Consider the following 55,732-nt stretch of genomic DNA (forward strand, 5'->3'; position numbering starts at 1 on the left):
GGCTTTCAACGCCTCTTCCTTGGCCGCTTCGATCTGATCGACGTCATAAGGCATTGGCATGTCCAAGGCCTCGGCCGAGGCGATCAGGCGCTCGGAATGTTCCCGGCTTTTGAAAATCTTACCGTTGTATGCGCGTTCGCCCTCGAAGACCGAGGAAGCATAGTGCATCGCATGAGAAAGGATGTGCACATTGGCATCGCGCCAAGGCACCAGTTTGCCATCCAACCAGATAACACCATCACGATCATCATACCCCGCCATGCGAAACCTCCTGAACCGGGTTGAATTTTGCGATTGTTGCGCCATTTAAGTCCGGACCGGACATAAAGTTGCGCAGAAACTGCGATTCGATACCTGTCCACTCTTGGAATGTCAATAACACTGACATAAAGTCGGTCTTTAGTAACGAATGAGGCAAACCATGTCGGATACGCGTCCCGCCCAAGTCTTTGGCGGAGAAAGCCTTTTGTTTTTGACCGACGAACAATTGCGGCAAGGGATTGAGGCGATGTTTTTCGCCTATCGCGGTTTCACGGCCGATCCCGATCGCATCCTAGCACAGATGGCCTATGGGCGGGCACATCACCGGGCTGTCCACTTTATAAATCGTGCGCCGGGAACGACTGTAAACAACCTGTTGGCCATTCTGGGCGTAACGAAACAGTCCCTGAACCGGGTGTTGCGAACGCTGATCGAGGATGGTCTGGTCGAAAGCCGCGTCGGTAAGGTGGACAAGCGTGAGCGGCATCTATTTCTAACCGAAAAAGGCAAGGCGCTTGAGACGAAACTGTCAGAAGCTCAGCGCGTTCGAATGCGAGCGGCTTACAAGGACGCCGGTCCCGAGGCGGTATCGGGGTTTCGCAAAGTTCTTGAAGCAATGATGGATGCTGATATGCGTCATGCCTATACGAAACTGCGGGATACCACCTCATGAGCGATATGGATGCCCATCTGCTGATCGTTGACGACGATGAGCGTATTCGTGATTTGCTCAAGAAGTTCCTGATGCGAAGCGGGTTTCTGGTCACGGCAGCCCGTGATGCGGCGCATGCGCGGCGGGTATTGTCCGGGTTGGATTTCGACATGATCGTGCTGGACGTAATGATGCCGGGCGAGGACGGGGTAAGTCTGACCAGAACACTGCGCGAAACCCATACGACGCCGATCTTGCTGTTGACCGCACGCGGGGAGACCGAGCACCGGATTGCCGGGCTTGAGGCCGGGGCGGATGACTATCTGGCAAAGCCGTTCGAACCAAAAGAGTTGTTGCTGCGTATCAACGCGATCCTGCGGCGGATGCCGGAAACGCCTGCGCAGGATACTGCAACCAAGATTCTGAACCTTGGCCCGATCCGCTATGACGCGGAACGCGGCGAGATGTGGCAAGGCGAAGAGCCCGTGCGGTTGACCGCGACAGAGAGCCAATTGATGAAGATTTTCTCGGCCCAGCCGGGCGAGCCTATCAGTCGGGCAAAGTTGGTTGAGGATCTGGGCCGCGATAAGGGGCAGGCGCAGGAGAGAGCTGTGGATGTGCAGATCACTCGCCTGCGTCGCAAGATTGAACAAGATCCCAAGCAGCCTCGGTATTTGCAGACGGTTCGGGGTGCGGGCTATATGTTGGCGCCGGACTGATTTGGCCGCTTCGCGGCGTTTTTTGCCTTCGGCGAGGATATTTTTAGCCAGATGAACAGGGGATTCTTATGAAAACCGCCCTTCTGACTCATGCGGATTGTTTGGGCCATGTTACGCCGGATGGGCATCCGGAAAGAGTGGCTCGGCTAGAGCACATCCTGCATGCTCTGGAATCGCTTGAACTGAACCGTGTCACAGCACCCTTAGCGGCAGATGACGACCTGTTGCGCGTGCACCCCGAGAGCTACATCCGGGACATTCGCAGCGCGCGTCCCTCCGAAGGCTTTGCGCAGATTGATGGGGATACGTTCATGTCTGCGGGTTCCGTTGATGCCGCTTATCGCGCGGCGGGGGCTGTGGTGCGGGCAGTGGATTTGGTGTTGGGCGGCGAGGCGCCGAACGCGTTTTGCGCGATCCGGCCGCCGGGACATCATGCTGAAACAGACACTGCGATGGGCTTTTGCCTGTTCGGCAACGCGGCGCTGGCGGCGAAACATGCGCTGGATCATCACGGGTTAAACAGAGTCGCCGTCGTGGATTTCGACGTGCATCACGGCAATGGCACGCAAGATTTGCTGTGGGATGAGAAGCGCGCGCTTGTGATCACCAGCCAGCAGATGCCGCTATGGCCCGGATCAGGTCGCACTGATGAGACTGGTGCCTTTGAAAACGTACTGAACATTCCTTTATCGCCGGGAACCGGTGGCGCCGAGATGCGTTCGGCATATGAAACACTCGTTTTCCCGCGTTTGCGTGCCTTTAAGCCGGAACTCATTATCATCTCAGCCGGATTTGATGCGCATCAGGACGATCCGCTGGCCAATTTGAACTGGTCCACAGGCGATTTTGGCTGGGTCACCGCCGAGCTGTGCAAGATTGCCGACGAGCTTTGTGAGGGACGTATCGTCTCGACTTTGGAAGGCGGGTATGATCTGAACGCATTGGCCGAGGCCACACGCGCCCATGTGGAAGAATTGATGAAAGCAGCCCGATGACCGATACCCCAGTTGATCAAATGACATTCGAACAGGCGATGAAAGAGCTTGAAGCCGTTGTTGGCCAGCTCGAGCGTGGCGATGTGGCGCTGGACCAGTCTATCGCTTTGTATGAACGCGGTGCGGCGTTGAAAAAGCGCTGCGAGGATGAGTTGAAGCGAGCTGAAGAAAAGGTTCACGCGATCACGTTGAACGCAGATGGTCAGCCGACCGGGACGACACCTGTCGAAGGTCAGTAAATGTTTCGCGAAAGGCTAGCGCAGGATGCGGCGCGCATTCAGGATCAGTTCGATCTGGTTCTGGGGGCGTTGGACGATCTGGATGTGACCCGAGCCATGGCTTATGCCACCGAGGGCGGTAAGCGGCTGCGTGGATTTTTGGTGCTGGAAAGCGCGCGTCTACACGATGTGAGTGAAGACCGTGCAATTTGGCCTGCCGCTGGGATCGAGGCGTTGCATGCCTATTCGCTGGTGCATGATGATCTACCTTGCATGGATGACGACGATCTGCGCCGCGGGCGACCGACCGTTCATGTAAAGTGGAATGAAGGCATTGCCGTTTTAGCCGGTGATGCATTGCAGACCTTGGCCTTCGAGCTTTGTGCGCGACCCGAAGTTGGAAACGCCGAAGTGCGGGCTGATTTGGCCCTGAGTTTGGCCAAGGCCAGCGGGGCGCAGGGAATGGTACTGGGTCAGGCGCTGGATATTGCGGCAGAAACGGCAGCGGATCCGCTGACGCTGAAAGAGATTACTCATCTGCAGGAAGGCAAGACCGGAGCCCTGTTTGAATGGTCGGCCTGCGCCGGTGCGCGGATGGCGCAAGCTGACCCCAAGCCATTGCGCCAATATGCCCAAGCGCTGGGGCTTGCTTTTCAGATCGCAGACGACATCATTGATGTAGAAGGTGATGCTGATAAGGCCGGAAAACGCCTGCAAAAAGATGCGGATGCAGGCAAAGCCACTTTTGTGTCGTTGCTAGGACTCGGCGCGGCCAAAGTCCGCGCTGCAGAGCTTATTGATCAGGCTTGCGCCGCATTGGATGACTACGGTGCCTCGGCTGAAACCTTGAAGGACGCCGCCCGCTTCGTTATTGCCCGGGACAGCTAAGCCAGGAACGCGCCATATGTCTGACCGCCCGAATACGCCCTTGCTGGACCTTGTGAGCCGCCCTGCGGATCTCAAGCAGTTTTCGGATGCGCAGTTGCATCAGGTGGCGCAAGAATTGCGGGCCGAGACAATCTCGGCCGTGTCTGTCACCGGTGGGCATCTGGGTGCTGGTCTGGGCGTGGTTGAATTGACTACGGCGCTGCACGCGGTATTTGACACGCCGCGCGACAAAATCATTTGGGACGTCGGCCACCAGTGTTATCCACATAAGATATTGACCGAGCGGCGCGACCGTATTCGAACCCTGCGCATGAAAGATGGCCTTAGTGGCTTCACAAAACGCAGCGAAAGCCCTTATGACCCGTTTGGCGCAGCCCATAGCTCTACTTCGATCAGCGCCGCGCTTGGGTTCTCGGTTGCCCGTGATCTGGGCGGCGTCACGCCCGAAGGGCTGGGCGATGCAATTGCGGTGATCGGCGATGGATCGATGTCTGCTGGTATGGCCTTTGAGGCGATGAACAACGCCGGTCACCTGCGTAAACGCCTGATCGTTATCCTGAACGACAATGAGATGAGCATCGCCCCACCTGTCGGCGCGCTGTCCAGCTATCTGTCGCGCATTTATACAGAGGCACCGTTTCACGATCTGAAAGCCGCCGCCAAGGGTGCGGTTTCGCTGCTGCCCGAGCCGTTCCGAGAAGGGGCCAAGCGCGCCAAGGAAATGCTGAAGGGCATGGCGATGGGCGGTACCTTCTTTGAGGAATTGGGTTTTTCCTATATCGGGCCAATCGACGGCCACGATATGGACCAGCTCTTGCCGGTTCTGCGGACAGTTAAGGCTCGTGCGACCGGCCCGATTCTGATCCACGTGCTGACAAAAAAGGGTAAGGGCTATGCCCCTGCCGAGCAGGCCCGCGATAAAGGTCATGCAACAGCGAAATTCGACGTCGTTACGGGTGAACAGAAAAAAGCGCCTTCTAACGCACCATCTTACACCTCGGTCTTTGGAAAGACGCTGGTGGATGAGGCCGGGCGGGACGACAAGATCGTCGCGGTCACTGCTGCGATGCCGGATGGCACTGGGCTAAATCTGTTTGCCGAGCGCTACCCGTCTCGTTGTTTCGACGTGGCAATTGCCGAGCAGCATGGCGTGACCTTCGCGGCGGCTCTGGCAGCCGGAGGAATGAAACCATTCTGCGCGATGTATTCAACCTTTTTGCAGCGTGGATATGATCAGGTGGTGCATGACGTGGCCATTCAGCGCCTGCCAGTGCGCTTTGCCATCGACCGCGCGGGGCTGGTGGGCGCGGACGGCGCGACCCATGCGGGTTCTTTTGACATTGCCTATTTGGCAAACCTGCCCGGCATGACCGTCATGGCCGCCGCCGATGAGGCAGAACTGATGCATATGGTCGCCACCGCTGCTGCCCATGACGACGGTCCGATCGCTTTCCGTTATCCGCGCGGCGAAGGCGTAGGTGTTGACTTGCCCGAACGAGGCGAAGTGCTTGAGATCGGCAAAGGCCGCATCATTCAAAAGGGCGCGCGAGTGGCGCTGCTGTCTTTCGGTACGCGACTGGCCGAGGTGCAAAAGGCCGCCGAGGCGCTTTCGGCGCGCGGTGTAACACCAACAATCGCCGACGCACGCTTTGCCAAGCCTCTGGATCGCGCGTTGATACTCGATTTGGCTGCCAACCACGAGGCTTTGATTACCATCGAAGAAGGCGCAATTGGCGGCTTTGGCAGCCATGTAGCGCAGCTTTTGGCGGAAGAAGGCGTGTTTGATCACGGGTTGAAATATCGCTCGATGGTGCTGCCGGATATCTTCATCGATCAAGCCAGCCCTGCGGACATGTACGCCGTGGCAGGGATGAATGCAGAACAGATCGAAGCCAAGGTGCTGTCGGTTCTGGGTGTGACAACCATTGGCGAAAAACGCGCCTAATTCTTCCTTGGAAAAAGCGTAACCTCGCATAGTCATCGCTGTGCTTTTTCCGTGATGGGTCGACCACGGTCGTGATGCGCCTTCGCTGGAAGATTGCGATGGGGTGGAACGGGCTGACATTCGCCTTTTATCACAATGATGTCGGCAACCCTTTCGCGCTCCAACAGTCTTGGATAAGACAGGATAACGCCGTCAGAGTCTGGCCTGCGTTGAACAACGGGGAGCGCATTCATGAAGTTTCATCGTACGGCCCTTGCTGCGATAATCTGCATTTTACCTTTAGCAGTTCAGGCCGAAACCCAGGCCAAGCCCGGCTTGCTGGTCGAGTTGAATGCGGTTCAGGACGTTGAAGGCGCCTGTCGGCTGACATTTCTGATTGAAAATGAAAGCAACACGTCAATTGAAAGCGCCAGCTATCAAGTCGTGATCTTCGATGCCTCAGGTGTTTTCGAACGCCTTACCCTGTTCGGGTTTCGGGATTTGCCAGCCGAGCGCCCGAGGGTGCGTCAATTCGATGTCCGAGATATCACCTGTCAAAACCTTGGGCGTGTTCTGATTAATGGTGTCAGCAGCTGTATTGTCGATGGGAGCGAAAGCAATATATGCGATCAAACGCCGACCCTGCGTAGCCGAACAGAAGTGGAGCTTTTGGGATGAGTTTTTTTGAGTCCCTCCGTGAAATCCTGAACCTTGGCGGGCCAGTCGTCGCCATTCTGATCGCCATGTCAGTGGTGACGTTGGCGGTGACGCTGTACAAGCTTTGGCAGTTTGCAGCTTCGGGCGTCGGACGGCACCGGGTGCTCTCGCAAGCGTTGGAAGCCTGGGATGCAGGCGACAAACAAACAGCCCGTGCGCGGCTGGCAAAAAGCCAAAGCTATCTCGCGCCGCTGGTGGGTGTGGCAATGGATGCACCGGATGCACCGGGTTTGGATCAACGTTTGGACGCCGAAGCCGGGTTGGCGTTGGCCGGGCTCGAACGTGGGTTTCGTCTGTTGGATACCGTAGCGCAGCTGGCACCTTTGTTGGGTCTGTTCGGTACGGTTTTGGGTATGATCGAGGCGTTCCGCAGCTTGCAAACTGCCGGGTCTTCGGTTGATCCGTCGCTGTTGGCCGGCGGCATTTGGGTGGCGCTGGTGACAACGGCTGTAGGATTGGCTGTGGCGATGCCGACCTCAATGGTGCTGTCGTGGTTCGAAAGCCGCACGGCGCGCGAACGTGTGTTCGCGGACAAGGCGCTGCGCACGGTTTTGGTGCCGGGGCAGGCGATACCTTTGGCAGAAGACACTCACACCATGGCGGCCACGCCCGGACATGCGTAACCGGGCACCCTTTGTCAGGCGGCCACTGGCGATGACACCGCTCATCGACGTGATCTTTTTGCTCTTGCTGTTCTTCATGCTGACCTCAACCTTTTCCAAATACGGTGAGATCGAGTTGAGCAACGCGACGGCAGGGGGTGCAGCCTCGGACTCGTCGCAGGATCGCGCATTTGTTCAGTTGGGAAGCGAACGTTTGGTTCTAAATGGCGCGACGGTCACACTGGAGGAACTGGCACAGCACGTGACGACGGGGCAAGTGTTGATCACCCTTGATCCTGGTACGACGGCGCAGCGACTTGTGGATCTGCTGGTGCTGCTGCGTGGACGAGAGGGTCTTAGCGTTTTGGTGCTGGAATGATCCGTGTAAATCGCCCTCAGCGCAAACGAGATTCAACGATCGCATTGATCAATGTCGTGTTTCTGATGCTGATCTTTTTCCTGATTGCGGGCACGGTGGCTACCCCGCTGGATCCGGATCTGAATTTGGTCGACACATCCGAGTTGGACGGACGCGAGCCACCTGACGCACTTGTCTTGCACCAAGACGGGACACTCAGTTTTCGCGGTGCGCCTATGGATCCTGAAACCTACATGGCCGGACGTGGTCCCGGACCGGTGCGGATCGTGCCGGACCGCGAGACTTCGGGCGCGCGGTTGATCGAAGTGACGGGGCAGTTGCGCCGTCTGGGTGCGCCGTCCGTGTTTGTCGTAACTGAAAAGGCTCTGGAATGATCCGGGGCTCGATCGTCATCGCGGCTCTGGCCGTGCTGTTGTCGCTGCTACTGCACTTGATGGGGTTAAGCTTGACCGCGCCGCGATTGGCAGAACAGCCCAGTCAGAGCGGTTCGTCAAACTCGGTCGAACTGAGTAACAGCTTCGAAGATTTGGTTGAATCCGTTGCTGAACCAGTTGAACCCGAACCCGAGGAGATACCCGAGCCGCCAGTCGAAGAGCCGCCTGAACCTGCTCCTGAACCGGCTGAGATTCCAACAAGTGAAGTACACGTGGCCTCGGACGATCCCAAGCAGACCTTCGCGCCGGATACCGGGACGTCCGAAGTCTTGCAGCCGGTTGCATCCGAACCCATAGAAACCGAAGCGCCCGAGACCGAAGACTCCACCGATGGCGACGCAAATGCCAGCGACGAAGTGGATGATACCCCGCCCGCTGAAACAGCCGAAGTCGTTGAAGCACCGGAAGGCAACCCTGATGCGTCTGAACCAATCGATGAAATCCCCGCCGCACCAGAGCCTGTCGAAACCGAGGAACTTGCCGCACTGCCTGAAGAGCCTGCGCAGTCTGTTGTCCCAGTAGTGCCAACCGAAAACGAAGTAATTGAGGCTGACATCCCGGCTGAAAGCGAGGCAGTCCCGGAAAACGAAGACGGTGATGATGGGTCTGAACTGGCCGTGACGTCTTCGATCCGTCCCCAATTACCAGATCGGCGCTTGCAGCCTGAGCCAGAGGGCGTCTTGAGCGGCAGCCGAGATTTCAGTGCGTTGCGGTTTCCGAGTCGCGAGGTCGAGTCGCCGCTGACCACTTATAGACGCAGGGGCGTCGATGCCTTTACGTCGGGTGAAAGTGGCGCGCGTTCAGGCGGGCGGAACCCTGGTAACTCGGACCGCACCAACTATGCCGGGCGGGTTCTTGTCCATCTGAACCGCGCGCCAATCGTCTACACGGCGGCGCGGGGATTTGCGAAAGTGTTCTTTCAGATCGATCCGGATGGCTCGCTAGCTTGGGTGGATGTGGTGGATAGCAACGGGACCCCGGATGTTGAGCGCGCCGCCAAGGCGCAGGTTCGAGCGGCCGAACCTTTTCCCAAACCGCCCGGAGGCGTTAGCCGCAAGCTGTCGTTTGTCTATTCAAGCAATTGACCGGGTCTGTCTGGGAATTGGATCTTACTTCTTTTCAAAGAACAAAATGACCTCGCCCAGTCGCACACCGTATCGCGAGACATAGGCGCGGTTCAGTAGACGGTCGTCGCTCAGCAACCACATCCAGTCATCGAAATTGACCCGCATGGTGCCGTCTTTCACCGGCAGGTCGATCTTGTATTTCCAATTGAACGTATCGCCACGCTCAACCCCGCTGGCGGTTCCCAACACGCCGGGTGCCGTTCCGGTCCAGGTGTCCTCGCCGGTTTTGGTCAGGGTCCAGACGCGTTGCTCGGTTGCACCGTCGTCATAAACAAAATCCTCGACCAAAGTCAGGGTCTTGCCGTCCCAAGTGCCTTCGATATCGACGGTGAAACGGCGTGGAACGTTGCCCAGAACATCTTGAAACTGACCGTAGGCAACGGTTTTGCCTTCGAAAAACTCCTCGAGATTGAGTTGCTTGTCGGACAGAAAGCTCTTGGGCACACGCGGTTTGGCCGAGCAAGCCGCAAGGGCGGCCAGCCCCGCGACGGCAAGCGCCAAGACCAGAATTCGACGGGCGGTCATTGCAGAGTCCTCATCTCTGCCGTTGCGTCATAGCCGTTGGAGCCGTTGACATGAGCTGCATTAGTCTCTGGTGCCGGGCGCATCGTCGCGACCAATTCGGCGACTTTGAATCCGAATTTACGCATTTCGGACCTGTTCATAATTACACCGTTCTCGGTCAGGTACATCCAATCTGTGACATCCAAGGTGTGACCACCAGCATCCTCGGGCAGTATGATCCGGTACGTCAGTTTGACGGTTGAGCCAGAGATCGTACCTTTACCTTCGCCGACAATGTCATCTGCTGTGGCGATGAACGTGTTCCCAGTACCCAGCGTCAGGTACCACTTGCGCGTCATCGTCTTGCCGTTGGAATAGGTAAAGTATTCGGCCAGTGTGCCCGTATTGCCGTCCCATTCTCCGACCATACGCGCGACAAAGCTGTTCGACACCTTGCCATTGGGACCATAGATCAAACCTTCGGACAGGATTTCACCGTTCAGAGCCTCTTTCATCTTAAATTCCGGCCCTGTGCCTGTGTAATCCGAGGGCGATTGCGACCGAAAGCTAAGGAAACGGTTTCTGGCAATGAACAAAGCCAGAATGGCGAGAAGTAGAAGAGCAAGCGTATTCATTTGGCTGTGACCTCCGTAGGCAGTGTCAGGACCAGCCCGAACGCGCCGAGTTTCAGGATGCAGGGCAGCACGGCATAGGCGAGGGTGAGTGTCCGCAACGCCTCGGCCGAGTTTGCTTGACCTGGAGTGAAACCGCTGCGTTCCAACAGCGGCAGTGTGAAAAAGGCAGCAAGGGCGAGGCCCAACTTGCCTGCAAAAGACCAGATGCCGAATGCGGCCGAAGCGTTCAGTCCCGCGCGTGTAAGCACGACCGAGAACATGGCCGGCAGCACCACCATATCCGCCCCTAAAGCTGCGCCTGAGGCCAGACAGATCACAGCGAAACCAGTAAGGTTTCCAGCCGATAACATGGCGGCACCAATAAAGCTCGCGATGGACAATGGCATGGCGATCATCAATGTCTGTTTCGGGCCAATGCGGTTGCTCAGTTTGGCCCAAAGCGGCACCGTCGCTCCGGCGCTGAGGAAGAACAGGATAAGCAGCGGTCCGGCCTTTCCCGCTAGTTGCAGGCGGTCTTCGACAAAAAAAAGGAACAGGGTCGAGGTAATGGCCACTGGCAGGCTGTTGACCAGCGCAAGTAGGAGCAGGCGTAGTGCTCCGGCCTGGCCGAGCCCGGCAAAAGACAGGCCCTCACCAGTGATCGGCGTGCGCCGCCACATTGGTAAAGTCAGGGTCAATGTCAGGATAGCGAGCAGTCCCAGAAACATACCAAACGCTGGATAACCTTGCGCGCCCGCCCCGAAAGCAACGAACAGCGCCGGGGCGCTGGCGGCGAGCACGACGCCAGTCAGCTGCCCACCTTCGCGCCAAGCGGCCAGCGTCATCAACTCTTTCGGTTCCGGGCGTTTCGCCAGCGTTGCGCTGCGACCATATAGAAGGATTGTTCCGAGGCTATAGGCCGAGAATAACAAGACCAGAACAGACACTAACGCGGCTATACTCGCCTCGTTGGACAGGCCAAACAACAATGGGAAACCGATTGCCAAACCTATTGTCGCCCCGGCAGCGAACAGAATCTGTGCATTTGGCCAGCGGTCGATAGCCCAACCAATCAACGGATCCTGCACCAGATCAACCAGCCGGATAGCCAGCAAGACTGTACCAATCACCCCCAGTCCTATGCCCAGATTGACTGCCGCAAATCGTGGGAGGTGTATGTATAATGGAATGCCTGCAGCTGCCAACATCAGGGCATAAAGGCTGACCCGAGGATACAGCATCATTGGCCTTTCAGTTGGCGGGTGAAGCTGGCGGATCTGGTGTCATTGCCCAGGAAAATGGACATAAATGCACGTTTGGCACCCGGATAAGACAGCGTACATGTCTTTTGACCGTTGCGCCAAAACCCGACGTTGTTCGGACCTTCTGAAATCGCGATGTAGGTGTCACCCTTGCTGACGGACTGGAAGCATTGTTCCAACTGGCCCTGTGTCGGCGCTGGATTCCCTTGGCGCGCCATCTCATCCAGCGTGGATTCGACCAGCGCCTTCTGTTTCAGATTCTTGCGATACGTCAGCTGCAGGCCAAAATCTTCATTCCAGCCAAATGCGCTGCCGTTCGGTGTGTAGAGTTTTGCATCATAGATCGGAACGCCCACAAACCGGAACGTCGCGCTGCCCTTAAGCTGCGCATCATTCAGTGTTTGAGTTATCGGCGATGCAGCCAGCGCGCAGGGGGTCAGCATTACAATGTTGACCAACGCTGCGCGGCAGGTTTCAGAGATCAGCCGATGCAGGGATGGCCGGGTCTTTTGCAAGCATGCCATTGTCAGCTCCGAGTGTATGCGGGGTGCCGTTCAAGCGCTCGACAACATGAATCGCGCTGGCAATCCCGTCTTCGTGAAATCCATGCCGGTTGTAGGCACCGGCAAACCACGTTCGGTTCTGTCCCTGCATCTCGCGGATTTGCCCTTGTGCCTTCAGGGCGGCTTTGTCGAATACCGGATGGGCAAATTCGACCTGATCATAGATTTTATCCGCGGGTATTTCTGACGACGCGTTTAGCGTCACGAACAGCGGATCGCTGTCCGGAATGTTTTGCAACCGGTTCATCCAGTACGTAACGCCTACATTCCCGGCCTGCGAGCGATATGTCCAGCTGGACCAGCAGGCGCGCCGCCGGGGCATTTGACTCGGGTCACAATGCAGTACGGCGGCATTGGGTTGGTATCGAATAGACCCTAATGCAGCTTTTTCCGCGTTGGTGGCGGCCCCGCCTAGAATGGCAAGTGACTGATCGGAATGCGTGGCCAGGATTATTTCGTCGAACAAGTCTGCCTGCCCCTGGCTGTGAACTGTCACACCAGTTTCATCACGATGGACGTGGTCCACGGGCGAAGCCAAACGGATTTCGCTACCCCGTGCGCGCAGCGCGGCGTCGATCCGGCGAACATATTCGATGCTGCCGCCCTTCACTGTGTACCACTGATGCTGGTTGGCGCGGCCACTGGCCAATAGGGCGTGGTTGCGGAAGAACTGTACTAGAGAGCGGGCCGGAAACTGATCCACGAACTCAACCGGGGTGGACCAGATCGCACCGCACATCGGCATAAGATAGTTGTGGCGGAACCAATGGCCCAGACGCAATTGGTCTACCAGCTCTCCGATCGTCGTATCGTCGTCCTGGGCGGCCTCGGGGGCTTCTTTTCCAAATCGTACGATGTCGGCGATCATCTTGTAATAAGCAGGCCGGGCAAGATTGCGTTTCTGCGCTGTTAGCGTGCGCAGGTTATTCAGTCCGTACTCGATGCGGCCATTGTCAATTGTGGCGCCAAAACTCATCTCGGACTTGGTGACCGGCACGTTGAGTTCGTCAAAAAGGCGCGTTAGATAGGGGTATGTGGCATAGTTGAAGACGATGAACCCGGTATCTACAGGCTGATCCCCGTTTTTACCGGCCAATACGCTACGTGCGTGTCCGCCCAGTCGCGGTTCGGCTTCAAACACGGTCACATCGTTGTTTTCTGATAGATAGTAGGCGGCCGACAAGCCTGAGATACCTGCACCAACTACTGCGATTTTCTTGCGTACGCCTCGGGTTTCGTCGAACATGCCATCCTCTTTGTGCGACATTTTACAGTAGGATACGCATGGTATGCGGGGGTGGATCAATCTGATTAGATGTTTTTCGCAAATGTACTATGTTGTGGCCCTTGGTGATGTGATCCAGCCACTTGCGCCAGCCGTAATACCTGCATCACAACGGAAATGACCGAGGCATGAGCAGCTTTAACGGAAAAACCTATTGGATCATCGGTGCCAGCGAAGGTCTGGGCCGTGCGCTGGCCGAGGCTTTGAGCCGTGAAGGCGCGCATCTGATCCTGTCGGCGCGCAACGTCGACCGTCTGACCGAGATCTGCGCTGCGTTGCCTAATGCTCATGTTGTGCCGTGTGACGTGACCGATCTGGATTCCGTGCGTCGTGCTGCGGTTGAGGCCGGAGAAGTGGACGGGCTGGTCTATAATGCCGGGGCCTATGAGCCGATGCGCTCAGGCGATTGGGATACCGAAGCCGTGTTGGCGATGACGGATGTGAATTATACCGGCGCGCTGCGGGTTTTGGGTGAAACGGTGCGCAGGTTTGTACGTGCGGGCCGTGGGGACATTACACTTATTGGGTCTCTGTCCGGCTATAGGGGTTTGCCTGCGGCGGTGGGCTATGCGGCCAGCAAGGCAGCACTGGTCTCGCTGGCGGAAACGATGCGGTTCGATCTGGCAGGCACGGGGGTGACGGTGAGGATTGTCAATCCGGGCTTCATCAAGACCCGCCTGACCGAAAAAAACAATTTCAAGATGCCGATGTTGATGACGCCCGAAGACGCGGCAGAGCGGGTGGTCAAGGCGATGTCGCGCCGTCGCTTCCGGACTGATTTCCCTGCTCCGTTTTCATGGGTTATCCGGTTGCTGGATTACTTGCCTGATTGGCTGGTTTATCGTGGAAAATAGACTCTAACAAAACTGTCCCTGGCAAAACCAGCCCGCCGACATGGTGCCGCCATGGCCGTAAAACAGCCAGAGACGTTCCCCCTGCTCCGTTACCACGACCCAGTAATCCCGTACGCCGCTGCGCCAGTTGGGCTCATCCAGCCACCATTCCGGCGCGATCCGTTCCGGGCCGGTGGCCTGCGCCAGCTGCCAGTCGCGCCCGCGCCAGCGAAAGGCGCTGGGCACGTTTGGGGTTTCCGGTGCCATAACCGGTTCGGGCTGCCACATCTGCAAGGGGCGAGGTCGTGCAGGCGCTGGCCAGTCGCGAGCGGGCTCGGACCATGCGGCGGCCAGCGTTTGCGCGGTTTTCTCTGGGATATGCGAGGCTGCGGGATGGCGCCGTGTGATCACCTCAAGCCCAACCCGAGCGCCCAGTTTGCCGATTAGGTCGTCGACGGCGGTGTTGCCTTCCAGCCGGTTGCGCACGGCGCGGCTGGCTTCGGCATGACCGGTCATGGTACGAGCGTGGACTGGTTCGGTCTGCACGGCCTCAAGCCGCAGCATATCGATGCCATAGCCCGCATCGATCTTGTCAATCTTCATCTCTAACAAAGGGCGAATACGGTATTTGTCATAGGTCGGGCGGGCCAGACCGACCTCAATAATCTCAGCCGCCTGATCAGCGCGGTGGGCTTCCAGCCGTAATGTACGGACACCGCGCGCTTTTTCTTCCAGCTTAGCACAGAGCGTCGGTAGCACTCGGTCGATCGCAGCCATCACATCCTCGGTCAGCCCAATCGGATTGGGTAGGGTCATCCGCACCGCGAATTGATGCGGGGGACGGGCAGGGGAAACTGGTTCGGGTGCGCTGCCCATGGCCTGATCCAGCCGCAGTACCAGCCCGCGTCCGAACCGGCGCGCGAGGGACGCGCGCGGCTGTCCCAGCAGATCACTGATCCGGCGTAGGCCCAGACGGTTCAACTGCGCCACCACCTGATCCTCAAGCCGCAACGCCGCGATGGGCAGGGGGCTGAGCGCCCCATAGGACTGTCCCGGCGCGGCGATCCGGGCACCACCACCCAAGGCCATCACCTGTGGCGCAGCCCCGCCTTTGGTCCAGTGCCGCCGCTTGGTTGCGCGGGCGCGGGTGGCGCGGGCCTCTTGGCTGATGGCGTCTCCATTACGATCCGATGTGGCCTTTTGCCCGGCATAGCGCGCCAAAGCCCATGCGGAACCTAGCGTATCTGCAATGCCCATCTGCACGCTCAGGCCCATATCGGCGCAGTCGGTTTCCAAAACGCTCAGCAGTGCCTCTTCGCCACCAAAAAGATGCGCGCAGCCCGACAGGTCTACAATCAACCCGTCCGGCGCTTCTTCGGCCACCCAGGGGCTGAACTTGCCCGCCCAACGGCGCAGTGCGGTCAGGAACGCGGCCTCGGCCGGAGCGTTACGGGGGCGGGTGAGTAGGTTGGCGCACATGGCATGGGCATCACGCACTGGTTGACCCACGCGCAGACCGGCGGCCTGCGCCTCGGCATTTAGCGAGGTGATGACTTGCATGTTCGACTGTTCGGCCACGACGGCCAAAGGCCCATCCTGCAGGCCCCGCGCAGCGCGGACCAGCCGTTCAGCCCCCAGACGGGGAAACCAGAGCGAAAGTATTCGGCGTTTTGGCATCGGCAGACATCAAAATGTTCCTATTTTATTCTTATCCTGGAATCACCGCCTGAGTCCACGCTTACCCGCAGGTCAGGCGCTGAATAATTCCCCCGCCATTCACAAAGACATTCAACCGATCAATGCGATAATCCTGTGTGGCAATGTCATCCGGACCAAGCACGCGTGATCGTTCGGGCAAGTTTGCCTGAATGGTCGAGACTGGCTGGCCAACGGAATCAGCAAATGCTTCGCCCTCACAAAAGGCCAGATCAACCGGTGAAGCATCGGGTGTATTTCGGACATTTTCGGCCGGCGGTGCGGTTCCGGCACAGGCGGCCAGCAAGATTAAAATTGGCATAAAACGGCGCATTGGCGTTCCTCTTTCCGGCAATGTCGTTTCTGTAATATCAAATGTTTAGCAAACCTGTCACCAAAGCACAGTTGAAAACGTCCCGCGATTGACGCAGGGTCGGGTCAAAGAAGACAGGGAGACAATGAAATGCGTACCCGTGCCGCCGTCGCCGTTCAGGCGGGCAAACCTTTGGAAGTAATGGATGTGAACCTAGAAGGTCCCAAAGCGGGTGAGGTTCTAGTCGAGATCAAAGCCACCGGAATTTGCCACACCGACGAATTCACCCTGTCGGGCGCAGACCCCGAGGGTTTGTTCCCCGCCATTCTGGGTCACGAAGGTGCAGGTGTGGTGGTTGAGGTCGGTCCGGGCGTGACCAGCTTGAAACCGGGTGATCATGTGATCCCGCTTTACACCCCCGAATGTCGTGAGTGTGAATACTGTCTGCACCCCAAGACCAACCTGTGTCAGGCGATCCGCAGCACCCAGGGCCAGGGCTTGATGCCGGACGGAACCTCGCGTTTTTCGACGTTGGACGGCGATCCGATCCTGCACTACATGGGCTGCTCGACCTTCTCGAACCACACGGTTCTGCCGGAAATCGCGCTGGCCAAGGTTCGAGAGGACGCACCCTTCGACAAGATTTGCTATATCGGTTGCGGTGTGACGACCGGTATCGGTGCGGTGATCAACACCGCCAAGGTAGAAATCGGAAGCCGTGCCATTGTATTCGGTCTTGGCGGTATCGGCCTGAACGTGATCCAAGGTCTGCGTTTGGCCGGGGCCGACCAGATCGTCGGTGTCGACCTGAACCCGTCAAAAGTTGAGATGGCCACAAAGTTCGGCATGACCGATTTCGTGAACCCCAAAGAGGTCGAAGGCGATCTGGTTCCCTATCTGGTTGACCTGACCAAGGGTGGCGCCGATTACACCTTTGACGCCACCGGCAATGTCGGCGTGATGCGTGACGCGTTGGAATCGGCGCACAAAGGTTGGGGTGAGTCGATCATTATCGGCGTAGCACCCGCGGGCGCGGAAATCTCGACTCGTCCGTTCCAACTGGTCACCGGTCGCTCTTGGCGCGGTACTGCCTTTGGCGGCGCACGTGGTCGGACTGATGTACCCAAGATCGTTGACTGGTACATGGAAGGGAAGATCGAGATCGACCCGATGATCACGCACACCATGGGTCTGGACGATATCAACCACGGCTTTGATCTGATGCACCGAGGTGAGAGCATTCGGTCGGTTGTGGTCTACTAAGACCCAAAACCATAGATAAAATTGAACGGCGCGCTGATATGCGCGCCGTTTATTCGCCGGGCCGTGACGCCCCTGTATCCGACCGTGGTGAGCGCACCCGAAGGACCGGGGTGTTGGTTGATGTGGTGTTTGATCGGCTCTCGCGCCAGACCACAAAAACGCCCGAAGCGATGATAATGCTGGCTCCGACTGCAACCCAGCCGTCCGGGCGCTCGCCAAAGAAGATCATGCCAAAGAGCGTAGCCCAGATGATCTGGCTGTACTGGCTTGGTGCAACGACCCCTGCAGGTGCAGCACGATAGGCAAGGATGATCAGGTGTTGCGCGATGACCGAGAACACCCCGACCAGCGCCATCATCGCTAGATGCAACAGCGAAGGCGGCTGGTAGACGGCAGGTTGCATCAGGCTCATGACCAGAATGGCTAGAAGCATCGGGTAAAGGATCAGCACGGCCGAGCGTTCTTCGTTTCCGATCTTTCGCACCAAAACAGACCCTAACGCGCTGCAAAACGCTGCCGTTAAGGCGGCCATGTGGCCGAGTGTGATGTCCGTCGCTCCGGGGCGCAAGACAATCAGTACACCGATCAGGCCGACGCCGACGGCGGCCCAACGCTGCGCGCGCACGACCTCTCCTAATATCGGGATCGACAGAACCGTCACGAACAGTGGGAAGGCAAACAGCAAGGAATAGACCTCGGCCAGTGGCAGAACCGAAAACGAGTAAAATGCGCAGACCATAGATGTGACCATCAGGGCTGAGCGTAGAAGTACAAGCCACGGATGATGCGGTAGGAAGTTGCCCGTTGTGCGGTCGGTCAGGATTGTCACCGCCATCGGCACAAAGGAAAACAGCGTGGCGAAGAAGATGATCTGCATCACCGAGTAGGTCCCACCCAGCACCTTGATCAGCGCGTCATGGCTGGCAAAGACCGCGAATCCCAGAAACGCGAAACCAAGTCCCCTGAGGGTGGTGTTTTGAGTGCTCATCGTTGTGGCCTCGGGTGATGTCGGTGTGGTGGCTCTGTGCCGTTGCAGCGAAATGGGCTGTCTTTCCCTTGAGTAAACGCATTTAGCCCGTCCGCATAGCCCCTATTTTACCGCTAACATCGCAATGCCGTCATGTTGTGGCATCAACTCAGGATCGGCGGCGCATCCTTGGGCTGTCTTGCTGATTGTACGCCTGCCTTCATCCCGACTCCGATACGCCGGGCCAGTGCGACCCAAGGGGTTGCTGTTTCAGAAGGTAGGGTTTGACAAGCGACCTCTTCGAATAGGTCCAGCCAATGTGCGAACATTTCGGGCTGAACTTCGGGCCTTTCGCTATGGACCCGCTGCGGATTGCCGTTGTAGCTGCGCTCAAAAAGGATGGCGTTGCGCCAGAAGGCGGCGATCTTGTCCTCGTGCGCGGGCCAGTCATGAACGTGTTTGTTGAACACCCGACCAAGGACGGCATCCTCACGAACGCGGGCATAAAAGGCGTGGACCTGCGCGTTGATTTGACTGGGCGTCGCGGGAAAGCGCGGAGGCAAGTTGGGTCTGGTCATGACGGTCTCGGATTTCGACTCTGGCTAGGGTGATATCCGGGTCGGAGGTCAGGCAACAGGCGTGGTTTTGTTGCGTGGCTCCGGCGTCAGCAGATGTCGAATCAGGGCTACCGGATGAGCGCGCAGGCTGAGGCGGGTGGCGACGTAATCCTCGACCACCTGCTCGCCCAGCGTCATTTGCGGCAGATAAGCTTCGGGTTCATCCAGCGCTTCGCCTTCCAAGTCCTGTGAAAACAGCGGCAGAGGTTTTGCGGTGGCAATCGCCTTGGCCTGCCACAGCGCCTCGCGCCGGGTCAGGTCGCAGGCGGCAAAGGCGTCGGCCTCGGCCAGCCGTTCGATGACCGATGGGCCCAGACCTGCCCGACGCCACACATCGTCAACCTGATGATAACCATTGCCACGCGCGGCGGTCAGCCAGCTGGCGTCTTCCTCGCTGAGGCCCTTGATCTGGCGGAATCCCAGCCGCAGAGCCAGCCCGCCATGGCCGTCAAGCTCCATCACATTGTCCCAGAAACTGGCATTGATACAGACCGGGCGCACCTGAACCCCATGTTCCCGCGCATCGCGCACGATCTGGGCAGGCGCATAGAAGCCCATCGGCTGTGAATTGAGCAGCGCGCAGGCGAAGATGCCGGGATGGTGGCACTTGATCCAGGCCGAGGCATAGACCAACAGTGCAAAGCTGGCTGCGTGGCTTTCGGGGAAGCCGTACGAGCCGAAGCCTTCAATCTGGGAAAAACAGCGCTCGGCAAAATCATCGTCGTACCCGTTACGCTTCATGCCGCGCAGGAACAGCGCACGGAATTCGCTGACGGACCCATGTTTCTTGAAGGTTGCCAGAGATCGCCGCAGCCGGTCGGCCTGCTCCGGGGTGAACCCAGCACCGACAATGGCGATCTGCATTGCCTGTTCCTGAAACAGCGGCACGCCCAGTGTTTTACCCAGCACCTCACCCAGTTCGTCCGAGGGGAAGCTGACCTCTTCCTCTCCGTTGCGGCGGCGGATATAGGGGTGGACCATGTCGCCTTGAATCGGGCCGGGGCGGATGATGGCGACCTCGATCACCAGATCGTAGAAATTGCGCGGCCGCATCCGGGGCAGGAAGTTCATCTGTGCACGTGATTCCACCTGAAACACGCCGATACTGTCGGCCTTGCACAGCATGTCATAGACCGCCGGGTCCTCGGGCGGCAGAGTGGCCAGCGTATAGCTGGTCTGGTGGTGCTGCCCGATGAGATCAAACGCCTTGCGGATGCAGGTGAGCATCCCGAGGCTGAGCACATCGACCTTGAGGATGCCCAGACTGTCGATGTCATCCTTGTCCCAGCAGATGACCGTGCGGTCCTCCATGGTGGCGTTTTCGATGGGGACAAGCTCGTCCAAACGTCCCTCTGTGATGATGAAGCCGCCCACGTGTTGAGACAGGTGGCGGGGGAAACCGTCGATCTCATACACCAACATTAGAGTCTGTTTCAGTCGAAGATCATCGGGGTCGAGGCCAATCTCGCGCATCCGTTTGGCTTCCAACCCTTTGGCGGAAAAGAAGCCCCAGAGCTGTGAAGAGAGCGCTGAGATGGTATCTTCGGTCAGGCCCATGGCACGGCCAACCTCTCGGATGGCGCGTTTGCCGCGATAGTGAACAACCGTAGCGCAGAGGCCGGCGCGTTCGCGACCATAACGGTCATAGATGTGCTGGATGACCTCCTCTCGGCGTTCATGTTCGAAATCCACGTCGATATCGGGTGGCTCATCGCGGGCTTCCGAGACGAAGCGTTCGAAGACCATTGTGCCCATCTCGGGGCTGACCTCGGTGATGCCGAGGCAGAAGCAGACCACCGAATTGGCGGCTGACCCGCGCCCCTGGCAGAGGATATCGCGGGACCGGGCGAAGTGGACGATGTCGCGCACGGTCAGGAAATAGGGCTCATATTTCAATTTGCCGATGAGGGTGAGCTCATGCGCCAACATCTTCTTGGCCTTCTCAGACGCGCCCGCCGGATAGCGCCATTTCAGCCCTTCATGCGCCAGACGGTGCAGGCGTTCAGTTGGGGTTTCCTGCTCATCGCCCTCGCTGGGGTATTCATAGCGCAGCTCGTCCAGCGAGAAGGTGAGTTGTTCGCTCAGCTCATGGGCGCGGGCAACAGCGCCCTCGTGACCTTTGAAGATACGCAGCATTTCGGCCTTGGATCGCAGGCGCTGTTCACCATTGGCCAGCGCGTCGCGACCCAGATCATCCACCTTGCGGCGCAAGCGGATGGCGGTCACCACATCGGCCAGCTTGCGGCGGGCACCGTGATGCATCATCGGCGTGGCGCTGGCGAGGGTAGGTATACCAAGCTGCTTGGATTTAGTCTCTAATAAAGAAAAATATGTACCATCTGCACCATCATATCGAGGGTGCATCAATAGATGCATCCGCCCGGCAAAGCGGCGCGTCAGCTGTTGTGCTTGTGTCCGCCACGCGCTCGCGCCGCCCGGGGACCGGTCCGCCTGTGGCCAGAGGAGTAGGTGCAGACCGTCGGAGAATTCCAGCAGATCCGACATGTGCAGGATGCAGTCGCCTTTCTCGGCGCGCAGGCGGCCCACAGACAGGATACGGCACAGGTTGCCCCAGCCCTGCCGGTTCAGGGGCAGGGCGGTGACGGTGGGTGCGTCGGTGAAGATCAGCCGCGCTGCCGGGATCAGGCGCGGCACGGCGTGGATCGGATAGGAGGGCGGTTTGGGGATGTGATCGGGACAGGGCGGGCCGATGGATGTGTTCTGCGCCTCCCACTCCAGCCGTTCGCGCACTTTGCGGGCAATTTCGCGCCCTTGGGTATGGGCGCGCACGATCCCGGCGACCGAGTTGTCATCGGCAATTGCGATGGCAGGCAGGCCCAGGGTGACGGCACGCTCCATGTATTCCTCGGGGTGCGAGGCCCCGGTGAGGAAGGTGAAGTTCGATGTGATCGACAGCTCGGCATACATGGCGACTCCATATTATATTCACGTTTTGTTCTTTTTCGAGTCCTTTGCGCAGGAACCGGGTCGCTTGGGGCTGAACCGCTAGTGATAGTTGGGAAAAAAGGAGACCCAATATGTTCAAGATCACTGCATTGCCAACCGACGAAGTGCGCGCCCTTCAGGATGGCGGGCCGGATGCCTATGGCGCCACCCCTGAGCGTGCCGTTTCAACCGGCGCAGGCAATCCTTGCCGTCATTGTCTGAAAAACATTCCTGAAGGTAAGGAGATGCTGATTTTAGCGCATCGCCCTTTTTTTGAGACACATCCTTATGCTGAGACCGGTCCGATCTTCCTATGTGCCGCGCCCTGCGAACGGCACGAGGGTGCAGGGATACCAGAGATTCTGACCACATCCCCAGACTACCTAATCAAGGGCTACGGACAGGACGATCGCATCGTTTACGGCACCGGGATCGTCACGCCCACAGATCGAATGAGCGCAGCGGTGGCGGAAATCTTTGCGCGCCCAGGTGTGGCGTATATCCATGTCCGCTCGGCCCGGAACAATTGCTACCAAGCGCGAATCGAACGGGCTTAGAGCTTGACCCGGTGAATCCCCCGGTGCGGTTGATCCTGATCCTCTGCAGGAGGATCATCCGCACGTGATGAGGTGAGGGAAAGAAAGACATCCTCAAGGTCCGCCTCCTCGGTACGAACATCGCGAATGCGAATACCAGCGGTGCGCACGGATTCCAGCACCTGTTCGGCGCTGGTCTGAGCGCTGCGGTATTGCAGAACGAGGTTGCCGTCCTCGCGCAGCGTGGCCTCTACGCCTTGTGCTGCGGGCAATTCAACAACGGGGCTGTCGGGCGAGATCACCATAGTTCGGCTGTCCATGCGGCCCAGCAGATTGGCGGTGCTGTCCTGTGCGATCTTTTCACCGTGGTTGATGATGGCGATCTCGTCACACATTTCCTGTGCTTCTTCCAAATAATGTGTAGTCAGGATGATGGTCATGCCCTGTTCGTTCAGATTGCGCACGTTAGTCCACAGCATCTGGCGCAGTTCGATATCCACGCCCGCCGTTGGTTCATCCAAGACCAGAATCTTCGGATGGTGCACTAGCGCCTTGGCCAGCAGAAGGCGACGCCGCATACCCCCCGATAGGGTGCGGGCGTAAGCCTCGGCCTTGTCGCTGAGGCCGACCAGTTCCAGAATCTCATCGCTGTGGCGCTGGGCTTTGGGTACACCGTACAGTCCAGCTTGAACCTCAAGCGCGCCGCGCGGGGTGAAGAACGGGTCGAGGTTCAGCTCTTGCGGCATGACACCGATGGCAGCACGGGATTGTCGTGGGTGCCGATCTTGATCGAAGCCCCAGATCGACACTTTACCCGACGTTTTAACCACAAGACCGGCCAGGATGTTTATCAGAGTCGATTTTCCCGCCCCGTTCGGCCCCAACAGGCCAAAGACTGATCCGCGCGGGACCGTCAGATCGAGACCCTTCAGTGCGTGCTTTTCGGGCTGACCCTTGCTGGCGCGATAGGTCTTGCGCAGTCCTTCGATCCTGATTGCCGCATCACTCATGTGACCCTTGCCCCCGGTTTGCTCATCGCTCATAAACGCACCTAATGCATGCCCGCGAGGCCGACAACCGAAGAAGGATCGCCAGCCGTGACCATCGAAGCGCCGGAAACCAAGATCGTCGAGACCACCCGTGTTGCCTGTGATGGCGGCGAAGGTGCATTGGGCCATCCGCGCGTCTGGCTGCAGATTCCCGAGGATACCGGCTGGGTTGAGTGTCCTTATTGCGATTGCAAGTATGTTTTGAAGGGCACAAAGTTGGGCTGATTGCCCGTCCGACCGGGTTTCGCCCAAATCTCGCCGCGTTTTGCATGGTAATGCGTTGGTGCAACCATTGTAGGTTAGTTTGATGACCGACGTTTCTGCAACAAGCGCAGCCAGCCCAGTGTTTGGCTGGATCGGCTTTTCCATGGCAGCCGCAGCGCTGTTTGCAGCACTGTTCACTTTTTGGGCCGGACCGTTTGCACCTCAGCAATCCGCCGGCGTGTCGCTGGGTGAGTTGGCCGCAGAGATCGGAAAATCCACTCTCCGTGCCGCTGCAGGGCTGGAACAGCCTGAACCCGTCGCTCAAACCCGCGATCTCGATGATTTCCTGCGGATTGGCGTTGCCATGCTGGGCGGACTGGCGATTGTTATCTCAGTGATTGGTATTCTGCGCCATGAACGGATGCGCCCTGCGATTGCGGGTGTCGCCATAGGCACCGGCGCAATCCTGTTCCAGTTCTTCGCGTTCGCCTTTTTCGCCTTCCTTGGCGTGCTGGTAATCATGGCGCTGCTAAACAGCTTTTCGGATTTCTTTTCTGATCTTTTTGGCGGCCTCCTTGGTGGCTAACGCACGTTCCTGACTGGTCAGCCGCTTGCCCCTGTGGCAGAACCATCCCTGACCGACAGGGAGAGCGCGCATGAGCGAATTTGGAAAAGGGTGTCACCTGCATCTGATCGATGGATCGGCCTTTATTTTCAGGGCCTATCACGCGCTGCCGCCGTTGATGCGTAAGTCTGACGGGTTGCCGATCGGGGCGGTTTCGGGTTTTTGCAACATGCTGCAGAAATATGTCGAAGGAAACGCCGGGCCGGATGCGCCGACCCATGTTGCGGTGATCTTCGACAAGGGATCGCACACGTTTCGCAACGACCTTTACGATCTCTACAAGGCCAACCGTGAGGCGATGCCCGAGGACCTGCGCCCGCAAATGCCGCTGACCCGCGAAGCGACAAAGGCGTTCAACATAGCCTGCAAAGAGCTTGAGGGCTATGAGGCCGACGACATTATCGCAACTTTGGCCGTACAGGCGCGAGAGGCGGGGGGGCGCGTCACCATTGTCAGTTCCGATAAGGACTTGATGCAGTTGGTCGGCGGTGGCGTGGAAATGTTGGATGCGATGAAGAATAAGCGCATCGACCGGGACGGGGTTTTCGAGAAATTCGGCGTTGGCCCAGAACGGGTGGTCGATGTGCAGGCATTGGCCGGGGACAGCGTTGACAACGTGCCTGGGGCTCCGGGTATCGGGGTCAAGACAGCAGCCTTGTTGATCAATGAATACGGTGATCTGGAAACGCTACTGGACCGTGCTGAAGAGATCAAACAACCTAAGCGCCGCCAGACGCTGATCGAAAAACGCGACCAGATCGAGCTATCGAAGAAGTTGGTGCAGTTGGATGAGAACACACCGCTAGATTTCACTCTGGACGATCTGGAGGTGAAAGACCCCGATGCCGAGACCTTGCTGGGTTTTTTGGCTGAAATGGAATTCCGCACCCTCACCAAGCGCATCGCCGACAAGTTGGGGGCCGAGGCTCCGGTGATTGTCGATGCACCTGCGCCGGAGGCCGAGGTGCAAGAGGCTGAAGCGCTGCCGTTTGATGCCTCGAAATACGAATGTGTCCGCGATTCCGGTGCCTTGCAGAAATGGATCGATCGGGCTTACGAACGCGGTTGGGTCGCCGTCGATACCGAAACAACTGGTCTGAATGAAATGATCGCTGATCTTGTCGGCATTTCTCTGTGCGTTGAGGTGGGTGAGGCCTGTTACATCCCACTGACCCACCGCGACGGGGCTGCCGATGATCTGTTCGGCTCGGACGCGCTGGCCGAGGGACAGATGCCGTTGGACGAGGCTCTAACCCTGCTAAAACCAATGCTTGAGGACCCGTCGATTCTGAAGATCGGGCAGAACATGAAATACGATGCCAAGATTTTTAGGCGCTATGGAGTCGACGTTACTCCGATCGATGACACGATGCTGATGTCCTACGCGATGCATGGGGGTGAGCATGGGCACGGTATGGATACGCTGTCAGAGCGATACCTGAGCCACACGCCGATCCCGATCAAGCCGCTGCTCGGGTCGGGTAAGTCGGCGATCACCTTCGACAAGGTACCCATTGACGAGGCGACGGCCTATGCCGCCGAGGATGCGGACATCACCCTGCGCCTTTGGAAAGTGTTCAAACCGCAATTGCATCAAGTGCAGGTGACAACTGTTTACGAGACACTCGAACGGCCTCTGGTGCCGGTTCTGGCCGAGATGGAGATGCACGGTATCAAGGTAGACCGCGACGTGCTGTCGCGCATGTCCAACGCGTTTGCGCAGAAAATGGCAGGGTTAGAGGCTGAAATTCACGAGCTGGCCGGAGAGAACTTTAACGTCGGCTCACCCGCGCAGTTGGGTGAGATCCTGTTCGACAAGATGGGGCTTGAAGGCGGCAAGAAGGGCAAGACCGGGAAGTACTCGACCGGGGCTGACATCCTTGAAGACCTTGCGACCGAGCATGAATTGCCGCGTCGAGTGTTGGACTGGAGACAGCTTAGCAAACTGAAATCGACGTACACGGATGCGCTGCAAACCCATATAAACCCCGATACGGGGCGGGTGCATACATCTTATTCGATCACCGGGGCGAACACGGGGCGTCTTGCCTCGACCGACCCGAATTTGCAGAACATCCCAGTGCGCACCGAAGAAGGGCGACGCATTCGCGAGGCGTTCATTGCCGAACCGGGCAATGTGCTGGTCAGCCTCGACTACAGCCAGATTGAGCTGCGCATTCTGGCGCATATCGCCGATATACCGGCTTTGAAACAGGCGTTCTCGGATGGCTTGGATATTCACGCCATGACCGCGTCCGAGATGTTCGATGTGCCGCTGGACGAGATGACACCGGACATCCGCCGCCAGGCTAAAGCGATCAACTTTGGTGTGATCTACGGCATCTCGGGCTTTGGTCTGGCGCGCAACCTGCGCATTCCGCGCACCGAAGCGCAGGGGTTCATTGACCGCTATTTCGAACGATTCCCGGGTATTAGAGCCTATATGGACGACACCGTCGCCTTTGCCAAAGAGCATGGGTATGTACAGACGCTGTTTGGGCGTAAAATCCACACGCCTGAGATTAACGCAAAAGGTCCGCATGCCGGATTCTCGCGCCGGGCGGCGATCAATGCGCCGATTCAGGGAACGGCAGCGGATGTGATCCGACGTGCGATGGTTCGTATGCCAGATGCGATTAACGGCCTGCCCGCAAAAATGCTGCTGCAAGTACACGACGAATTGCTGTTCGAAGTGGCCGAAGACTCGGTGGATCAGGTGATCAGCGTCGCACGTGATGTGATGGAGGGGGCTTCGGATCCGGCGGTGAAGTTGGACGTTAAGCTTATCGTGGACGCCGGTCAGGGCGCGAACTGGGCCGAGGCGCACTAACTGTCAAACGGCGCCGCTCATCAGGCTCTCTTCGCAGTTGGTCAGGTCTCGGGCCTGACCAAGAGTGCCACAAGACGACGAGTCAGAGGGGCAACGAACAGCACCACCGCGAAGGCCACCGGCCAGCTGATGCTCCACGCGCCCATCCAGCTGGAAATTGTGTCCGGACCCAACCCGATTTCTTTGACCGTTGCGATGCAGGTTACGATGCAGGACATCATGCCGGACAGGATCAATCCAAACAGGACGGGAGCAAAGCGAGCGGGAATCATACGGCTCTTCCTTTTCTTGTTTGCAACTCCGTATGCGATATTCGAAATGCGAAAGCCAGTTCGCTGACGCACATGGTCACCGCATCCAATGCAGAGAGGCGTCGGTGCGCCCGGACGAAGGCGTGTATTCGGCGCTAACCCAGCCGGTATAGCCGCTGTCGTCAATCGCCGCGAACAGTGCCGGGAAGTCAGTGTCGTCGCGACCCGGTTCTGAGCGGTCGGGAGCGGCCCCGATCTGGGCATGTGCGATCCTAGGGCGGAAACGTTCCCAGATCGCCTGTGCATCGCCGTGAATCATTTGAGAGTGGAAACTGTCATATTGCAGACCGACATTCGGGCGATTCACGCGGTCCAAAACCTGCGCTGCCAATTCATAGTCGTTTAGGAAATAGCCGGGCTGTGACACTGGGTTTAGGGGCTCGATTGTGAAATGTTGCTGTGGCGCGAAATCTGCGGCCCATTGCAGGTTGCGCACGAAACAATCCTGTGCGTCCTGTCCCGAGGTATAGCCTGACATGATGTGGATCAGCCCCGGCTTGAGAATGTCGGCATATCGCAGGACACGGCGGATGTCTGATTGGAACCGAGCTTCGCCCCCCGAAACAGCGGCATAGCCGGGCTTACCTCCGGTGTAATTCGGTGGCGGTGCGTTGATCAGCACCAGTTCAAGTCCATTTTCCACGAGGGCGTTGCGGGTTTCCTTAGCGGCCAATTCGTAAGGAAACAGGATCTCAACAGCCTTGAAACCGGCTTCGGCCGCGGCCTGAAAACGCTCCAGATACGGCAACTCAGTAAAGAGCAATGAGATGTTGGCGGCAAATTTAGGCATGAGCGGTCTCGGTGCAGTGGTGGTCGGAACTTAGCGCTGCGGTGAATTCGAGGGAAGGGGGCCAAAAACGACAGATTGTCGAAAATCGGCCAGATCACTCGGAATGAATCAGAGAGTTTGAGGACAATGCGGCGAATCATTTTCAGATCGCCGTGCCAACAAAAGGTTTGATCACGATGGCGATGAGCCCAGAACCCGTGCGCGGGAACGCTCTTTCGATGTCTGCAGGCAAGAACACTGCCTTATCCGGCAATGGTTTGGCGGTGGCATCGATGCTGACGTGGGCTGCCGGGTTTCCGGCGGCCGAGGTGTTATTGCAAACTTGGCATCCCGTAACTTTGTTTGCCGCCCGACTGGCGCTGGCGGTTGCTGTCATGGTGCCGATCTGGCTGCTGATTGACGGGCCGCGCCGCATGGTCGACGCCCGTTGGATGCGTGCGATGTTCGTCGGCGGGTTCGGGATCGGGTTGGGCATGGTCCTTTTGATCGTGGCGCAAAAAGTAACCGATCCTGTGACTGTGGCCATCATCGCCTCTTGTGCGCCACTGATGGCGACCCTGTTGGAAATGGCGGCGGGTACACGACGGTTACGCTGGAATTTCGCGCTGGGGGTGCTTGTGTCAATTGTCGGCGGTTTGATTGCGACCAGCGCGGTAGCTCCGGCACAGTTGGGTCTGGGCGCTGCCCTTGCCATTGTGTCAACCGGCCTGTTTTGCTGGGCCAGCATGGCAACTGCACGGGACTTCCCCGAACTGAGCCAGACTGGCCGCGCCACGATCACCTTTATCGGTGGGTTGGTCATGGCCTCGGTCCTGCTGTCTGGGTCTGCGTTGCTGGGAATGGGCGTGATGCCCAAAACCGCGTTTGATGTTCAACAGGCTGGGATGCTGGTGATTTATGCTTTGATATCGATGGGGCTGAGCCAAGTATTTTTCATTGCATCCGTTGGAAAGTTGGGCGTTGCTCTGACCTCATTTCATATCAACATTGCGCCATTCTACGTCATGGTGATTATGGTGATTTTGGGTGAAGAGTGGAACAGCACCCGAGCGTTGGGTGCCGGGATCGTTGCGCTGGCTGTGGTGTTGGCGCAGGATCGCCGGGCATCCCGCATTGGTTAGTCCGGCAGATCAGCAGATCGGATGAGTGGAAAAAACTGACCTTTAGACCAGACGCCGAACCAGTCATCCTTGTGCACGGCGATGTGCACGAGCCGGTAAAAACTCTTCCGGTCGATCCGCGCCTCAAGGTTCGCGCGTATCAATATGTAAGGCGATGGCTCTTCTGTTTCCGGGTCAATGACAATTCGGATCGGGTGGTCAGGTCCGGCAATGGCGGTATCTTCGACTTGAGTGGTAAATGCCAGGGTTTGCGACGCACCTTCACCCTCGGCTTCGAAATCTACTGCAACAAAAGGCGCATCCTCGACCGTGATTCCAACCTTTTCAACTGGGGTCACAAGAAAATATTTTCCGTCTTCTTTCTTAAGAATTGAGGAAAATAGCTTTACAAGCTCGAACCGGTTGATGGGTGACCCTAAGTAACTCCATGTGCCATCTTTAGCGATCCGGATGTCCAGATCGCCGCAAAACGGAGGATTCCATAGGTGAACGGGCGGCAAACCCTTGGTTTTGGCTGCTTTGACTGATGCAGCCAGGCCATCAGGTGAAGGAGTAACAGGTTTTTGTCCGCTCATTGCTTTTGCCATTTCCTCTCAACGCGATACACTTCAATCATAATAGTCCACGGAAGGGAAAGTCATGACCGAACCTGCCGACCTCGTGTCCGAGATCGAAGCGCTTGAAGTCAAACTGCAAGAGGCCAAGTCCTCGATCACTCGTCGCTTTATCGGACAGGAGAGGGTTGTGGACCTGACCCTGACCGCGTTGCTGTGCGGCGGGCACGCCTTGTTGATTGGGTTGCCAGGTTTGGGAAAGACACGGCTGGTCGAAACGCTTTCGACGGTTATGGGTCTGCATGGCAATCGCATTCAGTTTACGCCTGACCTGATGCCCGCCGATATCCTGGGGTCCGAGGTTCTGGACACCGCCGATGACGGATCACGGCACTTCAGGTTCATTTCTGGCCCGATCTTTTGTCAGCTGCTTATGGCGGATGAGATCAACCGCGCCAGCCCGCGGACCCAATCGGCGTTGTTGCAGGCGATGCAGGAACGGACCGTGACCGTAGCCGGTGAAGACCGCTCGTTGGGCGAGCCTTTCCATGTGCTGGCCACGCAGAACCCCATCGAACAAGAGGGCACGTATCCGCTGCCCGAAGCGCAGCTGGACCGGTTCCTGGTTCAGATCGACGTGGAATACCCCGACCGTCAGACCGAGCGTGATATCCTGCTGGCGACGACAGGCGTTGAAGAAGATGAAGCGCATGAGATTTTCACGAAGGAAGAGTTATTGGCCGCGCAGGTGTTGCTGCGCCGGATGCCTGTCGGTGAATCGGTGGTCGAACTGATACTGGATCTGGTTCGCGCGTTCCGGCCAGAGGAACAGGGTGTGTCCGAGCGTGTTGCTGAGACCGTGGCCTGGGGTCCAGGCCCCCGTGCGGCACAGGCGCTTATGATGACGGTCCGTGCGCGTGCGATGCTGCAAGGTCGACTGGCCCCGAACGCCGAGGATGTGCTTGACATGGCGCGTCCCGTTCTCAGCCACCGGATGGCGCTGAACTTTGCGGCCCGAGCACGCGGTGACAGTCTGTCTGATCTAATCGAAACTACAGCCGCCAGTCTGGTCCGTGCCGAGGCAGCGGCGTGAATGCCGCGCTGACCCTTCGCGAAAGATCCGAGGCCGAAGCGTCCCGGCTGCCGCCGTTATTGGCTCGGGCCGAACATCTGGCTGGAACCGTCCTTTTGGGCGATCACGGGCGCCGGCGTTCGGGCCTTGGTGACGATTTCTGGCAATACCGCCCGGCGCAAATCGGTGACAGCCGCCGGATGATCGATCATAGACGATCAGCGCGTGGAGATCAGCAATTCGTGCGTGAACGGGAATGGCAGATTGCGCAATCGGTAATGTTGTGGGTGGATCAGGGTGCATCGATGCGTTTTTCATCGGGCAAAAACCATCCGACTAAAGCCGATCGTGCACGTTTGCTGGGGTTAGCCACGGCCATCCTATTGGTAAGAGGAGGCGAGCGCGTGGGCCTGACCGGTACCACTCTGCCGCCTCGGCGTGGCAACGCGCAGATCATCCGACTGGCACAGGCATGGTCTGAAGATGCTGAGCCCGATTATGCGCCGCCCGAACACCGGGCCATGATCCCACATGCCCGCGCAGTGTTCATATCCGATTTCCTTGGCCCCTTGGATGAGGTTGAACTGGCACTGACCAAAGCTGCCGACCGCGGTGTGCGGGGTGTGCTGTTACAGGTTCTTGATCCGGGCGAAGAAACTTTCCCTTATCGTGGCCGAACGATTTTCGAAAGCGTAGCCGGGTCCGTTCGGCACGAGACTCTCAAGGCCGGGGATTTGCGCGACCGCTATCTGGAGCGTCTTGCGAAACGTAAAGATTCGCTGACGCAGCTGTGCCGCTCAACGGGCTGGCAACTGGGTTTGCATCACACGGGGGATAGCGCTCAAGCGGCTCTGTTATGGATCTATCGGGCCTTGGATGGGGGAACGCGATGACGATTCTAGCGGGCATCGGGTTTACCGCGCCATGGGTGCTGTTGGGGCTGCTGACCCTGCCGATCCTGTGGTTGATTCTACGCGCGGTACCGCCTGCTCCGATCCGCAGGTTGTTCCCGGCGGTGACATTGCTGTTGGGCCTGAAGGACGACGAAAGCGTCTCGGATCGTACCCCGTGGTGGCTGTTGCTGCTTCGGATGCTGGCAGCGGCTGCAATTATCATCGGTCTGGCCGGGCCGGTTCTGAATCCGTCGCGGGATGAGACCGGATCGGGGCCTTTGCTGCTGGTATTAGATGCAAGCTGGGCAGGAGCGACACGGTGGTCCTCAACACTTGACCAAATTGATGCGCAACTGACCGAAGCCGGACGAGCGGGACGAACTGTCGCCATTATAAGCCTGACAGATCCCGAAACGCCCGTATTTCAGGCCGCAGAAGCGTGGCGTGGCCGCCTGCCGGGCCTGACGCCGAAGCCGTGGCAACCGACCGACGCGCAAGTTGATCAGGCATTGGCTGCCGTTAACCAGTTGGACGGAGGTTTTGATACGCATTGGTTCAGCGACCAACTTGCCTATGAAGGGCATGATAGGTTGCTTGCTGCGCTGCAGGCGCGTGGCGGAGTGACGGTTTTTCAATCAGCGGCCTCGGTGCTGGCGATTCTGCCCGCCGCATATCAGGACGGGGTGATCCAGTTGACTGTTCAGCGGGCTGAGCCGGGCCCGAGTGAAAGTCTAACTGTACGGGCACAAGGTCGCGATCCAGCGGGTGCGATGCGGGTTTTGCAATCGACTGAGGTGGAATTGCCGACCGGAGAAACGCAAGCACAGTTGGATCTGGCGCTGCCGTCCGAACTGCGTGCCCGGATCACGCGTTTCGAGATTCAGGGCCAACGATCCGCCGGTGCGGTAACTTTAACCGATGACAGTTTGCGCCGTCGTGAGGTCGCTCTGATTGCCGGCACGCTCAACCGCGAAGGGTTGGAGCTTTTGTCGCCGCTTCACTATTTGACCCAAGTGCTGAGCCCAACAGCTGATTTCGTCGAAGGCGGATTGTTAGAGGTGTTGCCTGCGAATCCAGACGTAATTGTCTTGGCCGATGTTGCGAAGATGTCCGATGGCGAACAGGCCGCGTTGGTGGAATGGGTGGAGCAAGGCGGTTTGTTGCTGCGCTTTGCGGGTCCGCGTACCGCGGCCAGTGATTTGGGCCGCGATGCCGAGGATACTTTGTTGCCCGTACGCTTGCGCAGCGGGGGTCGTTCGGTTGGCGGTGCAATGAGCTGGGGTGAAGCCAAAGGGTTGGCACCCTTCCCCGAGAACTCTCCGTTTTTTGGTTTGCGCGTACCTGAGGATGTGACGGTCGCCACGCAGGTCATGGCGCAACCAGACCCTAATTTGGCGGATCGGGTGATTGCCTCCCTTTCAGACGGCACGCCGTTGGTCACGCGTAAGTCCTTGGGGCTGGGGCAGGTGGTGTTATTCCACGTCACTGCGGATGCGGAGTGGTCGACTCTGCCGCTGTCGGGTCTTTTTGTTGAAATGCTGGACCGTCTGGCCGTGGCTTCGGCTGCAAAATCTCGCGAGGATGCGCAGTTGCAGGGCACCACGTGGGAACCGATCCAAGTTATGGACGGCTTTGGCACCCTATCGGATGCGGGTAACTTGGCAGGAGTGGACGGAGTCGATCTGATCTCAGGCGCGATTGGTCCGGATTTGCAGCCCGGTCTTTACGAAAGTGGCAAGCAGAAGTTAGCTCTTAACGTTCTATCCGAAGAGTCAGTGTTGAATCCCATTGTTTGGCCTTCGGATGTGCCGATCAAGGGACAGGACATAGCCAGTGAAACGCCTGTCGGAGGAATTCTGCTGAGCCTCGCATTGCTCTTGCTTACAATTGACGTAATCGCCTCGCTGGCTTTGTCGGGCCGTCTTGGGCTGGCCAAGGCTGCAGCGATCATGTTGGGGGCTGTGCTGCTGGTGCCCGAGGCGCATGCGCAGACGCCAGACGAGACCGATTTTGCTCTGAATGCCACGCAAGAGCTGGTGCTTGCCCATGTCTTGACCGGTAACGCGCAGGTTGACGATGTGGCGGGCGCAGGCATGCGTGGGCTGGCACAAACATTGTTCTATCGTACCTCGGTTGAGCCTGCCGAACCCATTGGTGTCGATCTTGAGCGTGATGAACTTGCGTTCTTTCCACTGCTCTACTGGCCGATCACGCCTGACCAGCCGCAGCCTTCGGCTGAGGCGTATGCCAAATTGAATGCTTACTTGCGATCGGGTGGCATGATCCTGTTTGATACGCGTGATGCAGATATCGCGCGGTTTGGCGCCTCCAGCCCCAACGGGCGCAAGCTGCAACAGCTTGCGGCACCCCTTAATATTCCCTCTTTAGAGCCGGTCCCCCGAGACCACGTGCTGACACGCGCCTTTTACCTGCTGCAGGATTTTCCAGGCCGGTATGCGGGCACCGAGGTTTGGGTTGAAGCCGCTCCGTTGGACGCTGAACAGATCGAGGGCATGCCCTTTCGTAACCTCAACGACAACGTGACGCCGATCGTCATCGGTGGAAATGACTGGGGCGCGGCTTGGGCCGTGGATCGCAACGGGCAGGCGTTGTTGCCGGTGGGACGTGGTTATGCTGGTGAACGCCAACGCGAGCTGGCCAATCGTTTTGGCGTCAACCTAGTGATGCATGTGCTGACCGGGAACTATAAATCAGACCAGGTGCATGTGCCTGCGCTTCTGGACAGGTTGGGACAATGACAGGAACCATCATCTTTGATCCGCTGATACCGTGGCCCGTTCTTGCCGTTGTCGCCTTGATCGCGGTGACCGGGGTTGTTCTTGCTTTGTGGCGCGGCCTGTCCGGCTGGGCATTGCGAGGACTGGCGGCTTTGGTCGTGATCGCCGCGCTGGCTGGGCCAGTTTATCAAGTCGAAGACCGCGCGCCGCTGACTGATATTGTGCTTATGATCGAGGATGAAAGCGCCAGCCAGACCCTCTCGGACCGGGCCGAGCAAACGGCGCAGGCGGCTGAAGAATTGGCCGCCGAGATCGAATCCAGAGACAATACAGAGTTGCGGCGGATCAAGGTCGGTGACGGAGACGGTGATGAAGGTACGCAGGTCATGGCCGCCTTGAATGCTGCATTGGCCGAAGAACCACGCGCCCGGATCGCCGGTATTCTCGTCGTGTCGGATGGCATTGTGCATGACGTTGACCAGACACCGGACTTACCTGCGCCGATGCATCTGTTGCAAACCGGGCGTGAAAACGATTGGGATCGCCGTCTGATCGTCCGCAACGCACCCGCCTTTGCCATCATTGGCGAACCCGTCACGTTGACTCTGCGTGTCGAAGACAGCGGTGCCGCGCCCGTTGGTGCCGCGAGCGCGCCGCTCGAGATTTCGGTGGATGGGGCTGAGCCGGAGCAGTTTAGCATTCCGATCGGCGTTGATGTCGAATTGCCTATCACGCTGCCCCATGGCGGCCGCAACGTTATTCAGTTTACGGTGCCGCAAGCCGAAGGCGAGTTGACCGACCGTAACAACACCGCGTTGATCCAGATGAATGGTGTGCGTGACCGATTGCGCGTTCTGTTGGTTTCCGGCGAACCGCATCCCGGAGGGCGGACTTGGCGCAACCTACTGAAATCTGACAGTTCAGTCGATCTTGTGCACTTCACCATCCTGCGACCACCTGAAAAACAAGACGGCGTGCCAGTGGATGAACTTTCACTGATCGCTTTCCCAACGCGTGAGCTGTTTCTGGAAAAGATCAACGACTTCGACCTGATTATCTTTGACCGATACAAGCGCCGCGGCATTCTGCCTGCGATCTATCTGGACAACGTCACAAATTATATCAATGACGGCGGCGCGGTGCTGATTGCGGCGGGGCCGGATTTTGCCAGTGCAGACAGTATCTTTCGCTCTCCTCTGGCGTCGATCCTGCCAGCTCAACCAACGGCCAGGGTGATCGAGGAACGCTTTGTCCCAATGGTCACCGATCTTGGGCATCGCCATCCGGTAACGACTGATCTTGGTGACTCTGAAGATTGGGGTGCTTGGTTACGCCAAATCGACGTTAATCACCGCACAGGCGAGCTGTTGATGACGGGTGTCGATGAACGCCCGTTGCTGGTTTTGGATCGTGTGGGTGAAGGGCGTGTGGCGCTGCTGGCCTCGGACCATGCCTGGTTGTGGAGCCGCGGGTTCGAGGGCGGCGGGCCGCAGCTGGAACTGCTGCGACGTCTGGCCCATTGGATGATGAAAGAGCCTGAGTTGGAGGAAGAAGCCCTGTGGGCCGAAGCCAACGGGCAAGCCATGCGCATCATTCGCCAGACGTTAGAGGATGAAGTTGGGCCAGTCACGATCACGCGCCCCAACGGAGAAACGCTTGAAATTACCCTGGATGAGGTGTCTCCGGGCCGGTTCGAAGCTATTTATTTTGGACCTGAGATCGGCCTCTATCGTCTGCAGGAAGGGGTTCAGATGGCTGTGATCGGCCTCGGGCCAGCCGCGCCGAAAGAATTTGAGCGCACCATCGCTACTCCTGAGATTCTAAACCCCGTATTGGCCCAACTTCGCGGCGGCGCGGTCCGGCTGGAAGAGGGGCTTCCGTCGATCCGCAACGTCCGCGCCGGGCGTCCTGCCGCTGGGCGAGGGTGGATAGGCCTGACCCCGCGCGAGGCATACGAAACACGCGACGTCACACAGGCTGGTCTGCTACCGCCGTGGTTGGTTTTAGTTCTGGCGGGCGGTTTCCTGTTAGGAGGGTGGCTGCGCGAGGGGCGGCGTTGATTATTCAAACACAACGCTGACTGAAGGATTGCCGGGAAGGCCCTCATAGGTGACGGATGCGCCACCCTTGCCTTTTGCGGGCGGCATGAGCGGACCGAAAGACCCGACGGAAATAAGATCGCCGGGCTTAAACTCGATCCCTTTTGACCTCAACCATATGGCGGCGTTCGCTGGATGATCCAAAACCGCTGTACCCGGAGCCTTTGCCAGAACCTCACCATCTGCGGCGCTAAGCGTGACGGTCATTTCCGCAAGCGCGCTCGTGATTGCCTCGGCGTCCGCGATAGGGATTTCAGAGCCCAACACACCCAGTTTCGGCGCGACACCGATGGCGGTCAGCGTCACAGGTGTGATCGGTTCCCCTTCGGCCAACGTCAGATCGGGCAGTTCGATGAAAGGGCGGATCGCTGAGATATTCGCCATTACCTCTGAAGGTGTGGTTGCTTGATTGATGCCGGAATCCCCGACAACCAACACCAGATCGGCCTCAAACACCGGACGAGCTCCCCAAACTGAGGGTACTGTTGCCCCGTCCTCAATCATCATGTCGCGGAACAGGACGCCCTGAACCGGTTCAGTAGCCCCAAACCGTTCTTGTGCAGGAGCGCTGGTTAGTCCAGCCTTGTAGCCAATCACCGGACCTAAATGCGGCTCTAACGCAGAGACTACCTTTGCTTGCGTGCAAAGCGCGTCCTCCATGCTGCCATCGGCAGACAGCGCAGCGGTGGGCGTATTGGACAGGTAATCCTGAACGTATCTTTCAATCTGCTCATCTGTTGCACATTCTGCCCAAGCCTGAGTGCCAAACGCGACTGCGCAAAGAAAAGAAAAACACTTTGGATAGTGCATGACTGACCTCCGAATTTCTGGAACTCTGTCACACGTCGTGGATGAACGGCAACGGCTTAAGCACTTCTTCACGCTCTGCTCGGATGCTGATCTCAAAGTATCAGGGATCAGCAAATATGAGTCTTGCAACCAAACTGGCGCAGGAACGGCGCGCGCGGCTAGCGGCTGAGCGGCTGTTGGAGATGAAGCAAGCCGAGTTGTCGGCGGCCAATCGCAAGCTGGGCTTGCATGCGATGGCGTTGACCAAACGCATCGGAGAAACCCAAGCCGAGGTTGAGACGGTGCGCGACGAGAATGAAAAGGTCAAATCAGATTTAACGCTGGCCAACGCCAAAATCGAAGTGGCAGAGCGCCGTTTGTGGCATTCGATGCAGACAATTCAGGACGGTTTCGCGTTTTTCGATGACCAAAGCCGCCTGTTAGGCGCCAACGCGGCTTATCTCAGCCTATTTGACGGGTTGGAGGAAGTGGCACCGGGTATTTCATATGCGCATATTCTTGAGGTTCTGACCAACGAAGGGTTGGTCGACATCGGTGCGGAAGCTTCAGCGGATTGGCAGGCCCGCATGCTAGAGCGGTGGGCGCAGCCACAACCGGAGTCCGTGGTGATCAAACTGTGGAACGGCGAGTACTTCAAGCTGATCGACCAACGCGGAAGCGGGGGTGAAGTGGTCAGTCTGGGCTTGAATATCACCGCTTCTGTTCGTCATGAAACCGAGTTGAAAACTGCTCGTGAACGGGCAGAGGCAGCGAACCGGGCGAAGTCAGCCTTTCTGGCCAATATGAGCCATGAGATCAGAACCCCGATGAATGGCATTGTCGGAATGACCGAGCTGATGTCAGAGACGCCGCTGGACGACGAACAACGGCTCTACCTCAACACCATCCGCAACTCGGGTGAGGCGCTGCTTGTGATCATTAATGACGTACTCGATTATTCCAAGATCGAGGCCGACAAGCTGATCATTCACCCCGAACAATTCGATTTTGAACGCTGCATTCTTGAGGTTGCGATGCTGTTGCAGCCCAGTGTGCGCGATAAGGGGCTATGTTTACTTATCGATTATGACCTGTTCTTGCCGACCCTGATTGTAGGCGATCCGGGGCGTGTCAGGCAGGTGCTGACGAACTTGGTGGGCAACGCGGTAAAGTTTACGTCCGAAGGGCATGTTCTAATCCGTGTCACAGGTGTGCCGAATACAGAGACACGCACCTGCGATATCCACGTGGCGATTGAGGATACCGGGATCGGTATAGCCCCCGATAAGGTTGGGCATATCTTCGGTGAGTTCAATCAAATTGAAGACCAGGCGAACCGTGAATTCGAAGGTACAGGCCTAGGGCTGGCTATCACGAAACGGCTGGTTGATTTGATGGGAGGGTCGGTCTGGGTCGAAAGCAATCCAGGGCAAGGGTCGTGTTTCGGGTTTCGGGTATCGTTGCCGACAGCAGAAGGGCCGCAACCTGCGCCACCGGATCTGGCGGGTCGTCTGAACCACGTGATCCTCGTCGAGGATTTGGCCGTAAACCGCGCCATTCTGACAAAACAACTTAGCAGACTGGGTTCTCGGGTCACCGTCTGCGCGTCTGGGCGCGAAGCACTAGCCGCTGTTGATAACAGTGTCGATCTGGTGCTCTGTGATCATGATCTGCCCGACATGGATGGGCTTGAACTGGCCGTAACACTTAAAGACCGGGGTTGGGCCGATTTGCCGGTGGTTGTGATGTCAGCTAATCCCGGCGTTATTCATGCCGACCCAGCCCGGCATCTGATTGAAGGGGTCTTACAAAAACCCATCCCTCGGGCCGAACTCTATTCGCGGCTGACCATGTTGGAGCGTCCTACGGCCTCGCCAAAGGCTGTTTCCGCAGATACGGAACCGCAACTGACGCAGTCGGGCGGTAACCACAGGAAAATGCGCGTTTTGGCGGCCGAGGATAATCGGACCAATCAACTCATTCTGCAAAAAATGGTCAAAGACCTGAATATTGACCTGCAATTTGCAAGCAATGGGCTTGAGGCCGTTGAACAGTATCTGGCCTTTGAGCCGGATCTCATCTTCATGGACATTTCGATGCCCAAGATGGACGGCAAACAGGCAACCGCGGAAATTCGGCGACACGAGATCGAAACGGGACGCCATGTGTCGATTGTCGCTTTGACCGCGCATGCCATGGCCGGGGATGATCAAGGTATTCTGTCCGCTGGGTTGGATCACTACCTGACGAAACCGCTGCAGAAGCGCAAAATTCAAAAGATGATTCTGGATCACCAGCCCAAGGACGCCCTGCCCGTCATTGCCAAACAAGTAGAGCCTGAATAGGCTAAAGCCATGACAGATCGTGGATTTTACCCTCGCGCTCTTGGCGAGATTGCCATTCGATGCGCCGATATGGCGGCGATGGTGACGTTCTATGAAAACGTGATTGGGCTAAAGCGCCTGACTGGCGATCATAACAGCGCCATCACATTCTTTCGCATTGCAGAAGGGTTTGGCGGGCACACACAGGTGTTGGCTTTGTTTCATCACACGGCGGCTCCACGGCCCGGGTTGTATCCTACGGGTGCCGATACGCCAACAACCGGGGCGGGGTCATCCTTGCACCACATAGCGCTCTCGTTGCCATTTGATGAACAAGAGGCGGTGATGCGGTGGTACGACAAGATCGGGCAACCCTATCGGGTTGAGCAGTTCGGCTGGATCGGATGGCGTGGTATCTTCACCGAAGACCCCGAGGGCAACACGGTCGAATTGGTCGCCTATGACCCCTCGATGCTGGATCAGGCCTGATAAGGGCGCACGAAAACGGGTTTATCCTCTTCAGATAATTCAGGGCGATACTCATAGCCTCCGGCGTCGAAATCCAGCAGGCCTTTTGGATCGGTCAGACGGTGCTGAATGATATGGCGTGCCATCGCGCCGCGCGCTTTTTTGGCGAAAAAGCTGACGATTTTTGGCGTGCCCGCTTTATCTTCCATGAAGACCGGTGTGATGACGCGTAGTTTCAACGCTTTGGGATCTACCGCGCCGAAGTATTCCTGACTTGCACAGTTCACCAGAACATCCGAGCCGATCTCGTTGCCTTGCGTGTTCAGTGCCTTGCTCAGTTGATCCCGCCAGTATTCATAAAGGTTCTTACCGCGCCGGGTCTTAAGTTTGCTGCCCATCTCAAGCCGGTACGCCTGAATAGCATCCAAGGGACGCAGAACTCCGTATAGGCCTGACAGAATGCGAAGATGATCCTGTGCCCAAGCCATTTCCTCAGGGTCCAATGAGGCTGCTTCCAGGCCCTGATAGGTGTCACCGGCAAAGGCCAGCGCGGCCGGGCGGGTTAGATCAGCACCGGGCGTATCCGAGAAGGCGCGGTATCGGTCGCGATTTAAGCGGGCCAGATCATCGCTGAGGTCCATCAGCTTTTTCAGATCGCCCAGAGTCAGGTTGCGGGCGGTTTTCGATAGGCGGATCGCGTCGTCCTGAAAATCGGGTTGTGTGACTTCAACGTCTCTCACTGCCCAGTCCAGCCTTTTGGCCGGGGAAATCACTACCAGCATGTTCGCCCTCGTTCCTTACCTGTCCCGTGGTATCTAGCCCGCGTGTCGCAGTACGTCCAGAAACGCCGCACCAAACCGTTCGTGGCGGCGATCACCAAGAACTTGTTCCATCCCGCGCGGGTCGTCGGAACGCAACTGTGCGACCTTGGCCAATTGCGATGCAGAGCAGGTCAGGGGTTTGTCGATCCCATCCGGGCCGCGTACCAGATTGTTTTGCACGGCCAGCAATTGGTCGTAGATATCCCCTTGATCCCTTCCCGCCAGTTTTCGGCGGGCCGGATGCAGGGTTTCGGCCTCTCCGGCAATGACCTCAAGAAAGGTATCCCCGTATCGTTCCAGCTTTTTCGCGCCGACACCGCCAATTCGGGCCATCTCATCCAGCGTCATGGGGCGTTTTTCAGCCATTTCGATCAGGGTGCGGTCAGGAAAGATGACATAGGCAGGCACACGAGCGGATTCGGCCAGAGCCCTGCGCTTGGATTTGAGCGCGCTGAGCATCGGTGCATCTTCTTCGGACACCATCATTTTGACGGCCGGACGACGAGTGGCCTTGCGGATCGTGTCCTTGCGCAGACTGATATTTGCCTCGCCTTTCAGGATAGGCTTGGCCGTTTCGGTCATACGCAGCGCGCCGTGGCGTTCGGGATCGGGGCGCACAAGGTCGTGCCCCATCATTTGCCGAAAAATTGCCTGCCATTGCGGGCGAGACCATTCCTTGCCGATGCCCCATGTTGAGAGGTTGTCGTGTCGGCGGGCGCGGATTTTATCAGTTTCATTTCCCAACAAGATGTCGATCAAGTGGCCCGCGCCGAACCATTCCTCGGTTCGCAGAATGGCGGATAAGGCCATACGAACGGGGGTGGTTCCGTCGAACACTTCCGGAGGAGTATCGCATAGATCGCATTTGCCACACGGCTCGGCCTGTTCGCCAAAATAGCCTAGCAAAGACTGCCGGCGACACGCCAGCGCCTCGGCCAATCCCAACAAAGCGTTCAAGCGCGCATGATCTGCCATGCGTCGTTCGGGCGGGGCCAAGCCTTCGTCGATCTGAGAGCGGCGCAGGCGGATGTCATCCGGGCCGAACAGGGTGAATGTCTCGGCAGGGCCGCCATCTCGGCCAGCGCGGCCAATCTCTTGGTAATAGGCTTCAATAGACTTGGGCAGGTCCGCATGGGCGACCCAGCGGATATCGGGCTTGTCGATACCCATGCCAAACGCCACGGTGGCGACGACGATCAGCCCATCCTCACGCGCGAAACGGGTTTCCACAATGCGGCGATCCTCGGCCTCCATGCCCCCGTGGTAGTGGCAGGCCGAGTGGCCTTCGGTCCGCAAAGCCTGCGCTAATACCTCGGTTTTATTGCGGGTCCCGCAATAGACGATGCCCGATTGACCTTTGCGGGCGGTAGCGAAGTCCAGAATTTGTTTGCGCGGACCGTCTTTGGCCGCAAAGGCCAGATGGATATTGGGTCGGTCGAACCCTCGTAAGAACTTGCGCGGCGCGGCGCCATCAAACAGTTTTTCGACGATCTCATCCTGCGTTTCCGCATCCGCCGTGGCGGTGAAGGCGGCCAGCGGCACATCCAATGCGCGCCGCAGCTCTCCGATGCGCAGGTAATCCGGGCGGAAATCATGGCCCCACTGGCTGACGCAGTGGGCCTCGTCCACGGCGATCAGGCTGACATTGATCCGCCGCAGCATGCCCAAGGCTGATCCGGCGGCTAGCCGTTCGGGCGCCATATAAAGCAGTTTCAGCCGCCCGGCTTCCAGTGTCTCCCAAACCGCGTCGGTTTCCTCGGGTGTATTGCCCGAGGTCAGCGCCCCGGCTTCGACGCCTGCTTCTTGCAGGCCGCGCACTTGATCTCGCATGAGGGCAATCAGAGGCGAGATCACTACTGTCACCCCATCGCGCAGCAGGGCGGGCAGCTGATAACACAAGGATTTACCGCCCCCGGTGGGCATGATGGCCAACACGTTTTCACCCAGCGTGACGGCATCGACGATTTCTTCCTGTCCGGGGCGGAAGTCGTCGAATCCAAAGACATCTCGCAGCAATGGTGCGGCGTCGAACATGTGTGGAGTTGCCCTGTTTTAAGGTTTATCTGCTCTTAAGACAGGACAATCACATACTGAGATTCAGTGAACAAGAGGTCAATAGAAATAGGGCGCGTTATTGATCAGGATGATCCGCAGCGCGTAGACCCCGATCAACACCACCAAAGGTGTCAGGTCTAGGCCACCCATATTGGGCAAAATGCGTCGGATTGGGCCATAAATAGGCTCGAGTATCCGGTTCAGGCCGTACCAGATTTGCGCGACCAGTTGCTGGTGCAGGTTGAGGACCTGAAAGTTGATCAGCCAGCTCATGATTACATGGGCCAGGATGATGAACCAGACAATGTCCAGGATCAGCAGCAGAATTTGGATCAGCGACAGCATAGGGCCTCCGGATTTGACGTCTGTCGAGACCTAAGCGCCCCCGCGACAAAGAGCAAGCCCGCGCCAACAGAACGCTTGCGAATTGGGCTAAAGCCCCGTCTTATGATCGCAACAAAAATCAGGGGCGGTTATGGCAGAAATTTCCAATCGCAGGCGCATTTGGGGCTGGTGGTTTTTCGATTGGGCCAGTCAACCCTATCACTCTTTGTTGGTCACCTTTGTCTTTGGCCCATATTTCGCGGGTGTTGCGGCGGGGTATTTCTCGGGCACCGGACTGGATTCAGATGCCGCAGCTGCGCGGGCGCAAACGGTTTGGGCCAATTGTTTGACCATTACAGGGTTGATCATCGCATTCGGGGCGCCGCTATTAGGGGCATTGGCAGACGTGTCAGGGCGGCGTATCCCATGGATTTTTGCCTTTTCAGTGATGTACGCGGTGGGTTCAGCCGCGCTTTGGTACACTTTGCCCGATGGCTCGAACATGTGGCTGATGCTCTCGGCCTTTGGGTTCGGTTTTGTCGGCGCGGAATATGCGTTGATCTTCATAAACTCTCAGCTGCCCGATCTGGGTAATGACAATGAAGTCGGGGAAATCTCGGGCTCGGGCTTTGCATTTGGGTATTTCGGCGGCCTGATCTCGCTGGCGATCATGTTGGTGTTTTTTGTCGAACAGCCCGATGGCAAGACACTGATCGGAATAGACCCTATATTTGGGTTGGATGCGGCCCAGCAACAAGGCACTCGGTTCGTGGGTCCGTTCACAGCCGGTTGGTTCATCCTATTCATGGTTCCCTATTTCTTGTGGGTCCGCGACGATCCGAATACCAACAAAACGGGAAGTCTTGGTGAGGCGCTGCGCGTGCTGGGCAAGGCGGTCTCGGACCTGCGCCACAGGGTCAGTCTGGCGACTTATCTGGGTTCATCCATGCTGTACCGCGACGCGCTGAACGGGCTTTACAGTTTTGGCGGCGTTTATGCGCGGTTGGTGTTGGAATGGGATCTGATCAAGATCGGAGTGTTCGGGATTGTCAGCGTTCTGGCCGCGGCCATTTTTGCGTGGGTCGGCGGCAAGCTGGATAAGAAATACGGGCCCAAACCGGTGATTTTGGTAACGATATGGGTGCTGATTTTTGTTTGTGCCACAATTGTGTCGATGGATCGGACACAGATTTACGGGATCCCGCTGCCTGAAGGTTCGGGTCTTCCCGATCTGGTATTCTTTGGCTGCGGCATCCTGATTGGCGGCATGGGCGGCATCCTGCAGTCAGCCAGTCGCTCGTTGATGGTGCGCCACACCGATCCTGAGACCCCGGTCGAGAGCTTTGGTCTTTATGGTCTGTCGGGTCGTGCCACCGCCTTTGCAGCACCTTTGCTGATCGGGATCGCTACAACCGTGACTGGCAGCGCACGGCTAGGGGTGTCACCGATCATTCTGTTGTTTATTCTGGGTCTGTTCCTAATGCGCTGGGTGAAACCGGAAGGGGATCAGAGCAGATGATTTTACTACGTTTTTTCGCGATAATCGCCGCGATCACATTGGCAGGCACGGTAGGGGCACAACCGTTGGCCAAGCAATTGTTCGGTGCGCAAAAGCAGAGTTCACAACAAAAACCAGCCGCTTTCGGCAGTTATTCGCGCGGATGTGCCGCCGGGTCGGTGCAACTGCCCGAGACGGGTCCGACGTGGCAGGCCATGCGCTTGTCTCGCAACCGCAATTGGGGGCACCCGCAAGCGATTGACTATGTGCAGGACCTTAGCCGCTTTGCCGCCAAGCAGCCGGGGTGGAATGGTCTGTATATCGGGGATATCAGCCAGCCGCGGGGTGGACCGATGACATCCGGTCACCGGTCTCACCAACTGGGTCTGGATATCGATATCTGGATGCTGCCCGGTGACAACATGCGCTTAAGCCGCAAGGCACGCGAGAACATCTCGTCCATTTCTCTGCGCCGCTCCAACGGAGCATTTGTGAACAGCAACTGGACAAGTCAGCACCACGCCGTTCTGCGCGAGGCGGCTAAAGACAAACGCGTGGCGCGAATTTTTGTTTTCCCCGGTGCCAAGGTTCAAATGTGTAACGAGGAAAAAGGAAACCGGGCCTATTTGCGCAAAATCCGCCCTTGGTGGGGCCATCACTATCATTTCCATGTGCGCCTGAAATGCCCGCGGGGGTCAAATGGATGTGTAAACCAAGACGCGCCGCCCAAGGGAGATGGCTGCGCCGAAGCGCAACAGTGGGTCAATAATATCCTCAACCCTCCCCCGCCTGATCCAAATGCGCCACCACCCCAAAAACGCCGGGAATATGTTCTGGCCGATTTGCCTCAGCAATGCGCTTCCGTTTTGCAATCCAACTAAGCGCGGCACTGCTTCTGGCCGCGTCAGCCTGGGCGGTCGAGGTCAAAAAGGCCACGCACCTGAATAGCTTTACCTGGCGGCATAGTGCCGATTGGTTCGGTGGGTTTTCAGCTCTGCAGATTTCGGACAACGGTCGCCAACTGATAATACTAAGCGACCGGGCGGTTGTGGCACAGGCCGTGATCGAACGGGACGGTGATGAAATCAGCAGGGTTCGGGTTACTGGGGCCTGGCCCGTTCTGTCCAGCAAGGGCCGTCCGCTTGCGGGTAGTGCAGGAGACTCTGAAGGTATCGCAATGGCGCCAGATGGCAGTTTTTACATTTCATTTGAAGGGTTGCATCGCGTGGCCCGATACTCAGCCGCTGGTTCCAATGCGGTTGTACTGCCGCGTCCAAAAGCATTCAAAAGACTGAATGGAAATGGATCACTCGAAGCATTGGCAATCGACGACAACGGATGGCTATATACGCTGCCTGAAAAAAGTCGAACCACTCAGGGTGACATTCCGGTGTATCGCTGGAACGGGAAGGCTTGGTCTACACCATTCGAGCTGAAACAGCGGGGTAAATTTCTGCCGGTGTCGGCTGATTTCGGGCCAGACGGTCGGTTTTATGTGTTGGAGCGCAGCCTGTCCCTGACCGGTTTTCGCACCCGTCTGCGAAGATGGCAGATCACAGAGGGCGGAGCTGAGGCCGAAGAAACCATGTTCGAAACCGGTACCGGCACACATGACAATCTCGAAGGGTTGTCAGTCTGGCGTGACGATCAAGGCAGGCTGCGGGCCACAATGATCTCGGATGATAACTTTCTGGCCCTGCAGCGGACCGAATTGGTGGAATACCTACTGCCCGATTGACAGAGTCCTGGCAAAGGTCTAAAGGCACGGCTTGCCTTGGGATGAGCCCTTGGCCAAGTCGCCGCTACCTTGTCAAAACGGGCATCTGAAAATGCAACGCGCTTATATTCCCGGCATTATTGCCATGGCCGCCATTGTTGTGGCCTCAAACATCCTTGTTCAGTTCCTGATCTTTGACGGGCTGCTGACCTGGGGTGCCTTCACATACCCGCTGGCCTTCCTGGTCACCGACATCATGAACCGCGTCTACGGCGTGGCCACTGCTCGCAAGGTTGTTTTTGCCGGCTTCATCACCGGTATCATCTGCTCGCTAATTGGTAGCCAGATTATGCTGCAGGGTGACGGGTTCACCTATGCCGCAGTTCCGCTGCGGATCGCCGTCGCGTCAGGCACCGCCTTCCTGATTGCCCAGCTGACCGATGTCACAGTGTTCAATTCGCTGCGCGGTGGCCAATGGTGGCGCGCGCCGCTGGTCTCGACGCTGATTGGATCGGCGCTGGATACCGCTCTGTTCTTCACCATTGCCTTCTCAGCTTCGGTTACCTTCTTCGGTGCCAATGCAGACGCCGCGATCAACTGGGCTTGGGAGCCTGTGCCCTTCATGCTGTCCGGCCCGATGGCGCCGCTGTGGGTTACTCTGGCCTTTGCCGACTGGCTGGTGAAGCTGTCGCTGGCGCTGATCGCGCTGATCCCGTTCAAGGTGATCGTTGCCCGTCTGGCGGCCGCGCAGCCCGCGTAGAAAAAAGTGCTTTGAGAATGGCGCATCTTGTGTCAGGCTCAAAGTTAACCGCAACAGATAGAAAAGGAGGTGATCCAGTGTCGAGAAAGAGATTGGAGAGAGGTGTCGGAACAACCGGGGGGACCGCCTGTTAGGGCAGCCCTTGGCGGAGCGCTCGCTCCGGCTGGTCGATTGATCTAACCGACCCAACCTCCTGTACTTTCGAAGGGCCGTCCCGCCGGGGCGGCCCTTTCTGTTTCGACCCGTGCCGGATAAGGTCCACCCCATGTTGCGCATCACAGACGATATCACCCTGCAAGATTGGGAAATGACCGAGAGCTTTGTCCGCTCGTCCGGCCCTGGCGGGCAGAACGTGAACAAGGTTTCAACGGCGGTGGAACTGCGGTTCGAGGCTGCGCGCTCACCTTCTTTGCCTGATCCCGTCAAAAACCGGTTGAAGCGGCTGGCCGGACGGCGGTGGACCAAAGACGGCGCGATCATCATTCAGTGCGAGGAAACCCGATCACAGGCCCGCAACCGTGAGATTGCCCGCACGCGGTTGGTCGAATTGATTACCCGCGCGCTCGCCAAGCCCAAGCGGCGAATTGCCACCAAGCCGACTTACGGCTCGGTCAAACGTCGACTTGCGGCGAAAAAGGCGCGCTCGGATGTGAAAGCGTTGCGCGGCAAGATCTCGGAAGATTGATCTGGTAACTTCGTGGGGCCTTGCTAATTTGGTCTCATAGGGGAGAGCAAGATCATGAGGTTAGAGGGAAAAACCGCAATCGTTACCGGCAGTGCATCCGGTTTCGGTGCCGGGATCGCGCAGAAATTCCTGTCCGAAGGCGCCCGTGTCATGATCGCAGACATTAATGGTGATGCGGCAGAAGTTCAGGCGAACCAGTTGGGCCCTAACGCTTTCGCGTTTCAGGTAGACCTTGCCGACGCAGTTTCTGTACAGGCCATGTCGGACTGCGCTTTAGATCGGTTTGGTCAACTGGACATACTGGTTAATAATGCGGGTGTGACGCATTTGCCGGCACCTTTGGAAGACGTCACAGAAGAGGATTTCGACCGCGTCTTCAACGTGAATATGAAATCCGTCTACCTGACAGCACGTGCTTTGGTGCCCGCGATGAAAACACGCGGCGCAGGAGCGATTCTGAACGTTGCGTCGACAGCGGGTCTTTCACCGCGTCCAAGTCTGAACTGGTACAATGCGTCAAAGGGTTGGATGATAACGGCGACTAAGACGATGGCAGTGGAACTGGCGCCATTCGGAGTGCGCGTGAATGCAATCTGTCCTGTCGCCGGAGAAACACCGCTACTCAAATCCTTCATGGGCGAGGATACGCCCGAAATGAGGGCAAAGTTCATTTCAACAATCCCTTTGGGCCGGTTCTCCACACCCGAAGACATGGCCAATGCAGCTTGTTTCCTGTGCTCGGACGAGGCCAGCATGATCACCGGTACAGCATTGGAGGTTGACGGTGGCCGCTGTATCTAAGGACCTCACATGACACCCGGAACCAGAAACCTGATCACCGACGTTCCAGGCTTGTTGGTCGGAAATGCGCAGGATGAGGCGCTGAAATCAGGCACTACGGTCTTGACCTCGGATCAAGCCTTTGTCGCTTCGGTCCACGTGATGGGAGGCGCGCCTGGTACACGCGAAACTGATTTGCTGGCACCGGACAAATCGGTGGCACGGGTGGATGCGATTACCCTGTCCGGCGGGTCGGCCTTTGGGTTGGATGCCTGTTCTGGGGTGTCAGACGCATTACGCAGTAAAAGGCGCGGGTATCCTGTGGGTGACACTGTGGTGCCAATCGTACCCGGAGCGATCTTGTTTGATCTGTTGAACGGCGGTGACAAGGCTTGGGTGGAAAACCCGTATCGTGTTTTGGGCCGAGCGGCATATGAACAGGCTGCAAAGGAATTCGCTCTTGGATCGGCAGGGGCGGGTACCGGCGCACTGGCGGCGCGGCACAAGGGCGGTTTGGGCTCAGCTTCTCTTGTGTTGGAGTCCGGTGTTACTGTCGGTGCCTTGGTTGCCGCAAACCCGATGGGCAGCGTGACGACGCCAAGCGACCGTCATTTCTGGGCTGCCCCATTTGAAATTGGTGAGGAATTCGGCGGTTTAGGGCCTGATACGGGTACGGGCCTTGGTCTACCCGCAGTCAGTCGTAAGGCGCAGGCTATGCGCCCGGCAAACCCTGAAAAGGGTAATACAACCATCGCCATTGTTGCCACGGACGCAGCGCTGTCAAAACCGCAATGTCAACGGTTGGCAGTGGCGGCCCATGACGGCATTGCTCGCGCAATATTGCCCGCACATACTCCGGGCGACGGAGATTTGGTCTTTGGAGTCAGCACCGGTGCGCGTGTCACCGAAACCGAGGCAGAACTGGGACTGATCGGACATGCAGGTTCGATTTGTCTGGCGCGGGCGATCGCTCGGGCAATCTATCTGGCGACTCCGGCTGCGGGTGATCTGTTGCCCTGTTGGTCCGAGTCGCGGGACATAAGTTAAGGATGGCCGCTATGTCGCAGCGGCACAGTGTCCTCGCGCGGCAATCCGCGCGTTGACTCTTTTTTGCGCCGACGGTCCATTCGGTGCAGCCAATTCGTATCGGAGCAAAAGCTATGAATCGCATCCTCGCTACCGCAATCGTCGGCCTGCTGGCCTTTCCCGTTTACGCTGAAGGAGACGCCGAAGCCGGCAAAAAGGCTTTTAACAAGTGCAAATCCTGCCATTTGATTGCTGATCCTGCAGGTGAAGTAATCGTCAAAGGCGGTAAAACTGGCCCGAACCTGTATGGTATCGCCGGTCGCACAGCAGGCACCGTTGAGGATTTCAGATATGGTGACAGCATTGTTGAGGCTGGTGAAAATGGTTTAGTTTGGGATGAAACGACCTTTGTCGCATATGCGCAAGATCCCAAGGCTTTCCTGAAAGACTATTTGGGCGAAACCTCGGCCAAGTCCAAGATGACTTTCAAACTGAAGTCAGGTGCCGAGGACGTTTATGCCTATATCGTCAGCGTGTCAGGCGAATAACGTCTCTAAGCACAACAAGTGACAAGTTACGAAAGGCCGCAGCCCCTGCGGCCTTTCGTGCGATTGATAACTGGATAAATCATCGCCACTTTGGGGATGTGCGTTTCACCATGCCCATGCATGGTTTCGCACAGCTAGGCCGATCCGGCGGCAGCCAATTCCGTATTTTCAGCCGCTCTGTTGGATCGGCAGCAGGAGAAGACAGATGGGAATCATGATCCCTGCCTGGGTTGATGGCGAGTTGACCCCTGTAGACAAGCTTGAGGCACATGAAAAAGGTCTTCGGCATAAGGCTGCGTCGGTCTTCGTAGTCCGTGGCACCGAAATTCTGATGCAGCGTAGGGCTTTGGGAAAATACCACACGCCGGGCTTGTGGGCGAACACGTGCTGCACACATCCAGATTGGGGCGAGACGCCATCCGTTTGCGCCGTCCGTCGCTTGCGGGAAGAACTTGGCATTACCGGGCTGTATCCCGAATACAGACACCGGCTGGAATATCACGCTGATGTCGGCAACAACATGATTGAACACGAAGTGGTCGATATCTTTCTGGCTCGTGTTCGTGGCCCGCTTGAAATAGAGCCTAATCCGGACGAAGTCATGGATATTCGCTGGATCGACTATCATGATCTTTTGGCCGAAGTGCAGCGCCACCCGGACCGATTTACCCCGTGGCTTAAGATTTACCTGCACAACCATGCGGACACGATTTTTGGCCCAGACCTGATCTTCTCGGCCTCGTCCTGACGGCTTCGGCTTGCAAGGGCCGCCCAAGCCGCCTAAATCAACGCGTCATGGCTAAGCAAAAGCAGAAAACAGACCCGAATTACAAAGTCATCGCCGAAAACCGGCGTGCCCGCTTCGATTACGCGATCGAAGAGGATATCGAGTGCGGCATCGTGTTGGAGGGGTCCGAAGTGAAATCCCTGCGCGCGGGTGGGTCGAACATTGCCGAAAGCTATGCCACTGTAGATGACGGAGAGCTGTGGCTGATCAACAGCTATATTGCGCCTTACGAGCAGGCGAAGGTGTTCAAGCACGAAGAACGTCGGCGCCGCAAGCTGCTGGTTTCGCGCAAGGAACTGTCGAATTTGTGGAACGCTACCCAACGCAAGGGCATGACGTTGGTGCCGCTGGTTTTGTATTTCAACCACAAAGGCCGGGCGAAGCTGAAGATCGGCATCGCCAAGGGTAAGAAGCTGCACGACAAGCGTGAAACTCAGGCCAAGCGGGACTGGTCGCGTCAGAAACAGCGGTTGATGAAAGATCACAGCTGAGGTCTGGGCCCGCTTTACCCGTCTCGACCAGGTTCGGCAGGATTGCTTGAATACAGCGCGATCTTGTTGCCTTGCGGATCCCGCAAGTAGCCGACATAGAAACTGGGCCCGTACATGTCCCGAAAGCCGGGCTGGCCTTCGTTGGAACCCCCGGCCTCAACGGCTGCAGCATGAAGATCGCGAACCTGCTGTTGCGTGTGCGCCTTAAAAGCGATCATCGACCCGTTCCCGGCTGAGGCAGGGCACCCATCAAAGGTGTGTCTCACGTAGATTTCAGGCTGAACAGGAGATTCGCCCGGTTCCGTTGGCAGCGCAAAGCTCAAACCTTCCGACTGCTCTTCGAATTCATATCCCAGCGCTGGTAAAAACGCGGAATAAAACCGTTTCGCGCTTGCGAGGTCATCCGCTCCGATAGTGACGTAAGCAATCATGCGAAACCTTTCTGTGCGAAAGTTCCAGTCGTTAAAGGAAAGCGGACCAACACCAGGTTTGGCCCGCGTACCAGAGCGTAATCAGAACGCCATGGCCGCAGCAACAGCACGTTTCCAGCGGTCATAAGCGGCGTCGCGCTCCTCGGCAGACATTTCCGGTTCAAATCGGCGATCCAGCGCCCATGTGTCCGAGAATCCCTGTTGGTCCGGGTAGACACCCGCCCGCATCCCGGCCAGCCAGGCCGCGCCAAGTGCGGTGGTCTCCTGCATCACGGGACGGTCCACCTCGGCCCCCAGATAGTCCGACAGCCCCTGCATTGCCCAGTCCGAGGCGCTGGCGCCACCATCCACGCGCAGGGTTACGTCGGTGTCCGCGCCCCAGTCGCCCTGCATGGCGTGCCACAGGTCTCGGGTCTGGTAGGCGATGCTTTCCAGCGTTGCCTTGGCGAATTCCGCACGACCGGAATTGCGGGTCAGGCCAAACACCGCGCCGCGGCAATCAGGTTTCCAGTATGGCGCGCCGAGGCCGGTGAAGGCTGGGACCAGGACGACATGTTGGTTCGGGTCGGCCTGTTTCGCCAATTCTCCGCTTTCGGGCGCAGTTTCGATGATCTGCAACGCATCGCGCAGCCACTGCACGGCGGCACCTGCCACAAAGATTGAACCTTCCAACGCATAGGTGCGCTTGCCGTCCAGTTGGTAAGCGATGGTTGTAAGAAGGCGGTTCTTTGATTCAACCGGTTTGTCGCCCGTATTCAGCAGGGCAAAACAGCCAGTGCCGTAAGTGGACTTCATCATGCCAGGCTGGAAACAAGCCTGGCCGATGGTGGCAGCCTGTTGGTCCCCAGCCACGCCCAAAATTGGGATATTGCCCCCAAACAGGGTCGTATTTCCAAAGTCCGACGCGCAGTCGTGCACGTCGGGCAGCATGTTCATGGGCACGTCCAGCAGGTCGCAAATCTCAGCGCTCCACTCACCCTTGTGGATGTCGAACAGCAGCGTTCGGGCGGCGTTGGTTGCGTCAGTGGCGTGGCTGCGTCCTTCGGTCAGGCGCCAGATCAGAAAGCAGTCGATGGTGCCGAACATCAGTTCTCCGGCCTCGGCGCGGTCGCGCGCGCCCGGCACGGTGTCTAAGACCCACTTCACTTTGGTGCCCGAAAAATAAGGGTCCAACAGCAGCCCAGTTTGCGCGGTCACGTCGTCCTCGCACCCCGCCTGTTTATAGCGTGCGCAAATTTCGGCGGTGCGGCGGTCTTGCCAGACGATGGCGTTATGAATCGGCTCGCCGGTGGCGCGGTCCCAGATCACGGTGGTTTCGCGCTGGTTCGTGATGCCGATGCCCGCGATCTGATCGGACGTCACGCCGGTGGTTTCCATCACCTCACGGCAGACGCGCAGAACGCTCTCCCAGATTTCCTCGGCTTCGTGTTCGACCCAGCCTTCTTGCGGAAAATGTTGGGTAAATTCGTGCTGCGCGGTCCCTACGCGCTGCATGTTTGCGTCGAACAAAATGGCCCTGGATGATGTGGTGCCCTGATCTATGGCGAGAATAAACGTCATTCCCCGCGCCCCTCCCGTTTGGTTTTGCGGGACTTTAGCGCAAACAATGACGCTCGGACCAGAGGTTCAGACAGGAATATTATCGATCAGTCGCACGCCATCCGCCCAAGCTGCAGCAAACAGCCGCGCGGGGCGATTTGCATGGCTCAGCGGTTCCAGCGTTTCTGCGCATCGCAGGTGAATGTATTCGACCTGCGCAAAGCCGGCGGCCAGAAGGTCGGTTTCGGCTTTTGCGGCCAGTGCGTCAAACGCAGCGCCAGCTTTCAGCGACTGAACCAGGCCCTGCATGATCCGATGTTTGTTGGCCGCAACCGCCAACCCTTCGGGCGAGAGTAATAGGTTTCGCGAGGACATCGCCAAGCCTGAGGGTTCGCGAACAGTGGGGCAGCCGACCACCTCAATCGGGATATCCAGATCGCGCGCCATGCGACGGACGATCATCAGTTGCTGATAGTCTTTTTCCCCGAAATAGGCTCTGTCCGCTTGCGTTTGCAGGAACAGTTTTGCGACAACCGTGGCGACGCCGTCGAAATGGCCGGGGCGGAATTCGCCCTCCATCACATCGGTTAGTCCTGAGACGGAAACGGTTGTAGCAAAGCCCTGCGGGTAAATCTCTTCGGGGTCAGGCACATAGATCGCGTCAACGCCAAATGGGGCCAGTTTTTCGGCATCTTCAATTTCGGTGCGCGGGTATTTGGCGAGATCCTCGGGGTTGTTGAACTGCTTGGGGTTCACGAAGATCGTCACGATTACCCGGTCGGTGTCACGCTTGGCAACCTCAACCAGAGACAAATGACCCTGATGCAGCGCGCCCATGGTAGGCACTACGCCAATCGTCTCACCGTTGCGGTGCCACTCGGTGGTCAGTGCGCGCAGGTCGGACAGTCGACGTAAGATTGGGGCGGTCATGTTTTGGGACCATTTGACGGAACCTGATCCGCGAATACATGTTCATCCGCTGGAAAGGTACGGGCTCGAACCTCGGCCGCGTATTCGGCTATGGCAGTTTCGGCTTGCGGGCCAAGTTCGGCATAGCGTTTGACGAACTTCGGTTTGAAGGCTGTGAAAAAGCCAACCATGTCATCGACGACCAGAATCTGTCCGTCACATCCGGCAGATGCACCGATGCCGATGGTCGGGATCGCGATCTCAGCCGTGATCCGATCCGCAAGGCCCTGTGGTACTTTCTCAAGCACAACGGAGAACGCTCCGGCCTCGGCAACGGCGCGGGCGTCTGCTAAAACGGCCTCGGCTTGCTGGTCGCGGCCTTGGACTTTGTAACCGCCCAGCGTGTTGATCGACTGCGGTGTCAGGCCGATATGCGCCATCACAGGTATGCCGCGTTTGACCAGAAAGCGGATGGTCTCGGCCATTTCAATGCCGCCTTCCAACTTCACCGCCCCTGCACTGGTTTCAGCCATTAGACGCGCAGCATTGCGGAAGGCGTCGGACGGAGAATGTTCATAACTGGCAAAGGGCATGTCGATGACCATCATCGCACTTTCCAAACCGCGCGAGACTGCCTGGCCATGCATCACCATCATCTCCATCGTCACGCCCAATGTCGATTCCAGCCCATGCAGAACCATGCCGACGCTGTCACCGACCAGAACGAAATCGCAATGGGCATCCATCAGCTGCGCCATTGGCGTGGTATAGGCGGTCAGCGAGACCAAAGGAGTGCCCCCTTTACGGGCGCGGATGTCCTCGGCGTTTGGGGCTTTTTTGCGGGCGGTGGCGCTCATGGTCGCTCCTGCGGGGTTCATGTTGCAGCGCGGCATAGCAGATTGCACAAGGTTATAGAAACCCCGGTTGCGCCAACATTCCCTTGATTGACCCGAGGTTTAAAGGGACATTACTTGCAGAAACGCCCGTAAAACAGCGGGTTCAGCCATTTCACACGGGGGATTTTTCATAATGCGAACGTTGCGATCTATTGCATCGGCATTGGCGTTGGGAGTGAGTGTCGTTGCCACCGGGGCTTTGGCCAAATCCGATATCACTATCGCCATGCAGCTTGAACCGCCACATCTGGACCCAACAAGTGCTGCAGCTCAGGCGATTGACT

Annotated in this window: 58 protein-coding genes (2 of these 58 only partly in view); 35 read left to right on the top strand and 23 right to left on the bottom strand. The window is 57.8% G+C overall.

Features of this window, described 5'->3' with window-relative positions; all coding sequences use genetic code 11:
* Window positions 1-261: the 5' end (the start) of a branched-chain amino acid aminotransferase gene (locus ACR0L3_RS11875; protein WP_480745932.1), read on the bottom strand. It extends 606 nt beyond the left edge of the window; 261 of the gene's 867 nt are visible here — the first part of the coding sequence; the start codon lies at window positions 259-261; its stop codon lies off the left edge, out of view.
* 160 nt (window positions 262-421) lie between these two features.
* Between ACR0L3_RS11875 and ACR0L3_RS11880 the strand changes: the two genes are divergently transcribed.
* From ACR0L3_RS11880 to ACR0L3_RS11930, 11 genes are all read left to right on the top strand, one after another.
* Entirely contained in the window at window positions 422-934 is a 513-nt protein-coding gene (locus tag ACR0L3_RS11880; RefSeq protein ID WP_480745934.1) for a MarR family winged helix-turn-helix transcriptional regulator, read from the top strand.
* The gene (locus ACR0L3_RS11885) at window positions 931-1,632 is read left to right on the top strand and encodes a response regulator (RefSeq protein ID WP_480745935.1); all 702 of its coding nucleotides are present in this window, start codon (window positions 931-933) and stop codon (window positions 1,630-1,632) included. Before ACR0L3_RS11880 ends, ACR0L3_RS11885 begins: the two co-directional genes overlap by 4 nt.
* Before the next feature lie 68 nt (window positions 1,633-1,700).
* Complete coding sequence (locus tag ACR0L3_RS11890) at window positions 1,701-2,627, top strand: histone deacetylase family protein (RefSeq protein ID WP_480745936.1); 927 nt, start codon at window positions 1,701-1,703, stop codon at window positions 2,625-2,627.
* Complete coding sequence (locus tag ACR0L3_RS11895) at window positions 2,624-2,866, top strand: exodeoxyribonuclease VII small subunit (RefSeq protein ID WP_480745937.1); 243 nt, start codon at window positions 2,624-2,626, stop codon at window positions 2,864-2,866. Before ACR0L3_RS11890 ends, ACR0L3_RS11895 begins: the two co-directional genes overlap by 4 nt.
* Window positions 2,867-3,733 (top strand): polyprenyl synthetase family protein, encoded by an 867-nt coding sequence (locus ACR0L3_RS11900; RefSeq protein ID WP_480745939.1) that lies wholly within the window; start codon window positions 2,867-2,869, stop codon window positions 3,731-3,733.
* 16 nt (window positions 3,734-3,749) lie between these two features.
* Window positions 3,750-5,678 carry a 1-deoxy-D-xylulose-5-phosphate synthase gene (gene dxs / locus ACR0L3_RS11905; RefSeq protein WP_480745940.1) on the top strand — a complete coding sequence of 643 codons (1,929 nt, stop codon included), beginning with the start codon at window positions 3,750-3,752 and terminating at the stop codon, window positions 5,676-5,678.
* A gap of 231 nt (window positions 5,679-5,909) precedes the next feature.
* On the top strand, window positions 5,910-6,335 hold the full coding sequence (locus ACR0L3_RS11910; protein WP_480745941.1) for a hypothetical protein: 426 nt from the start codon (window positions 5,910-5,912) through the stop codon (window positions 6,333-6,335).
* Window positions 6,332-6,997 (top strand): MotA/TolQ/ExbB proton channel family protein, encoded by a 666-nt coding sequence (locus ACR0L3_RS11915; protein WP_480745942.1) that lies wholly within the window; start codon window positions 6,332-6,334, stop codon window positions 6,995-6,997. The genes ACR0L3_RS11910 and ACR0L3_RS11915 overlap by 4 nt, the downstream gene beginning before the upstream one ends.
* Before the next feature lie 31 nt (window positions 6,998-7,028).
* Window positions 7,029-7,355, top strand: a complete 327-nt coding sequence (locus ACR0L3_RS11920) for a biopolymer transporter ExbD (protein WP_480745943.1) — start codon at window positions 7,029-7,031, stop codon at window positions 7,353-7,355.
* A complete protein-coding gene (locus ACR0L3_RS11925) occupies window positions 7,352-7,729 on the top strand; it encodes an ExbD/TolR family protein (RefSeq protein ID WP_480745944.1) in 378 nt (125 codons plus the stop codon). Before ACR0L3_RS11920 ends, ACR0L3_RS11925 begins: the two co-directional genes overlap by 4 nt.
* Window positions 7,726-8,874, top strand: a complete 1,149-nt coding sequence (locus ACR0L3_RS11930; protein ID WP_480745945.1) for an energy transducer TonB family protein — start codon at window positions 7,726-7,728, stop codon at window positions 8,872-8,874. Before ACR0L3_RS11925 ends, ACR0L3_RS11930 begins: the two co-directional genes overlap by 4 nt.
* Window positions 8,875-8,898: 24 nt before the next feature.
* On the opposite strand, the gene ACR0L3_RS11935 is transcribed toward ACR0L3_RS11930, so the two are convergent.
* The 5 genes from ACR0L3_RS11935 to ACR0L3_RS11955 are packed head-to-tail and all read right to left on the bottom strand — an operon-like array spanning window position 8,899 to window position 13,105.
* Window positions 8,899-9,441, bottom strand: a complete 543-nt coding sequence (locus ACR0L3_RS11935) for a DUF3833 domain-containing protein (protein ID WP_480745946.1) — start codon at window positions 9,439-9,441, stop codon at window positions 8,899-8,901.
* Window positions 9,438-10,055, bottom strand: coding sequence for a DUF3833 domain-containing protein (locus tag ACR0L3_RS11940; protein ID WP_480745947.1), 618 nt, complete (start codon window positions 10,053-10,055; stop codon window positions 9,438-9,440). The genes ACR0L3_RS11935 and ACR0L3_RS11940 overlap by 4 nt, the downstream gene beginning before the upstream one ends.
* Window positions 10,052-11,275, bottom strand: coding sequence for an MFS transporter (locus tag ACR0L3_RS11945; protein ID WP_480746109.1), 1,224 nt, complete (start codon window positions 11,273-11,275; stop codon window positions 10,052-10,054). Before ACR0L3_RS11945 ends, ACR0L3_RS11940 begins: the two co-directional genes overlap by 4 nt.
* A complete protein-coding gene (locus tag ACR0L3_RS11950) occupies window positions 11,275-11,820 on the bottom strand; it encodes a hypothetical protein (protein WP_480745948.1) in 546 nt (181 codons plus the stop codon). The genes ACR0L3_RS11945 and ACR0L3_RS11950 overlap by 1 nt, the downstream gene beginning before the upstream one ends.
* Entirely contained in the window at window positions 11,771-13,105 is a 1,335-nt protein-coding gene (locus ACR0L3_RS11955; protein WP_480745949.1) for an NAD(P)/FAD-dependent oxidoreductase, read from the bottom strand. Before ACR0L3_RS11955 ends, ACR0L3_RS11950 begins: the two co-directional genes overlap by 50 nt.
* 167 nt (window positions 13,106-13,272) lie before the next feature.
* Here ACR0L3_RS11955 and ACR0L3_RS11960 point away from each other — a divergent pair, with 167 nt between their 5' ends.
* Complete coding sequence (locus ACR0L3_RS11960; RefSeq protein ID WP_480745950.1) at window positions 13,273-13,998, top strand: SDR family NAD(P)-dependent oxidoreductase; 726 nt, start codon at window positions 13,273-13,275, stop codon at window positions 13,996-13,998.
* Window positions 13,999-14,001: 3 nt separating this feature from the next.
* Here ACR0L3_RS11960 and ACR0L3_RS11965 read toward each other — a convergent pair whose 3' ends face one another.
* Window positions 14,002-15,654, bottom strand: a complete 1,653-nt coding sequence (locus ACR0L3_RS11965; RefSeq protein WP_480745951.1) for a DUF6504 family protein — start codon at window positions 15,652-15,654, stop codon at window positions 14,002-14,004.
* Window positions 15,655-15,715: 61 nt separating this feature from the next.
* The gene (locus ACR0L3_RS11970; RefSeq protein WP_480745952.1) at window positions 15,716-16,006 is read right to left on the bottom strand and encodes an I78 family peptidase inhibitor; all 291 of its coding nucleotides are present in this window, start codon (window positions 16,004-16,006) and stop codon (window positions 15,716-15,718) included.
* A 129-nt stretch (window positions 16,007-16,135) separates the two neighbouring features.
* Between ACR0L3_RS11970 and ACR0L3_RS11975 the strand changes: the two genes are divergently transcribed.
* Window positions 16,136-17,248: an S-(hydroxymethyl)glutathione dehydrogenase/class III alcohol dehydrogenase gene (locus ACR0L3_RS11975; RefSeq protein ID WP_480745953.1), complete on the top strand. Its 1,113-nt coding sequence runs from the start codon at window positions 16,136-16,138 to the stop codon at window positions 17,246-17,248.
* A gap of 49 nt (window positions 17,249-17,297) precedes the next feature.
* Here the strand turns inward: ACR0L3_RS11975 and ACR0L3_RS11980 are convergent, their stop codons facing one another.
* From ACR0L3_RS11980 to ACR0L3_RS11990, 3 genes are all read right to left on the bottom strand, one after another.
* Window positions 17,298-18,236 (bottom strand): DMT family transporter, encoded by a 939-nt coding sequence (locus tag ACR0L3_RS11980; protein WP_480745954.1) that lies wholly within the window; start codon window positions 18,234-18,236, stop codon window positions 17,298-17,300.
* A 143-nt stretch (window positions 18,237-18,379) separates the two neighbouring features.
* Window positions 18,380-18,793 (bottom strand): group III truncated hemoglobin, encoded by a 414-nt coding sequence (locus ACR0L3_RS11985; RefSeq protein ID WP_480745955.1) that lies wholly within the window; start codon window positions 18,791-18,793, stop codon window positions 18,380-18,382.
* 48 nt (window positions 18,794-18,841) lie between these two features.
* Complete coding sequence (locus ACR0L3_RS11990; protein ID WP_480745956.1) at window positions 18,842-21,760, bottom strand: error-prone DNA polymerase; 2,919 nt, start codon at window positions 21,758-21,760, stop codon at window positions 18,842-18,844.
* 110 nt (window positions 21,761-21,870) lie between these two features.
* Here ACR0L3_RS11990 and ACR0L3_RS11995 point away from each other — a divergent pair, with 110 nt between their 5' ends.
* A complete protein-coding gene (locus tag ACR0L3_RS11995; protein WP_480745957.1) occupies window positions 21,871-22,335 on the top strand; it encodes a DUF1203 domain-containing protein in 465 nt (154 codons plus the stop codon).
* Here ACR0L3_RS11995 and ACR0L3_RS12000 read toward each other — a convergent pair.
* Complete coding sequence (locus ACR0L3_RS12000) at window positions 22,332-23,324, bottom strand: ABC transporter ATP-binding protein (RefSeq protein WP_480746110.1); 993 nt, start codon at window positions 23,322-23,324, stop codon at window positions 22,332-22,334. The genes ACR0L3_RS11995 and ACR0L3_RS12000 overlap by 4 nt on opposite strands.
* 87 nt (window positions 23,325-23,411) lie before the next feature.
* Here ACR0L3_RS12000 and ACR0L3_RS12005 point away from each other — a divergent pair, with 87 nt between their 5' ends.
* The 3 genes from ACR0L3_RS12005 (at window position 23,412) to polA (ending at window position 27,022) form a co-directional block, all read left to right on the top strand.
* Window positions 23,412-23,588 (top strand): zinc-finger domain-containing protein, encoded by a 177-nt coding sequence (locus ACR0L3_RS12005; RefSeq protein WP_480745958.1) that lies wholly within the window; start codon window positions 23,412-23,414, stop codon window positions 23,586-23,588.
* An 82-nt stretch (window positions 23,589-23,670) separates the two neighbouring features.
* Complete coding sequence (locus ACR0L3_RS12010) at window positions 23,671-24,153, top strand: hypothetical protein (RefSeq protein WP_480745959.1); 483 nt, start codon at window positions 23,671-23,673, stop codon at window positions 24,151-24,153.
* Window positions 24,154-24,223: 70 nt separating this feature from the next.
* Complete coding sequence (gene polA, locus ACR0L3_RS12015; RefSeq protein ID WP_480745960.1) at window positions 24,224-27,022, top strand: DNA polymerase I; 2,799 nt, start codon at window positions 24,224-24,226, stop codon at window positions 27,020-27,022.
* A 41-nt stretch (window positions 27,023-27,063) separates the two neighbouring features.
* Here the strand turns inward: polA and ACR0L3_RS12020 are convergent, their stop codons facing one another.
* Both ACR0L3_RS12020 and ACR0L3_RS12025 read right to left on the bottom strand, forming a co-directional pair.
* Entirely contained in the window at window positions 27,064-27,294 is a 231-nt protein-coding gene (locus ACR0L3_RS12020; RefSeq protein WP_480745961.1) for a DUF2798 domain-containing protein, read from the bottom strand.
* A gap of 76 nt (window positions 27,295-27,370) precedes the next feature.
* Window positions 27,371-28,123 carry a hydroxypyruvate isomerase family protein gene (locus tag ACR0L3_RS12025; protein ID WP_480745962.1) on the bottom strand — a complete coding sequence of 251 codons (753 nt, stop codon included), beginning with the start codon at window positions 28,121-28,123 and terminating at the stop codon, window positions 27,371-27,373.
* A 182-nt stretch (window positions 28,124-28,305) separates the two neighbouring features.
* Here ACR0L3_RS12025 and ACR0L3_RS12030 point away from each other — a divergent pair, with 182 nt between their 5' ends.
* Entirely contained in the window at window positions 28,306-29,244 is a 939-nt protein-coding gene (locus ACR0L3_RS12030; protein WP_480745963.1) for a DMT family transporter, read from the top strand.
* On the opposite strand, the gene ACR0L3_RS12035 is transcribed toward ACR0L3_RS12030, so the two are convergent.
* Window positions 29,241-29,819, bottom strand: coding sequence for a DUF1285 domain-containing protein (locus tag ACR0L3_RS12035; protein ID WP_480745964.1), 579 nt, complete (start codon window positions 29,817-29,819; stop codon window positions 29,241-29,243). The genes ACR0L3_RS12030 and ACR0L3_RS12035 overlap by 4 nt on opposite strands.
* 64 nt (window positions 29,820-29,883) lie before the next feature.
* Between ACR0L3_RS12035 and ACR0L3_RS12040 the strand changes: the two genes are divergently transcribed.
* Genes ACR0L3_RS12040 through ACR0L3_RS12055 form a run of 4 tightly spaced genes read left to right on the top strand, consistent with a single transcriptional unit; the run spans window position 29,884 to window position 36,561 of the window.
* Entirely contained in the window at window positions 29,884-30,891 is a 1,008-nt protein-coding gene (locus ACR0L3_RS12040; RefSeq protein WP_480745965.1) for an AAA family ATPase, read from the top strand.
* On the top strand, window positions 30,888-31,763 hold the full coding sequence (locus tag ACR0L3_RS12045) for a DUF58 domain-containing protein (protein ID WP_480745966.1): 876 nt from the start codon (window positions 30,888-30,890) through the stop codon (window positions 31,761-31,763). Before ACR0L3_RS12040 ends, ACR0L3_RS12045 begins: the two co-directional genes overlap by 4 nt.
* Window positions 31,760-34,522 (top strand): DUF4159 domain-containing protein, encoded by a 2,763-nt coding sequence (locus ACR0L3_RS12050; RefSeq protein WP_480745967.1) that lies wholly within the window; start codon window positions 31,760-31,762, stop codon window positions 34,520-34,522. Before ACR0L3_RS12045 ends, ACR0L3_RS12050 begins: the two co-directional genes overlap by 4 nt.
* Window positions 34,519-36,561, top strand: a complete 2,043-nt coding sequence (locus ACR0L3_RS12055) for a hypothetical protein (RefSeq protein WP_480745968.1) — start codon at window positions 34,519-34,521, stop codon at window positions 36,559-36,561. The genes ACR0L3_RS12050 and ACR0L3_RS12055 overlap by 4 nt, the downstream gene beginning before the upstream one ends.
* Here the strand turns inward: ACR0L3_RS12055 and ACR0L3_RS12060 are convergent, their stop codons facing one another.
* Window positions 36,562-37,410 (bottom strand): 2-keto-4-pentenoate hydratase, encoded by an 849-nt coding sequence (locus tag ACR0L3_RS12060; RefSeq protein WP_480745969.1) that lies wholly within the window; start codon window positions 37,408-37,410, stop codon window positions 36,562-36,564.
* A 116-nt stretch (window positions 37,411-37,526) separates the two neighbouring features.
* Here ACR0L3_RS12060 and ACR0L3_RS12065 point away from each other — a divergent pair, with 116 nt between their 5' ends.
* Window positions 37,527-39,734, top strand: coding sequence for a response regulator (locus ACR0L3_RS12065; RefSeq protein WP_480745970.1), 2,208 nt, complete (start codon window positions 37,527-37,529; stop codon window positions 39,732-39,734).
* 9 nt (window positions 39,735-39,743) lie between these two features.
* Window positions 39,744-40,202, top strand: a complete 459-nt coding sequence (locus ACR0L3_RS12070) for a VOC family protein (protein WP_480745971.1) — start codon at window positions 39,744-39,746, stop codon at window positions 40,200-40,202.
* Here the strand turns inward: ACR0L3_RS12070 and yaaA are convergent.
* From yaaA to ACR0L3_RS12085, 3 genes are all read right to left on the bottom strand, one after another.
* Complete coding sequence (gene yaaA, locus ACR0L3_RS12075) at window positions 40,193-40,963, bottom strand: peroxide stress protein YaaA (protein ID WP_480745972.1); 771 nt, start codon at window positions 40,961-40,963, stop codon at window positions 40,193-40,195. The genes ACR0L3_RS12070 and yaaA overlap by 10 nt on opposite strands.
* A gap of 33 nt (window positions 40,964-40,996) precedes the next feature.
* The gene (recQ, locus tag ACR0L3_RS12080; protein ID WP_480745973.1) at window positions 40,997-43,036 is read right to left on the bottom strand and encodes a DNA helicase RecQ; all 2,040 of its coding nucleotides are present in this window, start codon (window positions 43,034-43,036) and stop codon (window positions 40,997-40,999) included.
* A 78-nt stretch (window positions 43,037-43,114) separates the two neighbouring features.
* The gene (locus ACR0L3_RS12085; RefSeq protein ID WP_050605153.1) at window positions 43,115-43,402 is read right to left on the bottom strand and encodes a YggT family protein; all 288 of its coding nucleotides are present in this window, start codon (window positions 43,400-43,402) and stop codon (window positions 43,115-43,117) included.
* Window positions 43,403-43,532: 130 nt separating this feature from the next.
* On the opposite strand from ACR0L3_RS12085, the gene ACR0L3_RS12090 reads away from it, so the two are divergent.
* The 10 genes from ACR0L3_RS12090 to smpB all read left to right on the top strand — a co-directional run bounded on the left by ACR0L3_RS12090 (window position 43,533) and on the right by smpB (window position 51,673).
* Window positions 43,533-44,900, top strand: coding sequence for an MFS transporter (locus tag ACR0L3_RS12090; RefSeq protein WP_480745974.1), 1,368 nt, complete (start codon window positions 43,533-43,535; stop codon window positions 44,898-44,900).
* Window positions 44,897-45,760, top strand: coding sequence for a penicillin-insensitive murein endopeptidase (gene mepA, locus ACR0L3_RS12095; RefSeq protein WP_480745975.1), 864 nt, complete (start codon window positions 44,897-44,899; stop codon window positions 45,758-45,760). Before ACR0L3_RS12090 ends, mepA begins: the two co-directional genes overlap by 4 nt.
* The gene (locus ACR0L3_RS12100; RefSeq protein ID WP_480745976.1) at window positions 45,733-46,617 is read left to right on the top strand and encodes an esterase-like activity of phytase family protein; all 885 of its coding nucleotides are present in this window, start codon (window positions 45,733-45,735) and stop codon (window positions 46,615-46,617) included. The genes mepA and ACR0L3_RS12100 overlap by 28 nt, the downstream gene beginning before the upstream one ends.
* 91 nt (window positions 46,618-46,708) lie before the next feature.
* Entirely contained in the window at window positions 46,709-47,356 is a 648-nt protein-coding gene (locus ACR0L3_RS12105) for a queuosine precursor transporter (RefSeq protein WP_480745977.1), read from the top strand.
* 265 nt (window positions 47,357-47,621) lie between these two features.
* Window positions 47,622-48,041, top strand: a complete 420-nt coding sequence (gene arfB / locus ACR0L3_RS12110; RefSeq protein WP_480745978.1) for an alternative ribosome rescue aminoacyl-tRNA hydrolase ArfB — start codon at window positions 47,622-47,624, stop codon at window positions 48,039-48,041.
* Window positions 48,042-48,095: 54 nt separating this feature from the next.
* Window positions 48,096-48,842, top strand: coding sequence for an SDR family oxidoreductase (locus ACR0L3_RS12115; protein ID WP_480745979.1), 747 nt, complete (start codon window positions 48,096-48,098; stop codon window positions 48,840-48,842).
* A 9-nt stretch (window positions 48,843-48,851) separates the two neighbouring features.
* Window positions 48,852-49,868: a P1 family peptidase gene (locus ACR0L3_RS12120; protein WP_480745980.1), complete on the top strand. Its 1,017-nt coding sequence runs from the start codon at window positions 48,852-48,854 to the stop codon at window positions 49,866-49,868.
* 113 nt (window positions 49,869-49,981) lie between these two features.
* Window positions 49,982-50,395 carry a c-type cytochrome gene (locus tag ACR0L3_RS12125; RefSeq protein WP_480745981.1) on the top strand — a complete coding sequence of 138 codons (414 nt, stop codon included), beginning with the start codon at window positions 49,982-49,984 and terminating at the stop codon, window positions 50,393-50,395.
* Window positions 50,396-50,600: 205 nt separating this feature from the next.
* The gene (gene idi, locus ACR0L3_RS12130; protein ID WP_480745982.1) at window positions 50,601-51,143 is read left to right on the top strand and encodes an isopentenyl-diphosphate Delta-isomerase; all 543 of its coding nucleotides are present in this window, start codon (window positions 50,601-50,603) and stop codon (window positions 51,141-51,143) included.
* Between the two features lie 47 nt (window positions 51,144-51,190).
* Entirely contained in the window at window positions 51,191-51,673 is a 483-nt protein-coding gene (gene smpB / locus ACR0L3_RS12135; protein ID WP_480745983.1) for an SsrA-binding protein SmpB, read from the top strand.
* 14 nt (window positions 51,674-51,687) lie between these two features.
* On the opposite strand, the gene ACR0L3_RS12140 is transcribed toward smpB, so the two are convergent.
* The 4 genes from ACR0L3_RS12140 to panB all read right to left on the bottom strand — a co-directional run bounded on the left by ACR0L3_RS12140 (window position 51,688) and on the right by panB (window position 55,409).
* Entirely contained in the window at window positions 51,688-52,104 is a 417-nt protein-coding gene (locus ACR0L3_RS12140; RefSeq protein ID WP_480745984.1) for a VOC family protein, read from the bottom strand.
* Between the two features lie 81 nt (window positions 52,105-52,185).
* Window positions 52,186-53,664 (bottom strand): glycerol kinase GlpK, encoded by a 1,479-nt coding sequence (gene glpK / locus ACR0L3_RS12145; protein ID WP_480745985.1) that lies wholly within the window; start codon window positions 53,662-53,664, stop codon window positions 52,186-52,188.
* A gap of 66 nt (window positions 53,665-53,730) precedes the next feature.
* On the bottom strand, window positions 53,731-54,573 hold the full coding sequence (gene panC / locus ACR0L3_RS12150; RefSeq protein WP_480745986.1) for a pantoate--beta-alanine ligase: 843 nt from the start codon (window positions 54,571-54,573) through the stop codon (window positions 53,731-53,733).
* Window positions 54,570-55,409 carry a 3-methyl-2-oxobutanoate hydroxymethyltransferase gene (gene panB, locus ACR0L3_RS12155; RefSeq protein ID WP_480745987.1) on the bottom strand — a complete coding sequence of 280 codons (840 nt, stop codon included), beginning with the start codon at window positions 55,407-55,409 and terminating at the stop codon, window positions 54,570-54,572. The genes panC and panB overlap by 4 nt, the downstream gene beginning before the upstream one ends.
* Before the next feature lie 172 nt (window positions 55,410-55,581).
* On the opposite strand from panB, the gene ACR0L3_RS12160 reads away from it, so the two are divergent.
* Window positions 55,582-55,732, top strand: the 5' portion of a protein-coding gene (locus tag ACR0L3_RS12160; RefSeq protein ID WP_480745988.1) for an ABC transporter substrate-binding protein. 1,331 nt of this gene lie beyond the right edge of the window; 151 of the gene's 1,482 nt are visible here — the first part of the coding sequence; the start codon lies at window positions 55,582-55,584; its stop codon lies beyond the right edge, outside the window.

The organism is Ruegeria sp. CK1, assembly GCF_056536545.1.

Coding starts and splice junctions, on each gene's coding strand:
- ACR0L3_RS11910 (WP_480745941.1), top strand. CDS start 5,910: ATGAAGTTTCATCGTACGGCCCTTGCTGCGATAATCTGCATTTTACCT.
- ACR0L3_RS11970 (WP_480745952.1), bottom strand. CDS start 16,006: ATGCGCCGTTTTATGCCAATTTTAATCTTGCTGGCCGCCTGTGCCGGA.
- panC (WP_480745986.1), bottom strand. CDS start 54,573: ATGACCGCCCCAATCTTACGTCGACTGTCCGACCTGCGCGCACTGACC.
- glpK (WP_480745985.1), bottom strand. CDS start 53,664: ATGACGTTTATTCTCGCCATAGATCAGGGCACCACATCATCCAGGGCC.
- arfB (WP_480745978.1), top strand. CDS start 47,622: ATGTTGCGCATCACAGACGATATCACCCTGCAAGATTGGGAAATGACC.
- ACR0L3_RS12025 (WP_480745962.1), bottom strand. CDS start 28,123: ATGCCTAAATTTGCCGCCAACATCTCATTGCTCTTTACTGAGTTGCCG.
- ACR0L3_RS12030 (WP_480745963.1), top strand. CDS start 28,306: ATGAGCCCAGAACCCGTGCGCGGGAACGCTCTTTCGATGTCTGCAGGC.
- ACR0L3_RS11995 (WP_480745957.1), top strand. CDS start 21,871: ATGTTCAAGATCACTGCATTGCCAACCGACGAAGTGCGCGCCCTTCAG.
- ACR0L3_RS11880 (WP_480745934.1), top strand. CDS start 422: ATGTCGGATACGCGTCCCGCCCAAGTCTTTGGCGGAGAAAGCCTTTTG.
- ACR0L3_RS11890 (WP_480745936.1), top strand. CDS start 1,701: ATGAAAACCGCCCTTCTGACTCATGCGGATTGTTTGGGCCATGTTACG.
- ACR0L3_RS11955 (WP_480745949.1), bottom strand. CDS start 13,105: ATGTTCGACGAAACCCGAGGCGTACGCAAGAAAATCGCAGTAGTTGGT.
- ACR0L3_RS11930 (WP_480745945.1), top strand. CDS start 7,726: ATGATCCGGGGCTCGATCGTCATCGCGGCTCTGGCCGTGCTGTTGTCG.
- ACR0L3_RS12090 (WP_480745974.1), top strand. CDS start 43,533: ATGGCAGAAATTTCCAATCGCAGGCGCATTTGGGGCTGGTGGTTTTTC.
- ACR0L3_RS11980 (WP_480745954.1), bottom strand. CDS start 18,236: ATGAGCACTCAAAACACCACCCTCAGGGGACTTGGTTTCGCGTTTCTG.
- ACR0L3_RS11960 (WP_480745950.1), top strand. CDS start 13,273: ATGAGCAGCTTTAACGGAAAAACCTATTGGATCATCGGTGCCAGCGAA.
- ACR0L3_RS11940 (WP_480745947.1), bottom strand. CDS start 10,055: ATGAATACGCTTGCTCTTCTACTTCTCGCCATTCTGGCTTTGTTCATT.
- ACR0L3_RS12065 (WP_480745970.1), top strand. CDS start 37,527: ATGAGTCTTGCAACCAAACTGGCGCAGGAACGGCGCGCGCGGCTAGCG.
- ACR0L3_RS11950 (WP_480745948.1), bottom strand. CDS start 11,820: ATGGCATGCTTGCAAAAGACCCGGCCATCCCTGCATCGGCTGATCTCT.
- ACR0L3_RS12120 (WP_480745980.1), top strand. CDS start 48,852: ATGACACCCGGAACCAGAAACCTGATCACCGACGTTCCAGGCTTGTTG.
- ACR0L3_RS11935 (WP_480745946.1), bottom strand. CDS start 9,441: ATGACCGCCCGTCGAATTCTGGTCTTGGCGCTTGCCGTCGCGGGGCTG.
- ACR0L3_RS12040 (WP_480745965.1), top strand. CDS start 29,884: ATGACCGAACCTGCCGACCTCGTGTCCGAGATCGAAGCGCTTGAAGTC.
- ACR0L3_RS11985 (WP_480745955.1), bottom strand. CDS start 18,793: ATGACCAGACCCAACTTGCCTCCGCGCTTTCCCGCGACGCCCAGTCAA.
- mepA (WP_480745975.1), top strand. CDS start 44,897: ATGATTTTACTACGTTTTTTCGCGATAATCGCCGCGATCACATTGGCA.
- ACR0L3_RS12010 (WP_480745959.1), top strand. CDS start 23,671: ATGACCGACGTTTCTGCAACAAGCGCAGCCAGCCCAGTGTTTGGCTGG.
- recQ (WP_480745973.1), bottom strand. CDS start 43,036: ATGTTCGACGCCGCACCATTGCTGCGAGATGTCTTTGGATTCGACGAC.
- yaaA (WP_480745972.1), bottom strand. CDS start 40,963: ATGCTGGTAGTGATTTCCCCGGCCAAAAGGCTGGACTGGGCAGTGAGA.
- dxs (WP_480745940.1), top strand. CDS start 3,750: ATGTCTGACCGCCCGAATACGCCCTTGCTGGACCTTGTGAGCCGCCCT.
- ACR0L3_RS11900 (WP_480745939.1), top strand. CDS start 2,867: ATGTTTCGCGAAAGGCTAGCGCAGGATGCGGCGCGCATTCAGGATCAG.
- ACR0L3_RS11975 (WP_480745953.1), top strand. CDS start 16,136: ATGCGTACCCGTGCCGCCGTCGCCGTTCAGGCGGGCAAACCTTTGGAA.
- smpB (WP_480745983.1), top strand. CDS start 51,191: ATGGCTAAGCAAAAGCAGAAAACAGACCCGAATTACAAAGTCATCGCC.
- ACR0L3_RS12140 (WP_480745984.1), bottom strand. CDS start 52,104: ATGATTGCTTACGTCACTATCGGAGCGGATGACCTCGCAAGCGCGAAA.
- ACR0L3_RS11915 (WP_480745942.1), top strand. CDS start 6,332: ATGAGTTTTTTTGAGTCCCTCCGTGAAATCCTGAACCTTGGCGGGCCA.
- ACR0L3_RS11945 (WP_480746109.1), bottom strand. CDS start 11,275: ATGCTGTATCCTCGGGTCAGCCTTTATGCCCTGATGTTGGCAGCTGCA.
- ACR0L3_RS11925 (WP_480745944.1), top strand. CDS start 7,352: ATGATCCGTGTAAATCGCCCTCAGCGCAAACGAGATTCAACGATCGCA.
- ACR0L3_RS11990 (WP_480745956.1), bottom strand. CDS start 21,760: ATGTATGCCGAGCTGTCGATCACATCGAACTTCACCTTCCTCACCGGG.
- ACR0L3_RS12105 (WP_480745977.1), top strand. CDS start 46,709: ATGCAACGCGCTTATATTCCCGGCATTATTGCCATGGCCGCCATTGTT.
- ACR0L3_RS12070 (WP_480745971.1), top strand. CDS start 39,744: ATGACAGATCGTGGATTTTACCCTCGCGCTCTTGGCGAGATTGCCATT.
- ACR0L3_RS11965 (WP_480745951.1), bottom strand. CDS start 15,654: ATGCCAAAACGCCGAATACTTTCGCTCTGGTTTCCCCGTCTGGGGGCT.
- ACR0L3_RS12050 (WP_480745967.1), top strand. CDS start 31,760: ATGACGATTCTAGCGGGCATCGGGTTTACCGCGCCATGGGTGCTGTTG.
- panB (WP_480745987.1), bottom strand. CDS start 55,409: ATGAGCGCCACCGCCCGCAAAAAAGCCCCAAACGCCGAGGACATCCGC.
- ACR0L3_RS12055 (WP_480745968.1), top strand. CDS start 34,519: ATGACAGGAACCATCATCTTTGATCCGCTGATACCGTGGCCCGTTCTT.
- ACR0L3_RS12085 (WP_050605153.1), bottom strand. CDS start 43,402: ATGCTGTCGCTGATCCAAATTCTGCTGCTGATCCTGGACATTGTCTGG.
- ACR0L3_RS12020 (WP_480745961.1), bottom strand. CDS start 27,294: ATGATTCCCGCTCGCTTTGCTCCCGTCCTGTTTGGATTGATCCTGTCC.
- ACR0L3_RS12000 (WP_480746110.1), bottom strand. CDS start 23,324: ATGAGTGATGCGGCAATCAGGATCGAAGGACTGCGCAAGACCTATCGC.
- ACR0L3_RS11895 (WP_480745937.1), top strand. CDS start 2,624: ATGACCGATACCCCAGTTGATCAAATGACATTCGAACAGGCGATGAAA.
- ACR0L3_RS11920 (WP_480745943.1), top strand. CDS start 7,029: ATGACACCGCTCATCGACGTGATCTTTTTGCTCTTGCTGTTCTTCATG.
- ACR0L3_RS11885 (WP_480745935.1), top strand. CDS start 931: ATGAGCGATATGGATGCCCATCTGCTGATCGTTGACGACGATGAGCGT.
- ACR0L3_RS12115 (WP_480745979.1), top strand. CDS start 48,096: ATGAGGTTAGAGGGAAAAACCGCAATCGTTACCGGCAGTGCATCCGGT.
- ACR0L3_RS12035 (WP_480745964.1), bottom strand. CDS start 29,819: ATGAGCGGACAAAAACCTGTTACTCCTTCACCTGATGGCCTGGCTGCA.
- polA (WP_480745960.1), top strand. CDS start 24,224: ATGAGCGAATTTGGAAAAGGGTGTCACCTGCATCTGATCGATGGATCG.
- ACR0L3_RS12100 (WP_480745976.1), top strand. CDS start 45,733: ATGCGCTTCCGTTTTGCAATCCAACTAAGCGCGGCACTGCTTCTGGCC.
- ACR0L3_RS12125 (WP_480745981.1), top strand. CDS start 49,982: ATGAATCGCATCCTCGCTACCGCAATCGTCGGCCTGCTGGCCTTTCCC.
- ACR0L3_RS12060 (WP_480745969.1), bottom strand. CDS start 37,410: ATGCACTATCCAAAGTGTTTTTCTTTTCTTTGCGCAGTCGCGTTTGGC.
- idi (WP_480745982.1), top strand. CDS start 50,601: ATGGGAATCATGATCCCTGCCTGGGTTGATGGCGAGTTGACCCCTGTA.